This window comes from Pseudomonas sp. NBRC 111138 (assembly GCF_001320835.1).
Classification (GTDB): Bacteria; Pseudomonadota; Gammaproteobacteria; order Pseudomonadales; family Pseudomonadaceae; genus Aquipseudomonas; species Aquipseudomonas paracarnis.
Map to the genome: position 1 here is coordinate 1 of NZ_BCBO01000014.1, position 57671 is coordinate 57671.

Sequence of the window (57671 nt, forward strand, 5' to 3'; positions counted from 1 at the left end):
GCGCAGCGGCCCCAAGATCCTGGGAGCGCTTCGCACTCCAGCGGGAGCAAGCTCCCTCGCCACAAGATTACCGGTTACTTGCATTGGGGCAATCAATGCCAGCTCCAACATTCAGCGCCGTGCCAGCCTGGCGGCCAGTGCCTTGGCCTGCAGCGCCACATCGGTCACCGCCGTACTCTCCCACCACATGCCCCGCAACGGCGGCCCCATGGCGAACAGTCGCTGGCTGACCTCGCCGCGAGCATCCAGCACCGCCCCCGTTGAATCCGCCGCAATCCCCAGCGCCAGCGGCCCAGGTTGGATCAACCCGCGCTTGAGCAGTTGCTGCGGTAAAGGACGGGCCACCCGGCGCCAGTCGTATTCGATGCCGCTGGAATTGATCAGCGCAGCGCCCAACATCTTGGTGATCACATCCTCGCCACGGTAGCGCACCGCAATGGCAACCCCCTTCTGCGACGGCACCAAGCCCTTGAACGACGCCGCCTGAATCCGCAACCGCCCTTGCCCCTGCAACCGCGCTACCAACTGCGCACTCAAGGGCGGCGAACGGTGGTGATGGCTTTCCCACCAAGGCCGTACATGCCGAACGAACTGGCGCTTCTGGGCCTCACTGGCCTGGCTCCACAGCCGCGCGATATGCCCGCGCACCGTGTCCAGCGGCGCCTGCCAGTCTGTGCCTTGCCCCAACGCGAGCTGGCATTGGCGTCGCACCTCACGCAGCAATTGTCGGGGGCTGCTCAGGCTGTGGTCAGCGGCGAGGAAGTCGTCCCAGCTCGGCGGTTGCCGACGTACATGGGGCAACAAGCCGTGGCGCGAAAAAACCTCGATAGGCCCGCGATGGCCGGCCTGCTCCAGGGAGACCACGGCATCGACCATGGTCAGGCCCGAGCCGATGATCAGCACGGTCGATTGTGGGTCGAGCCGGGTCATCGCGGGTACATCCCAAGGGTCCAACGCGGCGGCATTCAATCCTGTGGACTCGGTCTGCGGAGTGCGCGCAGCAGGGAACATGCCGGTGGCCAATACCGCACAGGCGCCGCGCAGTTGCTCGCCAGTATCGAGGGTCAACAACACCGAGGTGGCATCGACTTGCAGGTCTACCCCTTCGGCGCGGATGTGCTCGACGCTCGATGTAGAAAGCGCCTTGGCTTGTGCCAGACGCTGCTGCGCGTACAAGCCGAAAAGCCCCCGTGGCGGGAACAGTTCGCTGATAGGCACATGCTGTTGGTTCGACTCGGGCCATCCGCCGGCGCTGATGTAGTCGGTGAGCCATTGGGTCAGGTCGTCGGCATTGTCCGGGTCAACGCTCATACGCGCCGCATTGCCGTTCAGCGTATGGCCCAGTTCGACCGCGCTGTAGGCTTCGCCGCGCCCCAACTCAGCACGGGGTTCGACTATCAGGATACGCCGCGTGCCCGGCAGGCGAAGCAGTTGCACGGCCAGCATCGTGCCGCTCAGGCCACCACCGATGATCAGTACATCTGCAACGCGGGTGGATTCACTCATGCCAGTTCGCCCTTATTGTTGCTCAAATCACCACATTTCGAACAAACCGTACCGCCGCATTTCCATCATTGCGATAAGCATGGGGCTGGTGGCTGGCGAACATAAAGAACTCTCCAGCCTTGATGACAGTTTCCTGATCACCTATCACCAGCGTCAGGCTGCCCTCGAACACAAACAGTTGTTCGCTCCACCCTTCCAAGTCAGGGTCCGGGCAATAACGGTCACCGGGCTCAAGCCGCCACTCCCATAGTTCGACCTCACGCCGTGCCGTAGCCTTGGCCAGCAACACCGCCTTACTGCCGACAATCTCGCCCGCCCAGGCCAGCTCATTGATACGGCTGTGGTCGCGCACATCCGGCGCCTGGATCAGATCACTGAACGCCACGTCCAACGCTTCGGCGACACGGTCCAGGGTCGACAGGCTGACGTTCTTCTCTCCCGCTTCTATCGCCACCAGCATGCGCCGGCTGACACCGGATTTTTCCGAGAGCGCGGTCTGGCTCAAGTCGGCGGCATGGCGCAGGCGACGAACGTTCTGGCTGACGTGCTGCAGGACCGAAGCCCGTTGCGGATTTTCTTTGTGCACTATATTGCTCAATAGGTGGGTGTGCGCAGTATACTGCCCAGCGTGCGGCGCATTGTGCGGTCCGTGCTTTCCCCTTGCAAGACCGAGCCGCCATGACCGCCCCGAACTCCCCTTCGCGTTTCAACCGTTTCAGTAAAGCCGAATGCATCCTGGTGGTGATCACCATGATCTGGGGCGGCACCTTTTTGCTGGTGCAGCACGCCATGGCGGTCAGCGGGCCGATGTTTTTTGTGGGGCTGCGCTTCGCGGCAGCGACGATTGTGGTGGGGTTCTTTTCCTTGCGCACCCTGCGCGACCTGACCCTGTTCGAATTGAAGGCCGGGGTGTTTATCGGGGTGGCGATCATGTTCGGCTACGGTTTGCAGACCATTGGCCTGCAAACCATCTTGAGCAGCCAATCGGCGTTTATCACCGCCTTGTATGTGCCGTTCGTACCGCTGTTGCAGTGGCTGGTGCTTGGCCGTCGCCCCGGCTTGATGCCCAGCATCGGCATCATGTTGGCGTTTGCGGGGTTGATGCTGTTGACCGGCCCGGCGGGGGCCTCGCTGAATTTCAGCGCGGGTGAAATCGCCACCTTGATCGGTGCAGTGGCCATAGCGGCCGAGATCATCTTGATCAGCGCATTTGCCGGCCAGGTGGATATTCGTCGGGTGACCGTGGTGCAACTGGCCACCGCTTCGGTGCTGTCCTTCATGATGGTGGTGCCCATGGGCGAGGCGTTGCCGGGCTTTTCTTGGCTGTTGCTGTTCAGTGCCGTGGGCCTGGGCTTGACCAGTGCGGTGATCCAAGTGGCGATGAACTGGGCACAGCAGAGTGTCTCGCCAACGCGGGCGACGTTGATTTATGCCGGTGAGCCGGTGTGGGCAGGCGTTGTGGGGCGAATCGCCGGGGAGCGGTTCCCACCGATCGCGATGCTGGGCGCGGTGCTGATTGTGGTGGCGGTGATTGTGAGTGAATTGAAGACGAAGGGGCAGAAGGCCGTTGAGTTGGCAGAGGCGTTGGAGGAGGAGCGGCAGGGGTAGTTTGCGATCAACGGTAACCACGATGCGAAGCGAGCCGCTCTTGATCTTGCTCTTGATCTGCTTGTGATCTTGATCTCAGGCGCTCCGTTAAACCACGCTGGCCGAGCGCAGGCTTGAATCCGTGGGTAACCCGCCAGGACGCCGGGTTAGCCGCCCCGCGCCATGGATGGCGCGTGGCGGCGGCCCACGGATTCAAGACTGTGTTCGGGCACACCGAGCCTAAGCGAGGTGCCGAGTGGTGGGGCAAGAGCCCTTTGGTTACTTTGGGCTGGGCCGGCATTCCGGCTCTTTTCCAAAGTGACCCGCCGTCAGGCGGAACCCTAAGTAGCCGTTACCGCAGCAATGGATATGTACACAATCCAACCTTCTAGACTGCCAGACCGCCTTCACGAGCAAGCCCTCTCCCACAGTTTGATCGCGGGGTGTCAGGGAGATAGGTGTCGGCTGTCAGGCCGTCTTCGCAGGCAAGCCAGCTCCCACAATTGGATCGTGGGGTGTCAGGGAGATAAGCGTCGACTGTCAGCCCGTCACGGGAGCAAGCTCCCTCGCCACAGGTACGGCGTCGCTGCAGATAACGGCTCCCACAGAGGTCTGCATTTTAATTCAAGGGCAGGTTGAAACAGTGCCAAATGGGAGGTTTCAGCCTACCTTGTAGGATCCTGCCACATCTTGCCGTTTGGTGATCGTGAAAGCGGCACGTATGATGCATCCCAAACTCCCGCAGATTAGAAGCCTATGTCCCTGATAGTTCTACTGCTTCTGCCTTTTATCGGCAGCTGTCTGGCGGCCTTGCTGCCGCATAACGCACGTAACACCGAATCGCTGTTGGCCGGCCTTGTGGCACTGGTCGGTACTATTCAAGTCGCCCTGCTCTACCCTCAGATCGCCCACGGTGGCGTGATCCGCGAAGAATTCATGTGGTTGCCCAGCCTGGGGCTCAACTTCGTGTTGCGCATGGATGGGTTTGCCTGGCTGTTCTCGATGCTGGTGCTGGGCATCGGCACGCTGGTGTCGCTGTATGCGCGCTACTACATGTCGCCGGACGACCCGGTGCCGCGTTTCTTTGCGTTTTTCCTGGCGTTCATGGGCGCCATGCTGGGTTTGGTGATCTCCGGCAACCTGATCCAGATCGTATTCTTCTGGGAACTGACCAGCCTGTTCTCGTTCCTGCTGATCGGCTATTGGCACCACCGTGCCGATGCGCGACGCGGGGCGTATATGGCGCTGATGGTCACCGGCGCCGGCGGGCTGTGCCTGTTGGCGGGGGTGATGCTGCTGGGGCATATCGTCGGCAGCTATGACCTGGACCAGGTGCTGGCGGCGGGCGATCAGATTCGCGCGCATTCGCTGTACCCGGTCATGCTCGCCCTGGTGCTGATCGGCGCCTTGAGCAAAAGCGCGCAGTTCCCCTTCCATTTCTGGCTGCCCCATGCCATGGCGGCGCCCACCCCGGTTTCGGCTTACCTACACTCGGCGACGATGGTGAAGGCCGGCGTGTTCCTGCTGGCCCGCCTGTGGCCGTCGCTGTCCGGCAGCGAAGAATGGTTCTGGATCGTCGGCGGTGCCGGCGCCCTCACTCTCCTCCTCGGCGCTTACTGCGCCATGTTTCAAAACGATCTCAAGGGCCTGCTGGCCTATTCCACCATCAGCCACCTCGGGCTGATCACCCTGCTGCTGGGCCTCAACAGCCCACTGGCCGCAGTTGCCGCGGTATTCCACATTCTCAACCACGCCACCTTCAAGGCTTCGCTGTTCATGGCGGCGGGCATCATCGACCACGAAAGCGGCACGCGGGATATCCGCAAGCTCAGTGGGCTGGTGCGCCTGATCCCGTTTACCGCGACCCTGGCGATGGTCGCCAGCGCGTCCATGGCCGGGGTGCCGTTGCTCAATGGCTTCCTGTCCAAAGAGATGTTCTTTGCCGAAACCGTGTTTATCTCGTCGACCCAATGGGTGGAAATCGCCCTGCCGGTGATCGCGACCATTGCCGGTACATTCAGCGTGGCCTATGCCCTGCGTTTTACCGTGGACGTGTTCTTCGGCCCGCCCGCCACCGACTTGCCGCACACGCCCCACGAGCCGCCGCGCTGGATGCGCGCACCCGTCGAGCTGTTGGTGTTCACCTGTCTGCTGGTGGGGATTTTCCCGGCCCAGGTGGTCGGCTCGATCCTCGCCGCTGCCGCCCTGCCGGTGGTGGGCGGTACGCTACCGGAATATAGCCTGGCGATCTGGCACGGCTGGAACGCGCCGATGATCATGAGCCTGGTGGCAATGACCGGCGGCGTGGTGCTGTACCTGATGCTGCGCAAGCAACTCAAGCGTGGCCGCTTCGAATACCCACCGCTGATCGGCTACTTCAACGGCAAGCGCGGTTTCGAGCGCTGCCTGGTGGTGATGATGCGCGGCGTGCGCCGCATCGAGAAACGCATCAGCACCAAGCGCCTGCAAACCCAGTTGTTCCTGTTGGTGCTGCTGGCAGTGATCGGCGCGATGATCCCGATGATCAACAGTGGCCTCAGCTGGGGCGACCGCCCGAAAATCCCGGGTTCCATCGTCTTCGTCACCCTGTGGTTGCTGGCGATTGCCTGCGCCCTCGGCGCCGCCTGGCAAGCCAAGTACCACCGGCTGGCGGCCCTGACCATGGTCAGCGTGTGCGGCCTGATGACCTGCGTCACCTTCGTGTGGTTCTCGGCGCCGGACCTGGCCCTCACCCAATTGGTGGTGGAAGTGGTCACCACCGTGCTGATCCTGCTCGGCCTGCGCTGGCTGCCAAGGCGGATCGAAGAGGTCTCACCCCTGCCCAGCTCGCTGCGCAAGGCGCGTATCCGCCGCCTGCGTGACTTGCTGCTCTCCACTGTGGTGGGCGGCGGCATGGCGCTGTTGTCCTACGCGATGCTGACCCGCCAGACGCCCAACGATATCTCCTCGTTCTACTTAAGCCGTGCCTTGCCCGAAGGCGGCGGCAGCAATGTGGTGAACGTGATGCTGGTGGACTTCCGTGGCTTCGACACCCTGGGCGAAATCACCGTACTCGGCGCCGTGGCCTTGACCGTGTACGCCTTACTGCGCCGCTTCCGCCCGTCCAAGGAAAGCATGGAGTTGCCACCCCAACAGCGCCAACTGGCACCGGACGTGGCCACCGACCTGGTCAACCCGCGCCAGGCCAGCGACACCGCCCTGGGCTTTATGATGGTGCCGGCGGTGCTGGTGCGCCTGCTGCTGCCGATTGCGCTGGTGGTGTCGTTTTATCTGTTCATGCGTGGCCACAACCAACCTGGGGGTGGTTTCGTCGCCGGGCTGGTGATGTCGGTGGCGTTTATCCTGCAATACATGGTCGCCGGCACCCAGTGGGTCGAGGCGCAGATGAGCCTGCGGCCGATGCGCTGGATGGGCTTCGGCCTGCTGTCGGCCACCTTGACCGGGCTGGGCGCGCTGTTCGCCGGGTACCCGTTCCTCACTACGCATACCTGGCATTTCAGCCTGCCGTTACTGGGCGATATTCATATCGCCAGTGCGCTGTTCTTTGACGTCGGCGTGTACGCCATGGTCGTGGGCTCGACCCTGTTGATGCTCACCGCCCTCGGCCACCAGTCGGTGCGCGCGCATAAACCGAGCAACCAGCCCAAAGTGGTTGCTGCAACCGAAGGAGCCGCCTGATGGAAGAAGTCATCGCAATAGCCATTGGGGTCCTGGCGGCCTCCGGCGTCTGGTTGATCCTGCGGCCACGGACGTTCCAGGTGGTCATGGGTTTGTGCCTGCTGTCCTACGGGGTCAACCTGTTCATCTTCAGCATGGGCAGCCTGTTTATCGGCAAGGAGCCGATCATCAAGGACGGCGTGCCCCAAGACCTGCTCAACTACACCGATCCACTGCCTCAGGCCCTGGTGCTCACGGCCATCGTGATCAGCTTCACCATGACCGCGTTGTTCCTGGTGGTGCTGCTGGCATCCCGGGGCCTCACCGGCACTGACCATGTAGACGGCCGGGAGCCCAAGGAATGACGTGGATGAATCAACTGATCGTCGCGCCGATCCTGCTGCCGCTGCTCACCGCCGGGCTGATGCTGATGCTGGGCGAGAAACGCCGCCCACTCAAAGCCCAGATCAATCTGTGCTCCAGCATCGCCGGACTGGGCGTTGCCGTGCTGCTGTTGTACTGGACGCAACAAGGCGGCCCCGGCTCGATTGGTGTGTATCTGCCGGGCAACTGGCAGGTGCCGTTCGGCATCGTCCTGGTGGTGGACCAACTGTCGGCGATGATGCTGGTGCTGACCGGGGTTATCGGCGTCAGCGCGCTGCTGTTCGCCATGGCCCGCTGGGACCGTGCGGGCACCAGCTTCCATGCCCTGTTCCAGATCCAACTGATGGGGCTGTATGGCGCCTTCCTCACCGCCGACCTGTTCAACCTGTTCGTGTTCTTCGAAGTGCTGCTGGCCGCCTCCTACGGCCTGATGCTGCACGGTTCCGGCCGTGCGCGGGTGTCGTCGGGGCTGCATTACATTGCGATCAACCTGCTGGCGTCGTCGCTGTTCCTGATTGGCGCGGCGATGATCTACGGCGTCACCGGCACGCTGAACTTTGCCGACCTGGCGTTGAAGATCCCGCTGGTGCCGGAGGCTGATCGCGGCCTGTTGCATGCTGGTGCAGCGATCCTGGCTACGGCGTTCCTGGCCAAGGCCGGCATGTGGCCGCTGAACTTCTGGCTGGCACCCGCCTATTCCTCCGCCAGCGCGCCGGTGGCGGCAATGTTCGCGATCATGACCAAGGTCGGCGTGTACACCGTGCTGCGCCTGTGGACCCTGCTGTTCTCCGGCCAGGCCGGGGCTTCGGCACTGTTTGGCGGCGATTGGCTGGTGTATGGCGGCATGGCGACCATCATTTGCGCGGCACTGGCGATGGTGGCGGCGCAGCGCCTGGAGCGCATGGCCAGTCTGAGTATCCTGGTGTCGGCGGGTATCCTGCTGTCAGCGGTAGGGTTTGCCCAGCCGAGCCTGACCGCGGGGGCGCTGTTCTATCTGGTCAGTTCTACCCTGGCACTGAGTGCGCTGTTTTTGCTGGCGGAGTTGATCGAGCGTTCGCGTTCGGCCAACGACCTGCCGCTGGATGAAGAAATTGATGCGCTGCCCAAAGCCATGGAATCGCTGCATCCGCGCCCGGGTGTGAACCTGGACGATGAGCAAAAAGCGGTGATCGGCCAGGTCATCCCTTGGACCATGGCCTTCCTGGGCCTGAGCTTTATCGCCTGCGCGCTGCTGATTATCGGCATGCCGCCGCTGTCCGGGTTTATCGGCAAGCTCAGCCTGTTGAGCGCGCTGATCAACCCACTGGGCTTGGGCAACGCCGTGGACGAGTCCATCCGCCCGGCGGCCTGGGGCCTGGTGGCGCTGCTGATTCTCTCTGGCCTGGCCTCGCTCATCGCTTTCGCCCGCCTCGGCATCCAGCGCTTCTGGACCCCGGAAGAACGCCCATCACCGCTGCTGCGCCGCTACGAGTGTGTGCCGATCTTCCTGCTGCTGGGGTTGAGCATCGCGCTGACCTTCAAGGCCGAGGCGCTGATGCGCTACACCCAGGCCACTGCCGAAAGCCTGAACAACCCGGAACACTACGTGATGGCAGTGCTCGCGACCCGGCCAGTGCCGAGCCCTGAAGCCAAGGCCGCCGCCCTGGAGGTGCAGCCATGAAGCGTCTGTTCCCGGCTCCCTGGCTGTCGTTGGCGTTGTGGGTATTGTGGCTGGTGCTGAACTTGTCGATCAGCCCCGGCAACCTGCTGCTGGGCGCACTGTTGGGCTTTCTTGCGCCGCTGATGATGGCGCCGCTGCGCCCGCTGCCGATCCGCATCCGCCGCCCTGGGGTGATCATCCGCCTGTTTTTCCGGGTCGGCCTCGATGTGATCATCTCCAACCTGCACGTGGCATGGGGCGTACTCACCTGCGGCTCCCGCCCACCGCGCTCGCGCTTTATCAAGATCCCCCTGGACCTGCGCGACGCCAACGGCCTGGCTGTGCTGGCGATGATCACCAGCGTGACCCCCGGCACCGTCTGGTCGGAGCTGGCCCTGGACCGCAGCATCCTGCTGCTGCACGTTTTCGACCTGGATGACGAAGCCTCGTTTATCCAGCAATTCAAGCAAGCCTACGAACGGCCCCTGATGGAGATCTTCGAATGAGCGCCCTGCTCGCCAATGCGATCCTGTTCAGCCTGTTCCTGTTCTCCCTGGCCATGGTGCTGACCCTGGTGCGCCTGTTCAAAGGCCCCTCGGCCCAGGACCGGGTACTGGCGCTGGACTACCTGTACATCCTGGCGATGCTGATGATGCTGACCCTGGGTATTCGCTATGCCAGCGACACTTACTTTGAAGCGGCGCTATTGATCGCGCTGTTCGGCTTCGTCGGCTCGTTCGCCCTGGCCAAATTCCTGCTGCGTGGCGAGGTGATTGAATGATGCCGTTATGGGTTGAAATTATCGTGGCGGCGTTGCTGTTGCTCAGCGGCCTGTTTGCCTTGATTGGCGCGATTGGCTTGCTGCGAATGAAAGAATTTTTCCAACGCATGCACCCGCCAGCACTAGCCTCGACGTTGGGGGCGTGGAGCGTGGCGTTGGCGTCAATCATCTACTTTTCGGTGCTCAAGTCCGGGCCGGTATTGCATGGCTGGTTGATTCCGATTTTGCTCGCGATCACCGTGCCGGTCACCACACTGCTGCTGGCGCGAACCGCGCTGTTCCGCAAACGCATGGCCGGTGATGACGTCCCCGCCGAAGTCAGCAGCCGCCGCTGATGTTTTTGTAGGAGCGCAGATCGTTCCCACGCTCTGCGTGGTAACGCCGCCCAGGACGCTCCGCGTCCGCCCCACTCGGGCGAGCGGGCGAGGCGGAGCGTCTCGGTATGCATTCCCACGCAGAGCGTGGGAACGAGAGTGCAAAAAAATGCCCCGAACCAGTCGGGGCGTTTTTTTATTCAGCGTGCAGCTATCAACGGTCAGTCAGCCAACCGCCACGTCGTCCCACCCTTGCCGTCTTCCAACACCACACCCATCGCGGTCAGTTGGTCGCGGATACGGTCGGATTCCGCCCAGTCTTTATTGGTGCGAGCCGCCAGACGCGCCTGGATCAGTGCATCTACCTCAGCGGCATCCACACGCCCTTCAGCGCCGGCTTGCAGGAAGTCATCGGCCTCCATTTGCAACACGCCCAGCACGCTGGCCAGTTCTTTCAGACGCGCCGCCAGGCCCGCCGCTGCGTCGATATCGGTCTCGCGCAAGCGGTTGATCTCGCGCACCATCTCGAACAGCACGGCGCAGGCTTCCGGGGTACCGAAGTCGTCGTTCATCACTTCGGTGAAGCGTGCCACGAAGGCTTCGCCGCCTGCCGGCGCCACCGCAGGCAAACCTTTCAACGCGTGGTAGAAACGCTCCAGGGCGCCCTTGGCGTCCTTGAGGTTGTCTTCCGAGTAGTTGATGGCGCTGCGGTAGTGGCTGGACACCAGCAGGTAGCGCACCACTTCCGGGTGGTACTTTTCCAGCACGTCGCGGATGGTGAAGAAGTTGTTCAAGGACTTGGACATCTTCTCGCCATTGATGCGGATCATGCCGCAGTGCATCCAGGCGTTGGCGTAAGTCTTGCCGGTGGCGGCTTCGCTCTGGGCGATTTCGTTTTCGTGGTGCGGGAACTCAAGGTCGCTGCCGCCGCCATGAATGTCGAAGGTCTCGCCCAGGCAGCAGGTGGACATCACCGAGCATTCGATGTGCCAGCCCGGACGCCCGGCGCCCCACGGCGACTCCCAGCTCGGCTCGCCCGGCTTGGTGGCTTTCCACAGTACGAAGTCGAGCGGGTCCTGCTTGGCTTCGTCGACTTCGATACGCGCGCCGATGCGCAGGTCTTCGATCTTTTTACGCGACAGCTTGCCGTAGCCCATGAACTTGGCGACGCGGTAGTACACGTCGCCGTTGCCTGGGGCGTAGGCGTAGCCCTTGTCGATCAAGGTCTGGATCATCGCGTGCATGCCCGGGATGTGGTCCGTGGCACGCGGCTCCATGTCCGGCTTGAGAATGTTGAGGCGTGCCTCGTCCTCGTGCATGGCGGCGATCATGCGCTCGGTCAGCGCGTCGAACGACTCGCCGTTTTCGTTGGCACGGTTGATGATCTTGTCGTCGATGTCGGTGATGTTGCGCACGTACGTCAAGTCATAGCCGCTGAAACGCAACCAGCGGGTCACCAGGTCGAAGGCAACCATGCTGCGGCCGTGGCCGATGTGGCAGTAGTCGTACACGGTCATGCCGCACACGTACATGCGCACCTTGTTGCCGTCCAGCGGCTTGAAGACTTCTTTGGTCTTGCTGAGCGTGTTGTAGATCGTTAGCACGATGTTTCCCTTAAATCACTGGCCCCACGAATCTCGCAAGGTCACGGTACGGTTGAATACCGGAGCACCAGGTTTCGAGTCCTTGATATCCGCGCAGAAGTAGCCTTCGCGCTCGAACTGGAAACGGTCTTCCGGCTGTGCGTCGCCAAGCGATGGCTCGGCACGACAACCAGTGAGTACTTGCAGGGAATCAGGGTTGATGTTGTCGAGGAAACTCGCGCTGTCTTCAGCCTTCTCAGGGTTTGGCGAGCGGAACAGACGATCGTACAGGCGCACTTCGCATTCGATGCTGGCAGCGGCCGGCACCCAGTGGACCACACCCTTGACCTTGCGGCCTTCAGGGTTCTTGCCCAGGGTGTCCGGATCGTACGAGCAACGCAGTTCGACGATGTTGCCGTCGGCGTCCTTGATCGCTTCGTCCGCACGGATCACGTAACTGCCGCGCAGGCGCACTTCGCCGTTCGGCTCCAGGCGCTTGTAGCCTTTTGGCGGCTCTTCCATGAAGTCGTCACGGTCGATGTAGATCTCGCGGGCGAACGGCAATTTGCGCACGCCCAGCTCTTCTTTCTGCGGGTGACGCGGCAGTTCGAGGTTCTCGACCTGGCCTTCCGGGTAGTTGGTGATCACGACTTTCAACGGGCGCAGCACGCACATGGCGCGCGGTGCATTGGCATCCAGGTCCTGACGGATGCTGAATTCCAGCATACCGAAATCGACCACGCCGTCGGAACGGTTGGTGCCGACCATGTCGCAGAAGTTGCGGATCGACGCCGGGGTGTAGCCACGGCGACGGAAGCCCGACAGAGTCGACATGCGCGGGTCATCCCAGCCATGCACGTGCTTTTCATCGACCAGTTGCTTGAGCTTGCGCTTGCTGGTGATGGTGTAGTTCAGGTTCAGGCGGCTGAACTCGTACTGACGTGGGTGCGCCGGGACCGGCAGGCTGTCCAGGAACCATTCATACAGTGGGCGATGGCTTTCGAACTCCAGGGTGCAGATGGAGTGGGTGATGCCTTCGATGGCGTCCGACTGACCGTGGGTGAAGTCGTAGTTGGGGTAGATGCACCACTTGTCACCGGTCTGGTGGTGATGGGCGTGGCGGATGCGGTACATGATCGGGTCGCGCAGGTTCATGTTCGGCGAGGCCATGTCGATCTTGGCGCGCAGCACGCGGGCGCCGTCCGGGAACTCGCCGGCGCGCATACGGTTGAACCAGTCCAGGTTCTCTTCCACCGAACGGTCGCGGAACGGGCTGTTCTTGCCCGGCTCGGTCAGCGTGCCACGGTACTCCTTGGCCTGCTCCGGGGTCAGGTCGTCCACATAAGCCTTGCCGGCCTTGATCAACTCGACGGCCCAGTCGAACAACTGGTCGAAATACTTGGAGGCATAGCGCACTTCACCGGACCATTCGAAGCCCAGCCACTTGATGTCGCTTTCGATGGCGTCGATGTATTCCTGGTCTTCCTTGGCCGGGTTGGTGTCGTCGAAACGCAGGTGCGTGACGCCACCGAACTCCTGGGCCAGGCCGAAGTTCACACAGATCGACTTGGCGTGGCCGATGTGCAGGTAGCCGTTGGGCTCAGGTGGGAAACGGGTGACGATCTGCGTGTGCTTGCCCGAATCCAGGTCCGCCTGGATGATCGGGCGCAGGAAATTGACCGGGACGGCAGGTCCGGCCTTGGTATTCGAGGTAGGGTCGACAGTGGGCTTGCTCATAGGATCCTTGAACAGACAGGTGCGTGGCCAGGTGGGGCCAGATAAAACAAAGGGCTCATAATAGCCGAAGCAGTCAAGACACATACAGAGCGCGGCCAATTAATTGCCCGGGCGGTAAAAAACCACCTCGAAATTCCCGCAGGGCACGCTAAACTGCGCGCCTTGGCCGTCGTTTAGCCAGACAGGTAAGGTGCCCAGGCGCCCACACCCACGAATTCCCTGAAAAGAGTAGCGAACATGACTCAAGTCAAACTGACCACCAACCACGGTGACATCGTTATCGAGCTGAACGCCGAGAAAGCGCCGATCACCGTCGCCAACTTCATCGAATACGTCAAAGCCGGCCACTACGAAAACACTGTTTTCCACCGTGTCATCGGTAACTTCATGATCCAGGGCGGCGGTTTCGAGCCGGGCATGAAAGAGAAGAAAGACAAGCGTCCAAGCATCCAGAACGAAGCGGACAACGGCCTTTCCAACGACAAGTACACCGTCGCCATGGCCCGTACCATGGAGCCGCATTCGGCCTCCGCGCAGTTCTTCATCAACGTCGCCGACAACGCCTTCCTGAACCACAGCGGCAAGAACGTGCAGGGTTGGGGCTACGCGGTGTTCGGTAAAGTCACCGAAGGCACTGACGTTGTCGACAAGATCAAAGGCGTATCGACCACCTCCAAGGCCGGTCACCAGGACGTTCCAGCCGAAGACGTGATCGTCGAGAAAGCCGAGATCGTTGGGTGATATTGCTGATTTCAGATTTGCATCTGGAAGAGGAGCGCCCGGACATCACCCGGGCGTTTCTGGATCTGCTCCACGGCCGCGCCCGTGGCGCCCAGGCGTTGTACATTCTGGGGGACTTCTTCGAAGCCTGGATTGGCGACGATGGCATGACCCCCTTCCAGCGTTCCATCTGCGCGGCTCTGCGTGAGCTGAGCGACAGCGGCACCCCGATTTTCATCATGCACGGCAACCGTGACTTCCTGATCGGTAAGGCGTTCTGCAAAGCGGCAGGCGCTACCTTGCTCAAGGACCCGACGGTCGTGCAGTTGTATGGCGAGCCAGTGCTGTTGATGCACGGCGACAGCCTCTGCACCCGCGACCTCGGCTATATGAAGCTGCGGCGCATCCTGCGTAACCCGGTTGTACTGTTTATCCTGCGCCACCTGCCCTTGGGCACCCGCCACAAACTGGCGCGCAAGTTGCGCAGTGAGAGCAGCGCTCAAGTGCGCATGAAGGCCAACGACATTGTCGATGTCACCCCTGAAGAAGTGCCACGGGTGATGCAGCAGTTCGGCGTGCGCACCCTGGTCCACGGCCATACCCACCGCCCCGCCATCCATAAGTTGCAGATCGGCGACCAGGCGGCCAAGCGCATTGTGCTGGGGGACTGGGACAAGCAAGGGTGGGCGCTGCAGGTGGATGAGCAAGGATTTCAGCTGGCGGCGTTTGACTTCGTCAACCCGCAGTTAGCGTTGCCTGGCGCCTGAACCTCTGACACAACACCGTTCAACCTGTGGGAGCTGGCTTGCCTGCGATGCAGACACCTCGGTGTATCAGATGCACCGAGGTGATGCTATCGCAGGCAAGCCAGCTCCCACACAAGCCAGCTCCCACAGGGACCGCGCTGACCTTACAATCAGTGCCCCGAAGCCGCAGGCCCGGCCTTCGCCGTGAACGGTGGCTTGGCCAGCCACACCAGCAACATCAAGCCCATGAACATCCACCCCAGCAACGTGAAGTAATCCACGGTGGACATCATGTACGCCTGGCTGGTGAGAATCTGGTCCAGTTGGGTATAGGCCTTCTGCCCTGCCCCACCCAGCGCCTGCAACGCATCGCGGGTGGTCGAGTCGTAGACGGTCATGTTCTCGCTCATGTAGGCATGGTGCTGGTCGGCCCGGCGAATCCAGATCCAGGTTGTCAGCGAGGCCGCGAAGCTGCCGCCCAAGGTGCGCAGGAAGGTCGCAAGCCCCGCGCCGTCGGCAATCTGGTGCGGCGGCAGGTCGGACATGAGGATGCTCAAGGTAGGCATGAAGAACAGCGCCACGCCGATGCCCATGAACAGCTGCACCATGGCGATGTGGGTGAAGTCCACTTCGTTGGTGAAACCGGCGCGCATGAAGCAGCTCAAGCCAATCGCCAGGAACGCCAGGCCCGCCAGCAGGCGCAGGTCGAACTTGTGCGCGTACTTGCCCACGAACGGCGACATCAGCACCGGCAAAATGCCGATCGGCGCCACCGCCAGCCCGGCCCAGGTGGCGGTGTAGCCCATCTGGGTTTGCAGCCACTGCGGCAGGATCAGGTTGATGCCGAAAAAGCCCGCATAACCCAGGATCAACACGATGGTGCCGATCCGGAAGTTACGGTGCGCGAACAGTCGCAGGTTGACCACCGGGTGCTTGTCGGTCATCTCCCAGATCACGAACACCGCCAGGGCAATCACCGAAATGGCCGCACCAATGATGATGAAGTTGGACTCGAACCAGTCCAGGTCATTGCCCTTGTCGAGGATGATCTGCAAGGCGCCCACACCGACGATCAGGCTCAGCAGCCCAACGTAATCCATCGGCTGATAACTGGTGACCACCGGACGCTTCTTCAACTGCGAACGCACCACCATCACCGCAAAGACACCGATGGGCACGTTGATGAAAAAGATCCACGGCCAACTGTAGCTATCGGTGATCCAGCCGCCGAGGATGGGCCCGGCAATCGGCGCGACCACCGTGACCATCGCCAATAACGCCAGGGCCATGCCGCGCTTGGCCGGCGGGTAGACTGCAATCAACAAGGTCTGGGTCATCGGATATAACGGCCCGGCGACCAAGCCTTGCAGCACCCGAAAGCCGATCAGCTCAGGCATCGAGGTAGAGATACCGCACAGGAACGACGCCAGCACGAACAGCAGGGTCGCCCACAAGAACAGCTTCACCTCGCCAAAGCGCCGGCTCAACCAACCGGTGAGCGGCAAGGCGATGGCGTTGCTCACCGCAAACGAAGTGATCACCCAGGTGCCCTGCTCCGAACTCACCCCCAGGTTGCCGGAGATAGTCGGCAACGCCACGTTGGCGATGGTGGTGTCGAGCACCTGCATGAAGGTCGCCAGCGACAGGCCAATAGTGGCCATCAACAGGCTGGGTGGCGTGAACGAGGCGTTATTGCTCATCAGCGTTGCGCAGCCTTGGGAGCGGCGACGCTGTTGTCATGGATCAACTGGTTGATCATGGCATCGGCCTCGGCCAATTGGCGGTCATACACGTTGGTGGTGAACGAGGCTTTTTGCGGCGCCTGTTGCGCCAGCACCGGGCCGCTCTGGTCGTGCAGGTCTACGTTGACCACGGTGCTCAAGCCCACTCGCAGCGGGTGTTTGGCCAGCTCTTCGGCGTTGATATGGATGCGCACCGGTACCCGCTGCACGATCTTGATCCAGTTGCCGGTGGCGTTCTGCGCGGGCAGCAAGGCGAACGCGCTGCCCGTGCCGGCGCCAAGGCTGTCGACGGTGCCGCTGTACTTGACGTCGCTGCCGTAGATGTCCGACTCGATATCCACCGGCTGGCCGATGCGCATATCCCGCAGTTGGGTTTCCTTGAAATTGGCGTCGATCCACAGCTGGTCCAGCGGGATCACCGCCATCAGCGCGGTGCCCGGTTGGACGCGCTGGCCCAGTTGCACGGTGCGCTTGGCCACATAGCCGGTGACCGGCGCGATCAAGGTGCTGCGCGCATTGGTCAGGTACGCCTGGCGCAGTTGCGCGGCGGCCGCTTGCACATCGGGGTGGGACGAAATCACAGTGTCATCCACCAGGGCATTGGTGGTTTTCAGTTGTTGCTCAAGGTTGGTCAAGGCGTTCTTGGCGGCAGTCAGGCTGTCGCGAGCGTGAGACAGTTCTTCCTGGGAAATCGCGCCGCCCTGGGCCAGGGTCTTGCGGCGGTTGTAGTTGTCCTGGGCCGTCTGTACATCGGCCTTCTGCGCATTGACCTGGGCTTTCATGCCATCGACGTTGCTGTACAGGCCGCGTACTTGGCGCACGGTGCGGGCCAGGTTGGCCTGGGCACTCTGCAGGCCGACGGCGGCGTCGTTGGGGTCGAAGTTGATCAGCACCTGGCCTTCATGGACCAGGTCACCATCGTCGGCGCCAATGCTGACCACGGTGCCGGTGACCAGCGGGGTGATTTCCACCACGTTGCCGTTCACATAGGCGTCGTCGGTGCTTTCATTGAAGCGCCCGTAGAACTCATACCAGGCCCACACGCCCACCACACTCAGGATGACGATGAGCGCCAGGCCGATCAGCATCACTTTGCGTTTGCGGGGGTTGGTGTCTTTGGGTTGTTCGGTTGCGTTGTTGCTGTCGGCAGTGGCCATGACAAATACCTCAAATTATTCCGTGCGTGTAGCTGGGGTGGTCGCGGCCACGCTGTTGGCGTGGTACCCGCCACCCAGGGCCTGCATCAATTGAATCGACAGGTCGATCTGCGCCGCATTCAGGGTGGCCAGCTGACGCTGGGCCTGCAGCAATTGCTGCTCGATGCTGAGCACATCCAGGTAGTTACCGATGCCTGAGCTGTAGCGTTGCACCCCGGTGTCGTAGGACTGCTGCGCGATGTCGGCGGCATGTTGCTGGGCCTGGATCTGCCGCCCGGTGTCGCGCAGTTGGGACAGGCTGTTGCCGATATCGCCCAAGGCTTGCACCAGGGTTTTGTTGTACTGGGCCACGGCCAGGTCGTAGTCGGCGTCGCGGGCATCGAGATCAGCACGCAGACGGCCGCCGTCAAAGATCGGCAGCGAAATCGTCGGCGCAATGTTGAAGAAGCGGCTGGCCGAACCGAACATCGCATCGCCCAGCAACGACTCGGCACCGGCGCTCGCGCTCAGGTTGAGGTTGGGGTAGAAGCGGGTCTTGCTGGCATCGATGTTCTTGCTCGCGGCCTCTACGCGCCAACGTGCGGCGACCAGGTCCGGGCGACGGCCAAGCAACTCGGCAGGCAACACCGCCGGCACGGCCACGGCGCTGGGTTTGAGCACCGCTGGGCGCGCCAACTCGTCACCGCGTTCCGGGCCTTTGCCGAGCAACACAGCCAACGCGATCTTGGCGCTTTGTAGTTGTTTTTCCGCGTCAATCAGTTGCGACTGAGAACTGGCTTCCAGGCTCTCGGTCTGCTGGAACTGGTACTCGCTGTCGATACCGGAACTCAGGCGGCGCTTGCTCAGGTCGAGCATCTGGCGGGTACGCTTGAGGTCATCCACGGCCAGGTCACGCACGATATGGGCCTGGCCCAGGTCGCTGTAGGCCTTGGCCACGTTCGCGGCCAGTGTCAGGCGCGCGGCCTGCTGGTCGACTTCGGCAGCACGGGCCTCGCCCAACGCCGCTTCCCAGGCGGCGCGCTGGCCGCCCCACAGGTCGAAGTTGTAATTGAAGCTGGCGCCGATGTTGCGCACCGTCGAATAGGCATCGCCCTGCCCGCGTGGGTCCTGGTCCTTGGCCAGGCGTGAACGGCTCACGCCGGCGCTGGCATCCAGGGTCGGCATACGGGCGGCGTTGGCGGCATAGGCCGCCGCTTCGGCCTGGTGGGCGCGGGCGTCGGCGACTTGCATGTCGGGGCTGTTCTGCAGGGCTTCCTGGATCAGGCCGTCAAGCTGTGGGTCGCCCAGGCTTTTCCACCAGTCGGCGGCCGGCCAGGCGGCGCTCGACAGCGTCACGCCGCTGAGGGATTTACCGGTGTGCAAGGTATTGGCGTCGAGGCGCTGGCCCTGGGTGTCGAGGCCGCTGTAATTGGCGCAACCGGCCAACGTCATCGCCGCCAGCACCAGGCTGAATGCGCGTGTGTTCATGATCTACCTACCCGCTGGATCGTGATGGGGTCACCCGCAGCGATCAGCATTTTCTTCAGGATCCGCTCCAGGGTTTCCAGCTCGCCCGGCTCAAGCACGCCGGCCAACTGGTTAAGGGCCTTGGCGCCAATGTGCGGCAGCATGTCCGCCAGGCGCTGGCCCTCGGCGGTCAGCACCAACTGCACCTGGCGGCGATCCAGCTCGGAGCGCTTGCGGCTGAGCAAGTCTTTTTGCTCCAGACGGTCGAGCATGCGCGTCATAGAACCGCTATCCAGCGATAGGTTGCGGCACAGTTCCGCCGGGGTATCGACGCCGAACTGGGCCATGATGATCAACACCTTGAACTGCGCGGCGGTGATGCCGTGGGGTTCCATATGGGTGTCGATGATACGGTCCTTGAGGATCGCGGCGCGGCCCAGCAACAGCCCGAGGTGGCAGTTGTGGAAGTTGTCAGGGGTGAAGTGAGGCATCGAAAGTCACCTTATTACTGCCTAGGCAGTGAATGTGTGACGAGATGTTACTGCTTAGGCAGCGAATGTCAAATGGAATAATTAGGTTGCTTGGTAGTTGAGTAACTTAGAGCCTTGGACAGCAATCAAATCAGCGAGAGTCCAGTTAAGGCTTTTTGTAGGAGCGAGCTTGCTCGCGAAAAAACTCACGGGCACCGCGTGCATTCAGGATGCACGCGTTATCGTTGACGTTTTTCGCGAGCAAGCTCGCTCCTACATTTTTTGATCGGGCAAGGTTTAGAAATCGCGCTTGTAGAAGATATCCAGGGAACTCGCTACGCCCGTGGCCACTTCCAAGTACACCTTCTTGCTCAGCAGGTAGCGCAAGGCAATGGTGTTAGCCGGTTCGAACACCCCTACCCCATAACGCAAGCTGAGCTTCTCGTTGATCTTGCCGCTGGCCACCACGGCGGTGCTGTTACCCGTACCCTGGGTGTCCAGATCAAAATCCTGAATCCCCAGCTTATTGGCAATATCCGAAGTCACGCCAGCGCTGCCCATCAAGCCCAGGCCCAGGGCGGCTTCGGCGAGCATGTTGTTGTCTTCGCCAGTGTTGGTGCGCGAACGGCCCAGCACCAGGTATGACAACGCATCTTCCTGGGCCATGGCCGGCTCGGAAAAGATCTGCGTGGTGGGTTGTTCGGCGCTGCCGCTCAGGCGGATACCCGCGGTGACCGTGCGGCTGGATTCGGTAACGATGCGCACCGCTTCGATATCCAGGAACGGCTGGTCCAAGGGCCCCGCGAACAACAGGCGTGCGCGGCGCACATTGAGGCGCTGGCCGTAGGCACGGTAGCGGCCGTCGTTGAGCCACAGCTCACCACGGGTGTCCATGTTGTCGCCGATGTGCACGTGGCCCTGGACCTTGGCGGTGAGGCCGAAGCCGGCGAAGTTGAGCTGGTCCTCACCCACTTCCACGTCGATATCCATGGCCATGGCCATCGGCGCTTTGCCCTCTTCGGTCTGGCTGCCGATGATCACCGTGTCGTCGGAAACCTTAACGGTCGACGGCGGCAACTCGCGCACGGTGATGTCGCCACGGGGGATATGGACCTTGCCGGCGATCGCCAGCTTGTCGTCCTTGAGGCTGATTTTCAGGTCGGGCGCCACTTCCAGCTTGGCGTAGGGCTCCACGGTGACCGGCAGTTGCGAGCCTTTGAGGCTGAGGTCGACCACCAGGGCGCGGCCCCAGTCGATCTGGCCCGTAAGGCTACCCTGGCCGGCCTTGCCGCTGCGCCAGCCGCCGTTGAGCTGCACGCTTTCGCCGGCGATTTGCGCCTGCAAGTTCAGGCCTTCAAGGCTGATGGGCAGTTCCGGCCCGGAGACTTCGCCGTCCACCAGGTTCAGGTTGCCGTTGACCAAGGGCGCGAGCAAACCGCCGGAGATGCGGCCATTGCCGTTGAGTTTGCCGCTGAGTTTTTCCACCATGGGTACAAAGGGCCGCGCTACGGCGAGGTCCAGACCCGTAAGGCTGAAATTGCCGGTGATCGGCTTGTTGCTCGGCAGCGGATTGATCTGCGCCTGCAACAACAATTGGCCAAGCTTGCCGCCACGGAAATTCAGCTGGGTGTCGATGCGCTTGGGATTGAGGGTGGTTTCCAGCTTCAGGGTGTCGTAGGGGAAATCCAGCCACTGGCCCTTGTCGCGCACGCGCAAGGTGCCGCCACTGGCGTCCACCGCGACCACACCTTTTGGGCCGCTCTGGGGCAAGTCGAGTTGCACATCGGCGTTGAGCCTGCCCTGCCAGGCGAAGTCTTTGGGCAAGAACCCCGCGAGGCTGTCGAGAGGGAATTGCTTGAGGTGGTAACGCAACTTCGGCTCGGGCATCAGGCGCTGGTCTTCACCACACAGGCTGGCGCCGCCGGAGACCCAGCAGTGCGCGCCAAAGGTCAGCTTGCCATCGGCCAGGCGTTCGATCTTCGCCGGGGCTTGCAGCCGCCAGTCCTGGCCACCGGCTTGCACGTCGCCACTGGCCAGGCGCCCGCGCCAGTTGTCTTTGTCGAGGTTGCCGTCCAGGGCCAGGGCCAGTTTGACCAGCGGGCCAGTCAGCGCCAGCTGGACTTTCTGGTTCTTGATATCGCCCTGGGCGCTGGCGGTGAGGTTGCCGACTTGCGTCTCGCCGCTTTGAATGCCGTTGGCCTTGAGGTCCAGCTTGGCGCGCTGGGCACTATCGAGGTTGGCGTCCAAGTTGAGGCTTTGCAGACGATTGTCGGCAAAGGCCAGTTGCTGCCCCTTGAGGTCGAGTTTCCCTTGCGGGGCTTTCAAGGTGCCGGCCACTTCGACACGCCCGTTGACTTGCCCACGCAGTTGCGGCCAGAGCTGGGCCAGGCGCGCCAGCTTGATGTCGATCTGCCCGGCCAGACGCTGTTGCAGGCTGCCGCTGCCGTTGATGCGGTTGTCGCCCAGGCGGATGTCCAGGTTGGCGAGGGTCCATTGTTCGCCGGCGCCTTCGGCCTTGGCCGCCAGCACAGCGGTTTGCCCGCGCAGGCGGCCCTTGAGGTCGAGGTCAGCGTTGAACTTGAGTTGTTCGTTCTTGAACTCACCTTTGCTGCGCAGCGGCCCGGCCAGGGTGCCGGGCAACTCTGCGACCCAGTAGGCAGGGTTCAGCGCCGACAGATCCAGCGCAGTGTCCCAGGCAATGCCGTCGGCAAATTGCAGGTTCAGGTGGCCTTCGGCCTTGCCCTGGCCGGCACTCAGTTTCAGCTCAGGCAGGAAGACCTGCTTGAGGTCGCCACTGAAGGGGGTGACCACATTGAACTTGCCCGCCGGGCCGTCGAGGTCGGCCTTGAGATTGCCCAGGTAGTTGCCGTCTTTATAGGAGATTTCACCGTTGAAGGTGCGCAAGGCCACTTGCGGTTCGTCAATGACCGGATAGAGGCGATGCCAGGGGAAGTCCAGCCAGTCGATCTTGGCGTCCGCGCTGAAGCCTTGTTGCCAGTCCAGGTTGGCACTGAGCTTGAGGCTTTGCTTGTCGCCGGCCGTCAGGTCCAGGCCAGCAATCTGTGCGCCCTTGGCGTCAACCTTGCCCTTGAGCAGTAAATCCACCGGGCCGTTTTCGGCCGGTAGCACGGCCTTGCCCAGCAACTGGTAGCCATTGCTCAGGTCGCCTTTAGCGTTCAAGTCCAGTTGATTGAGTTGCAGGGTATCGGGCAGGTCTGCGCTGGGTTTGAACGACTCGGAGGTGATGTGCACCTGCGCCGGCAGGTTTTCCACCAGGGGTTGCAGCTCGCCAGTGAGCTTGGCCGGCAGATAGCCGCTGCTGTCGGCGTCGAGCTTGAGGGTCTTGAGCAAGTCGCCGTCGAGCTTGAGAGCAACGCTCCAGGGCGCGCCGCCCGGCGCATAGGGCAAGCTCAGGTTACCGGTGGCATTCAACGGCCAATCGCCGCTGGGTTGCAGCAGACCGGCGAGGTCCAGTACCAGATCGTCGCGCTGCAGATGCACCGAGTCGATCTGCAGGCCGGCGGTAGTCCAGTGCGCCACCAGTTGCAGGCCCTTGAGTTCTTCATTGCCGTTGAACAGCAGGCTGCCAATGCGAACATCGCCCAACTGGAGCGAAACCGGCAGCTTCAGGTCGGGCAGTTGAATCGGCCCGCTGTCGCTCTCTTCGGCACTGGGGGCGAATTCCAGGCTGACCTGTTCCACATCCAGTCGGTTGATGCACAGGGTCATGCGCAGCAGGCAGCCGGGCGTCCAGTCAAACGTCGGTGCATTCAGCTCGACGCGGCTGCCATCCTGCTGCCACAGCAAATGATCGGCACTCCACTGCCCGCCCAGGCGCCCCTGGAAATTTTCCACGCTCAAACCTGGCACCTGGGCCAAGGCCCAACGACTGCCCGCCTGGGTGCCAAGCACTGACCACAGCGCCAACAACAGCAAGACGAGGATGGCAACCAACGCCAGCCCCGCTATTTTCAAACCACGCATCACAGCTCAGGCCCCATGGAAAAGTGCAAGCGAACGCCGCCCGGATCTTCGAGGGCATGGGCCAGGTCGAGGCGAATCGGCCCCACCGGCGACACCCAGCGCACGCCGACGCCCACGCCGGTTTTCAGGCTGGGCAAGTCCAGGTTGTTGAACGAGTTACCCTGGTCGACAAAGGTCGCGATACGCCATTTATCGGTGATGGAATATTGATACTCAGCGCTCAAGGCCACCATGTAGCGGCCACCGATGCGGTCGCCGCGATCGTTCTCGGGCGATAGCGTCTGGTACTCGTAGCCGCGCACGCTCTGGTCGCCACCGGCAAAGAAGCGCAAGGAAGGAGGCACGGATTTGTAGCCATTGGTGGCACTGCCGCCAAATTGCGCACGGCCTAGGAAGCGGTGGTTGTCCCACAAGGTGGTCAGGCCCTTGACCGTCGCTGTGCCGTAAAGCAGGTTGGTGTCGGACCCCAGGCCCTCTTTGGCGACCTTGGTGTCGAACATCAGGCGGTAGCCATGGTGCGGGTCGATGCGGTTGTCACTGCGCAGGTAGGAATAGCTCACGCCAGGCATCAGCAGGTTACTCAGGCCCGAGTCATTGCCCAGGCGATATTCTTCGCGCTGGTACTTGAGGGAGATCACCCGCGTCCAGCCACTGGGCAACTTGCTGTGCCATTCGGGGCCGATGGTGAGCAGCTTGCTCAGGGTGTCAGTGTTAGCGATCTCTTCATTCTGGTAGCCGCCAGCAAAGCGCAATTTGTCAGTGAGCGGCGGGTCGAGCGGGATGTCGTACCACAACCCGACGTTCTGCCGTGGCGCCGACAGTTCAGCTTCCCAGCCATAACTGTGGCCCTGTGGGTTGACCCAATGGCGCGTCCAGTTGGCTTTGCCCCGTGGGCCGACGTCAGTGGAATAACCCAGGCCCAGGCCCATGGTGCGCGGCTTGCGGGTGTCCAGTTGCACCGCCACCGGGATCACATCATCGGTGGCGGCGGTGGGGCTGGCGTCGACGCGCACGCCTTCGAAGAAGCCACTGGCTTGCAGGTTCTGGTTGAGTTCGGCGACCAGTTCGGAATCATAGGGTGTGCCGGGCTTGAACGGCACCATGCGCTGCAACAGCTCTTCATCAAAGGGCGTGTCGCCGGTGAAGCTGACCTTGCCCATGCTGTAGCGTGGGCCGCTGTCGTAAATGAGTTCGATGTCGGCCACGCCCGCTTGAGGGTCTACGGCAAGTTTCTGGCTGGTGAAGCGCCCGCTGAAAAACCCGTAGCGCGAGGCCTGGTTCTGGATCAGGCGCTTGGCGTCTTCGTAATGGCCGTGATTGAGCACGGCGCCGGGCTTGAGGTCGTCGCTGGCGGGCACGCGAAACGCCTTGAGGCTCGCAGCCTGGCCATCGACCCTTATGGTGACGTCGCGCAAGTGCACCGGTTCGCCAGGGTCGATGGTGAGGGTCAGGCGCGGGTTCTTGCCGCCCTTCACCTCGCTGTTGATCTGTGGCTGATAGTAGCCCAGGGCCTGCGCGGCTTTGCGCGCCTGCTCCTCGGCGCCACGGCTGAACCGCAGCAAGGCTTCTTCATCACGATCGCCCACACCGCCGATATAGCCTTCGATGTTGGCTTTCAGCGCGTCGTTCGAGGGTTTGATCCGCACGTCCAGTTCGCTTTGCGCCAATGCGCCGCAGCTCGTGAACAGCAGAATCAAGCCGCTGGTAAATCTTCCTGGAAACTTCATAGGCGCGGATGCTACACGAGCGAGAGAGGAACTATGAACCCGGATTCTTCTGAATAATTCTGTCTCAAGCCGTTGCAGGATGTAACGCCTGGGGATTGGGATGGAAAAACACATGCTCGCGCACCGGCCCTACGGCGACTTCGCCGATTTCCTCATAGCCCTGGCGCTTGTAGAAATCCAGGTAGCGGGAGTTACCGGTGTCGAGCACTACGCCGGATGAATGCGGGTCGTCGGCACACCAATTGTGTACCGCTTCCAGCAACTGCTCACCATGATGCTTGCCATGGAACTGCGGGTGAATGCCCAGCAGCGGCAGCACATGCACAGACGTGTTGGGCAGGCACGCCATGACGGCATGATGGTATTCCAGGTAACGCCGCGTACCGCGCACGCCGGTGCTCAGCCACATGCGGATTTGCCAGGCCCAGCTTTCGGTGATGCCCAGGCGCCGCTGGGGCGGTGCAATCAGGGCAATGCCGATCAGCCGGTCGTTGACGAACAGGCCGATGGCCGGGAGTTTCTGGAAAAAATGCTGCTTGACCAGTTCGCGCACAGTGGCACGTACTCGCTGCTCATAGCCCGCCCGCTCGGCTTCGAAGATATAGGCAAAGGTCGGCTCATGGCGATACGCCTGGTACAGCAGGGATCGCGCTTCACGGGAGTAGCCGCTATTGAGCAGGCGGATTTCGGCAGTGGCCGTCGAAGTGTCTGGCATAACAGTCAATCTCCCTGGGCGCCACTCAAACATGGCGTTCTTATGGGTACGAACCTGCACAGCTCCAGTCGTTCCCAGACATTAGCAGCGCATTCATCCTGCCGCCACGCTGGCCCCCATCCGACTTGTCGGCTAGCATCGCCCTTTTGCCAGACTGGACTGCCGACCATGAAAATCGTCTCCTTCAATATCAACGGGCTGCGTGCTCGCCCTCATCAGTTGGCGGCGCTGATTGAAAAGCATCAACCGGACGTGATCGGTTTGCAGGAAACCAAGGTCCACGATGATCAGTTCCCGTTGGCCGAAGTGCAGGCCCTGGGTTATCACGTGTACTACCACGGGCAGAAAGGCCACTACGGCGTGGCCCTGCTCTCGCGCAAAGAAGCGTTGAGCGTGCACAAAGGCTTTGCCAGCGATGAAGAAGACGCCCAGCGCCGGTTTATCTGGGGCACCTTCGCCGACGAAAACGGCCACCCAGTGACCATCATGAACGGCTACTTCCCCCAAGGCGAAAGCCGCGACCACCCAACCAAGTTCCCGGCCAAGCAGCGCTTCTATGAAGACTTGCAGCAATTGCTGGAAAGCCAGTTCAGCAATGACCAGGCGCTGGTGGTGATGGGCGACGTGAACATTTCCCCAGAGGACTGCGACATCGGCATCGGCGCCGACAACGCCAAGCGCTGGCTGAAAACCGGCAAGTGCAGCTTCCTGCCGGAAGAACGCGAGTGGATGGCACGCTTGAAGAACTGGGGCCTGGTGGACAGCTTCCGCCACCTCAACCCGGATGTGACCGACCGCTTCAGCTGGTTCGATTACCGCAGCCGTGGCTTTGAGGACGAGCCCAAGCGCGGGCTGCGCATCGACGTGATCTTGGCGTCCACCGGGTTGGTGCCTCGGGTCAAGGACGCGGGGGTGGACTATGATTTGCGTGGGCTGGAGAAACCGTCGGACCATGCGCCGATCTGGTTGGAACTGAGCTGACAGTTGGCTTGGTGAAGATCTGAATGTGGGAGCGGGCTTGCCCGCGAAGGCGGTGTGTCAGTCACCGCACCTGCTGCTGCACTAACGCTTTCGCAGGCAAGCCAGCTCCCACAGTTGATTTGTATTGTGTCGGTCATATGACTGCAATCCGACTGACTTAATCTTCCGGCACTCCCTTTGGCCTAAGAAGGTGCCGGCATGATGCTGCGCGTTCTGTTCCTGTGTTTTGCAATCGCATTCCCCGCCGTGGCGGCCCCTCTGTCCATTCCCGACCAAGGCCCGGCCCTGCGCATCCAGGGCTCCAACACCATCGGCGCGGCACTCGGCCCGGCGCTGGTCAAAGGCTTGATGGAGTATCAGGGCTTGCAGGATGTGCGTGCTGAACCGGGTGCCGGGGGGAATGAGCAGCGCGTGGTCGGCAAGACACGCCAAGGCCAGACGGTCACCATCGAGGTGGCGGCCCACGGTTCCAGCACCGGCTTTGCGGCGCTGAAAAACAATCGCGCCGACCTCGCCGCCGCGTCCCGCCCGATCAAAGACAGCGAGCTGGTGGACCTCGACCCCCTGGGGGACTTGAAAACCCCAGGCGCCGAGCATGTGATCGCCATTGATGGCCTGGCAATCATCGTCAACCCGCGCAACCCGCTCAATAGCCTCAACACCGAGCAATTGGCGCAAATCTTCAACGGCGAGGTCAGCACCTGGGAGGCACTGGGAGGTACAGGCGGGACCATTCATTTATATGCCCGGGATGATCAATCCGGCACCTTCGACACCTTCCGGGAACTGGTGCTGAGCCGCCGCGGCCAACCGCTCGCGCCGTTGGCCAAGCGCTTTGAATCCAGCGAACAGCTTTCCGATGCGGTGAGCCAGGACCCCCAGGGCATCGGTTTTATCGGCCTGCCCTCTGTGCGCCAGGCCAAGGCGGTGGCGATTGTCGACGGCGACTCGCAACCGATGTTGCCGCTGACCAGCCTGATCGCCACCGAGGATTACCCGCTGTCACGTCGGCTGTTCTTCTACTTGCCGCCCTCTTCCCGCAACCCATGGGCCAAGGCGTTGGTGGAGTTTTCCCAAGGCAGCAAGGGCCAGGCGATTGTGGCTGCCAATGGCTTCATCGCCCAGCAGGTGCAAGCGATCGGTGTGGCGCCGCGCCCGCCGATGCCCGACGATTACCAGGCCATCGCCCGAGACGCTCAGCGCCTGACGGTGAATTTTCGCTTCGACGAGGGCAGCGCCAGCCTCGACAATAAGGCGCGCCAGGATGTGCAGCGGGTGGTCGCCTATATCAGAAGCCACGGCAAGCTGAATAAACAGGTGACGCTGGTGGGGTTTGGCGACACCAAGAATGATCCGCAACGTGCGGCGCTGCTATCGAAGTTGCGGGCGATGGCAGTGCGCCGAGAGCTGGTCAAGAGCGGCGTGGTGCTCAAGGATATTCGCGGGTTTGGCGCGCAGATGCCGGTGGCGGCCAATACTGCGGATGAAGGCCGGATCAAGAATCGGCGAGTGGAGGTTTGGGTGTACTGAAGATCATTGAAGATCGTTCCCACGCTCCGCGTGGGAATGCCGCTCTGGACGCTCCGCGTCCGCTCTTGAGAGGGTGACGCAGAGCGTCACGGGAGGCGCTCCCACGCAGAGCGTGGGAACGATCGCAGAGTGTGGGAACGATCATCAGTGTTACTGCCCGCCGCGCATCAATTCCCGAGGCACATATTTGCCAATCTCGAACTTGCCAATCGCCGCACGGTGCACTTCGTCCGGGCCGTCTGCCAGGCGCAGGGTGCGTTGCATGGCGTACATATAGGCCAGCGGGAAGTCGTTGGACACCCCGGCACCGCCGTGCATCTGGATCGCGCGGTCGATGACTTTCAAGGCCACATTCGGTGCCACCACCTTGATCTGGGCGATTTCGCTTTTCGCCACTTTATTACCCACGGTGTCCATCATGTACGCCGCTTTCAAGGTCAGCAGGCGGGCCATGTCAATTTCCATGCGTGAGTCGGCGATCTTGTCGATATTGCCGCCCAACCGCGCCAAAGGCTTGCCAAAGGCAGTGCGGCTGACCGAGCGTTTGCACATCAACTCCAATGCGCGTTCGGCCATGCCGACCGAACGCATGCAGTGGTGGATACGGCCAGGGCCAAGGCGCCCCTGGGCGATCTCGAAGCCACGGCCTTCGCCCAGCAACACGTTTTCATAAGGCACACGCACATTGTCGAACAGCACTTCGGCATGGCCGTGGGGCGCATCGTCGTAGCCGAATACCGGCAGCGGCCGCAGGATTTTCACGCCTGGGGTGTCGACCGGCACCAGGATCATCGAGTGCTGCTGGTGACGCGGCGCATCGGGGTTGCTCAGGCCCATGAAGATCAGGATCTTGCAGCGCGGGTCGCAGGCGCCGGAGGTCCACCACTTCTTGCCGTTGATCACCCACTCGTCGCCCTGGCGTTCGGCGCGGGCGGCCATGTTGGTGGCGTCCGAGGACGCCACATCCGGTTCGGTCATGGCAAAGGCGGAACGAATCTCGCCGCGCAGCAAGGGTTCGAGCCAGCGCTGTTTCTGTTCTTCGTTGGCGTAGCGCACCAGCACTTCCATATTGCCGGTGTCGGGAGCGGAGCAGTTGAATGGCTCCGGGCCCAGCAACGAGCGGCCCATGATTTCCGCCAAGGGTGCGTATTCAAGGTTGGTCAGGCCAGCGCCCAGTTCGGATTCCGGCAGGAACAGGTTCCACAAGCCCTCGGCCTTCGCCTTGGCCTTGAGTTCTTCCATGATCGCCGTGGGCTGCCAGCGATCACCTTCGCTGACTTGGCGTTCGAACACCGGTTCGGCCGGGTAGACATAAGCGTCCATGAACGCAGTGACGCGTTCACGCAGTTCCTGAACCTTGGGCGAATAGGCGAAATCCATGAGCAGCTCCCTTCTCTGAGAGGTTGTTTAGGTCATGCATTCGATGCTAGAACAGCGCTGATAATTTACCTAGCCTATTCTCGCCGTGTATTAACATTCATCACCGATATATGATCGGCGTATGAGCACCTCACAATAAGAGCGCAACGAAATGAATCTGAGCAAGGTCGACCTCAACCTCTTTATTGTCTTCGACGCGATTTACACCGAAGCCAACCTGACCCGCGCCGGCCAGATCGTGGGTATCACCCAGCCGGCGGTGTCCAACGCCCTGGCGCGGTTGCGCGAGACCTTCAACGACCCGCTGTTCGTGCGTACCGCCCAAGGCATGGTGCCCACGCCCATGGCGCAAAACATCATCGGCCCGGTGCGCAATGCGTTGTCGTTGCTGCGCGTGTCCGTGCAGGAAAGCCGCATCTTCAACCCGCAGCAGGCGGCCAAGACCTACCGTATCAGCATGACCGACCTGACCGAGGCCGTGATCCTGCCGCTGCTGTTCCAGCGCCTGCGTCGCCTGGCGCCTACCGTGATGATCGAGAGTTTCCTGTCCAAACGTCGCGAAACCACCAAGGAACTGGCCGCCGGGCGCCTGGATTTTGCCGTGGATGCGCCGCTCAATACCGACCCGCAGGTGCGTCACGTCAAGCTGATGGAAGACCGCTACGTGTGCGCCATGCGCAAGGGCCACCCGATGGCGGGCAAGGATAAATTCACCCTGGATGATTACCTGTCGCTGACCCATATCCATATCTCCAGCCGCCGCAACGGTTTGGGCTATGTGGACCTGGCCTTGGGCAAGATGGGCATTCAACGCAAGATCGCCCTGCGTTCCCAGCACTACCTGATGGCCTATCAGGTGTTGCAACAGACCGACATGGTGATGACCGTGCCCGAGCGTTTCGCCCGTCGTCATGAACTGCACTGGTTCCAACTGCCAGTCAACAGCGTGCCGCCGCTGGAAACCCATTTGTACTGGCACGAAAGCACCGATCAGGACCCGGCGAACCGCTGGATGCGTGAACAGATGATCGAGTTGTGCCAGCAGGTGACGGCCCAGGAAAAGAAAGCCCAGCAGCCTTGACGTTTACGTCAACCTGCAATTAGCTTAGCGCCAAGACTTCCTTGAGCACCGCCATGAGCACCACCTACAGCATCTCCGACCTCGCCCGCGAGCTCGACATCACCACCCGCGCCATTCGTTTCTATGAAGAACAAGGCCTGCTGGCCCCCGAACGTCGGGGCCAGGAGCGCATTTACTCGGCGCGGGACAAGGTCAGCCTCAAGCTGATCCTGCGTGGCAAGCGCATCGGCTTCTCCCTGGCCGAATGCCGCGAACTGATCGAACTCTACGACCCCACCGGCGGCAACCAGATCCAACTCAACAGCATGCTGGCCAAGATCGCCGAACGCCGTGAACAGTTGGAGCAGCAACTGCTGGATATCGAACAGATGAAGCTGGAACTGGACACCGCTGAAGAGCGTTGCACCCAGGCCCTGGCGCAGACCATCAGCCAAGCCGGCCATTGACCAGAAGGTAACTGCCATGTCCCTCCCTTCCCACGTACGCCTGGTTGAAGTCGGCCCGCGCGACGGTTTGCAGAACGAAGCCCAGCCCATCAGCGTGGCGGATAAAGTCCGATTGGTAGACGCCTTGAGCGCCGCTGGCTTGAGCTATATCGAAGTCGGTAGTTTTGTCTCGCCCAAATGGGTGCCGCAAATGGCAGGTTCAGCCGAGGTATTTGCGCAGATCCAGCGCAAGCCCGGCGTGACCTATGGCGCACTGGCACCGAACCTGCGTGGGTTCGAGGATGCGCTGGCGGCCGGGGTCAAGGAAGTCGCGGTGTTTGCGGCGGCGTCCGAGGCGTTCTCCCAGCGCAATATCAATTGTTCCATCAGCGAAAGCCTGGAGCGCTTCGCACCGATCATGGCCGCCGCCAAGCAGCACGGCGTCAGCGTGCGCGGTTATGTGTCCTGTGTGCTGGGTTGCCCCTATGAAGGCGAGATCGCCCCGGAGCAAGTGGCGGCCGTCGCCCGCGAGCTGTATGCCATGGGCTGCTATGAAGTGTCCCTGGGCGACACCATCGGTACCGGCACGGCGGGCGCTACCCGGCGCCTGTTCGAAGTGGTCGGCGCCCAAGTGCCACGGGACAAGCTGGCCGGGCACTTCCACGACACCTACGGGCAGGCCATCGCCAACATCTATGCCAGCCTGCTGGAGGGCATCACGGTGTTCGACAGCTCTATCGCAGGCCTGGGCGGCTGCCCCTACGCCAAGGGCGCCAGCGGTAACGTCGCCACCGAGGATGTGCTGTACCTGCTCAACGGCCTGGGTATCGACACGGGTATCGACCTGGAACGCTTGATTGGCGCCGGCCAGCAGATCAGCCAGGTGCTGGGACGGCCTACGGGTTCCCGCGTGGCGAAGGTGCGTAACGCAGGTGAGTAGCACAGCTGTGACAATGTGTTACCGCACACCGGCATAACGGGTAACGCGGGAACAAAATCCGCCGCACCGACTGAAAGAAAATATTGACCAAAAATACAACTCATTGATTTTAAAGACTTTTAAAAAGTTGGCACGCCTTCTGCTATCTCTATGGCATAACAAGAATAAAAAGCGCCAAACCTAATAAAAATAAGACGAAACGACTCTGACATAACAAAAACAACACGGCAGAGACGCAGCTAACAGATTTTTTTGGAGAAGATGTGCTTCCCAGGGTACGGCATGCCGCAACCCGCAACCGGATAGAGAAAAATAAAACTACCTCAGGTAGCTACCCACTGGTTGGATCGTTTACGAAGAAGCAGGTCAGCGTTCAAAAAAATACGTTTGCTCTTGACCCCGGATGGGGGTCGCCAAAAAAGCGGTACGGGCCACGGCTACCAAAAACAACAACAGGCCGCCCCTCAATAATAAGAAAAGAGCACGCAACGACAAATTAAAGGGGACCTTCGGGTCCCCTTTGTGCTTTCTGGGTTTAACTATTTTGGTGGCGCAGCAGGTTCGCGGGGTATCAGGTAGATGTGGGCCGGCAGTCAGGCCGCCATCGCAGGCAAGCCAGCTCCCACAGGGGGTTGACGTTGTCAGCGCGCTTGCAGCTCCTGGATGGAAATCTCGCGCATGCGAAACTTCTGGATCTTGCCCGTGACTGTCATCGGAAACTCATCCACGAACTTGAAATGCCTGGGCGTCTTGAAATGGGCGATGCGGTCCTTGCACCAGCTCAACAACTCCAGCTCGTTGGCCACTTGACCGGGATGAAACTTGATCCAGGCAACAATCTCTTCGCCATAACGTTCATCCGGGATGCCAACGATCTGCACGTCCGCCACGGCCGGATGAGTAAAGAAAAACTCTTCCAGCTCCCGCGGGTAAACGTTCTCGCCACCGCGAATGATCATGTCCTTGTTACGCCCGGCGATGCACACGTAACCCTGCTCATCCATGGTCGCCAGGTCGCCGGTGTGCATCCAGCCGGCCTCATCGATGGACTCGCGAGTGCCGTCGGGGTTGTTCCAGTAACCGAGCATCACGCTGTAGCCGCGTGTACACAGTTCACCGATCACGCCCCGGTCCACGGTGTTACCGGCCTCGTCGACAATCTTGGTTTCCAGTTGCGGTTGGGTGCGGCCCACCGTGGTAACACGCCGCTCGATATCGTCATCCGCGCCGGTCTGCAGCGACACCGGGCTGGTTTCAGTCATGCCATAGGCAATCTGCACCTCTCCCATGTGCAGCTCATGGATGACCCGACGCATCACCTCGATCGGGCATGTCGCCCCGGCCATGATCCCGGTGCGCAGGCTGGACAAGTCGAACTCGGCTCGGCGTGGGTGATCGAGCAGCGCGATAAACATGGTCGGCACGCCATATAAGCCGGTGGCTTGTTCTTCGGCGACGGCGTTCAGCGTCAGCAACGGGTCGAAGCCGTCATTGGGGTAGATCATGGTGGTGCCGTGGGTGATACAACCGAGGTTCCCCATGACCATGCCGAAGCAGTGATACAGCGGCACCGGGATCACCAGGCGGTCCCCTGCCGTCAGGCCCAGGCTTTCACCGACCATGTAACCGTTATTGAGGATGTTGTGGTGACTGAGGGTGGCGCCCTTGGGGAAGCCGGTGGTGCCGGAGGTGTACTGGATATTCACGGGTTGATCGAAATGCAGGCTGGCCTGGCGGCTGTGCAGGTGCTCGGGCGGCACGCCTGCGCCAAGCGCCGCCAACTGCGACCAGGGCATGAATTCCGGCGGCGGGCTGGGGTCTAGGCTGATGAGGCCGCGCAGCTCGGGTTTCAACGCCTGGAGCATGGCGTGATAATTGGAGCTTTTGAACGAACCGGCGCATACCAGCCATTGGCAGCCGGATTGTTTGAGCACGTAGTCCAATTCACTGCTGCGATAGGCCGGGTTGATATTGACCAGGATCACCCCGAGCTTGGCACTCGCCACCTGGCAGATCAGCCACTCGGCACAGTTAGGCGCCCAGATCCCCAGGCGGTCGCCGGTTTGCATGCCTAGGGCGATGAATGCGCGGGCGTGCAGCTCAACTGTCTCGGCCAGCTGCCGCCAGGTGTAGCGCTGCTGCTGGTGACGCACCACCAAGGCTTCGCCATCTGGATGCTGAGCGACGGTGCGATCGAATGCCTGGCCAATGGTCATGGCCAGCAAGGCCTTGTCCTGGGAGCCACGGCTGTAACTCTGGTTCGGTTGATCCATAACGACCCCTGTTATCTTTTTTGTAGGTTGACGTATACGTAAACTACGATTGACAGCGCCGCAACGCAAGCTTACGTTAACGTAAAGGTGAGCGCCCTCCTCCCGCGCCCTGCCCACACAACAACAAAGCTCACATTAAGGTGCCTGTCCATGAGTTACCCGTCCCTGAACTTCGCCCTCGGCGAGACCATCGACATGCTGCGCGACCAGGTGCAGTCCTTCGTGGCCAAGGAGATCGCACCGCGCGCGGCCCAGATCGACATAGATAACCTGTTCCCCGCCGACCTGTGGCGCAAGTTCGGCGACATGGGCCTGCTGGGCATCACCGTGCCCGAGGAATACGGCGGTGCTGGCCTGGGTTACCTGGCCCATGTGGTGAGCATGGAAGAAATCAGCCGTGGCTCGGCCTCGGTGGCGTTGTCCTACGGGGCGCACTCCAACCTATGCGTCAACCAGATCAACCGCAACGGCAACCACGCACAAAAACTCAAGTACCTGCCCAAGCTGATCAGCGGCGAGCACATCGGCGCCCTGGCCATGAGCGAGCCGAATGCCGGTTCCGACGTGGTGTCGATGAAACTGCGCGCCGACAAGCGCGGCGACCATTACGTACTCAATGGCAGCAAGACCTGGATCACCAACGGCCCGGACGCCCATACCTATGTGATCTACGCCAAGACCGACCTGGAAAAAGGCCCCCACGGCATCACCGCCTTCATCGTCGAGCGCGACTGGAAAGGCTTCAGCCGCAGCAATAAATTCGACAAGCTGGGCATGCGCGGCTCCAACACCTGCGAGCTGTTTTTCGACGACGTCGAGGTACCCGAAGAAAACATCCTCGGCGTGCTCAATGGCGGCGTGAAAGTGTTGATGAGCGGCCTGGACTACGAGCGCGTGGTGCTCTCCGGTGGCCCTACCGGGATCATGCAGGCATGCATGGACTTGATCGTGCCCTACATCCACGACCGCAAGCAGTTCGGCCAGAGCATCGGCGAATTCCAATTGATCCAAGGCAAGGTTGCCGATATGTACACCCAGCTCAACGCCAGCCGCGCCTACCTCTACGCGGTGGCCCAGGCGTGTGAACGCGGCGAGACCACGCGCAAGGACGCTGCGGGCGTGATCCTCTACAGCGCCGAGCGCGCCACGCAAATGGCCCTGGATGCGATCCAGATTCTGGGCGGCAATGGCTATATCAACGAATTCCCCGCCGGGCGCCTGTTGCGTGACGCCAAGCTCTACGAAATTGGTGCGGGCACCAGTGAGATTCGGCGGATGTTGATCGGTCGCGAACTGTTCAACGAAACCCGCTGAAGGAGCACGCCCATGGCCACCCTGCACACCCAGCTCAACCCGCGCTCGGCGGAATTTTCCGCCAACCGCGCGGCGATGCTTGAACAGGTCGACGCCCTGCACAGCCTGCTAGCCCACGTCCATCAAGGTGGCGGCGCCAAGGCCCAGGAACGCCACACGTCACGCGGCAAGCTGTTGCCCCGCGAGCGTATCAACCGTCTGCTCGATCCGGGTTCGCCGTTTCTCGAGCTGAGCCAACTGGCCGCCCACCAGGTGTATGGCGAAGACGTCCCGGCTGCCGGGGTGATTGCCGGCATCGGCCGGGTGGAAGGCGTCGAATGCATGATTGTGGCCAACGATGCCACGGTCAAAGGCGGCTCCTATTACCCGCTGACCGTTAAAAAACACCTGCGCGCCCAGACCATCGCCGAGCAAAACCGCCTGCCGTGTATCTACCTGGTGGACTCCGGCGGCGCCAACCTGCCGCGCCAGGACGAGGTGTTCCCCGACCGTGAGCATTTCGGGCGGATCTTCTTCAACCAGGCCAATATGAGCGCCCAGGGCATTCCTCAGATTGCCGTGGTGATGGGCTCGTGCACCGCCGGCGGCGCCTACGTGCCGGCCATGGCCGACGAAGCGATCATGGTGCGCCAGCAAGCCACCATTTTCCTTGCCGGCCCGCCGCTGGTGAAGGCCGCCACCGGTGAAGTGGTGAGCGCCGAAGACCTGGGCGGTGCCGATGTGCACTGCAAGGTCTCCGGCGTGGCCGACCACTATGCCGACAGCGATGAGCACGCCCTGGCGCTGGCGCGGCGCAGCGTGGCCAACCTCAATTGGCGCAAGCAAGGTGAGCTGCTGCAACGCTCGCCGGTGGCGCCGCTGTACAGCAGCGAAGAGTTGTACGGCGTGATCCCGGCGGATGCCAAGCAACCCTTTGATGTGCGCGAAGTCATCGCACGGCTGGTGGACGGCTCGGTGTTCGATGAGTTCAAGGCCCTGTTCGGCACGACCCTGGTGTGCGGCTTTGCGCACTTGCATGGCTACCCGATAGCGATCCTGGCCAACAACGGCATCCTCTTCGCCGAAGCCGCGCAAAAAGGCGCGCATTTTATCGAACTGGCCTGCCAGCGCGGGATTCCGCTGCTGTTCCTGCAAAACATCACCGGCTTCATGGTCGGCCAGAAGTACGAAGCCGGCGGCATTGCCAAGCACGGCGCCAAGCTGGTCACCGCCGTGGCGTGCGCCAAGGTGCCGAAATTCACCGTGATCATCGGTGGCAGCTTTGGTGCGGGGAACTATGGGATGTGTGGCCGCGCCTACGACCCGCGCTTTTTGTGGATGTGGCCCAACGCACGCATCGGCGTGATGGGGGCCGAACAGGCCGCCGGGGTGTTGGTGCAGGTCAAGCGCGAACAGGCTGAGCGCGCTGGCAACGGTTTCAGTGCCGAGGAGGAGGCCGCGATCAAGCAGCCGATCCTCGACCAGTATGAAACCCAGGGCCATCCCTACTACTCCAGCGCGCGCTTGTGGGATGACGGCGTGATCGACCCGCTGCAGACCCGTGACGTGCTGGCCCTGGCCTTGTCCGCCGCACTGAACGCCCCCATCGAGCCGAGCCGCTTCGGCGTGTTCCGCATGTAACCTGTAGGAGCGCGCCTGTTGTGGCGAGGGAGCTTGCTCCCGCTGACTGCGCAGCAGTCCCGGCTTTTTTGGGGGCGCTGCGCACCCCAGCGCAAGCAAACTTGCTCGCCACAACAAGCTCGCTCCTACAGGAGGCCTCTCATTATCATGGAGCTCCTTGCATGAGCGACTTCAACACCCTCGAACTGATCACCGACCGCCGTGGCTTTGCCACGCTGTGGCTCAGCCGCGAAGCCAAGAACAACGCGTTCAACGCCGAGATGATCCGCGAGCTGATCCTGGCCCTTGACCGCGTACAAGGCGACCCGTCCCTGCGCTTCCTGGTACTGCGCGGGCGTGGCAAGCACTTCAGCGCCGGTGCCGACCTGGCCTGGATGCAGCAATCGGCCGAGCTGGACTACCACACCAACCTGGACGACGCCCGGGAACTGGCAGAGCTGATGTACAACCTGTCCAAACTGAAAATCCCCACGCTGGCGGTGGTGCAAGGTGCGGCCTACGGGGGCGCGCTGGGCCTGATCAGTTGCTGTGACATGGCCATCGGTGCCGACGACGCGCAGTTCTGCCTGTCGGAAGTGCGTATCGGCCTGGCGCCGGCGGTGATCAGCCCGTTCGTGGTGCAGGCCATCGGCGAACGCGCTGCCCGTCGTTATGCACTCACAGCCGAGCGGTTCGGCGGCCAACGCGCACGGGAGATCGGCTTGCTGGCGGAAAGTTATCCTGCCGAGAGCCTGGATCAACAGGTGGACCAGTGGGTCACCAACCTGCTGCAAAACAGCCCGGCGGCCATGCGTGCCAGTAAGGATTTGCTGCGCGAAGTGGGCAACGGTGCCCTCACCCCCGCGCTGCGCCGCTATTGCGAAAACGCCATTGCGCGCATCCGGGTGAGCGCCGAGGGCCAGGAAGGTTTGCGTGCATTTCTGCAAAAACGTGCGCCAAGTTGGCAAACCCAGGAGCCGCGTTCATGAGCACACTCAACACCGTTCTGGTGGCCAACCGTGGCGAAATCGCCTGCCGGGTCATGCGTACCGCCAAGGCCATGGGGTTGACCACCGTGGCTGTGCACAGCGCCATCGACCGCGATGCCCGCCATAGCCGTGAAGCCGATATCCGCGTCGACCTGGGCGGCAGCAAGGCCACCGATAGTTACCTGCAAATCGACAAGCTGATTGCCGCCGCCCACGCCAGCGGCGCCCAGGCGATTCACCCCGGCTACGGCTTCCTCTCGGAAAACGCCGGCTTCGCCCGGGCCATCGAGGCGGCAGGCTTGATCTTCCTCGGCCCGCCCGCCTCGGCAATCGACGCCATGGGCAGCAAATCCGCGGCCAAGGCCTTGATGGAAACGGCTGGCGTACCCCTTGTGCCGGGTTATCACGGCGAGGCCCAGGACCTGGAGACCTTCCGCGCCGCCTGTGAGCGTATCGGCTACCCGGTGCTGCTCAAGGCCACGGCGGGTGGCGGTGGCAAGGGCATGAAAGTGGTCGAGGACGTCAGCCAACTGGCCGAAGCCCTGGCTTCCGCCCAGCGTGAGGCGCTGTCGTCGTTCGGCAACGGGCAGATGCTGGTGGAGAAATACCTGCTCAAGCCGCGGCATGTCGAGATCCAAGTGTTTGCCGACCAGCAGGGTCATTGCTTGTACCTCAATGAACGCGACTGCTCGATCCAGCGTCGTCATCAAAAGGTCGTGGAAGAAGCCCCGGCACCCGGCTTGAGTGTCGAGCAGCGCCGGGCCATGGGCGAAGCGGCCGTGCGCGCTGCCCAGGCCATCGGGTATGTCGGCGCAGGTACGGTGGAGTTTTTGCTGGATGCCCGTGGCGAGTTTTTCTTCATGGAGATGAACACGCGGCTGCAGGTGGAGCATCCGGTGACCGAAGCGATTACCGGCCTCGACCTGGTGGCCTGGCAGATCCGGGTTGCCCAGGGCGAGGCGCTGCCGATCACGCAAGAGCAGGTCGCGTTGAACGGTCATGCAATTGAAGTGCGGCTGTATGCCGAAGACCCGGCCAATGACTTTCTGCCGGCCACCGGGCACCTGGCGCTGTACCGCGAGTCCAGCCCGGGCCCTGGACGCCGGGTGGATAGCGGCGTCGAGCAAGGCGACAGCGTGTCGCCCTTCTACGACCCGATGCTCGGCAAGTTGATTGCCTGGGGTGAAGACCGCGAACAGGCGCGCCTGCGCTTATTAAGCATGCTGGATGAGTTTGCGGTCGGCGGGCTCAAGACCAACCTGGGCTTTTTGCGGCGCATCATCGGGCACCCTGCGTTTGCCGCGGCCGAGTTGGATACCGGGTTTATCCCGCGCTATCAGGGTGAGCTGTTGCCGACGCCAGGAGCCTTGAGCGATGAGTTCTGGCAAGCGGCGGGCTCGGCGTTTATGCAGAGCTTGCCGGTGGGTGACGGGCCTTGGGCAAGTCACCAGGGCTTTCGCGTGGGCCTGCCTGCCGAAGTGTCGCTGCACCTGAGCTGCAATGGGCAAGATCGGTTGGTGATACTGACCGGGCAACCGTCTCAGTTATGCGGCGAACAGTTGCTGACTGAACATCAGGGCGTGCGCCGTGCTCATCTGGCGGTGCGCAGTGAAGGCCGCCTGTACCTGCGTTGGGACGGCGAGATGCATGCCGTCAGCCTGTTCGACCCGATTGCGGCGGTCGAGGCCAATCAATCCCATCAGGGCGGCCTCACCGCCCCCATGAACGGCAGCATCGTGCGGGTGCTCGTGGAGGTGGGCCAAACCGTTGAGGCTGGTACTCAACTGGTGGTGCTCGAAGCCATGAAGATGGAGCACAGCATCCGTGCGCCCCACGCCGGGGTGGTCAAGGCGCTGTTCTGCCAGGAAGGTGAAATGGTAGCCGAAGGCAGCGCGCTGGTGGAGCTTGAAACGGCCGACTAGAACTTCGCCGTGGCTTGCACCACCACACCCAGGAGGCGGCAGCCGTCGCTGAGCAGCACCTTGGGGTAAGTGGGGTTGAGCGGCACCAGGTAGTGCTGGCCGCTTTCTTCCTGCAATTGGCGAAAGGTGGCCTGGGGGTTACCGGCCCATTGGGCCACCACCAGCCTGCCGGGCTCGGGTGCGATGGCCGGGTCAACCAGGATCATCATGCCAGCCGCAATACTCATACCCGTGGGGGCGGTCATGGCGTCTCCCGTCACCGGCAACCAGAATGCCTCGCCTCGGGCGTGGTAATCGGTCAATTCGTAGCGCTCGGTTCTATAAGGCGCACGCTCCTCACGCAGCTCGCAGGCCTGCTTCCAGTCGCTGACCGGGTAGCGGAAATACGGATTGTAGTGGGGGCCCAGTTCCGGCACTTGCGCGGCCCGTTCACGAATCTCCAGCGCCACCTCCAAATACCCCAACCCCAGTTCGGCGAGCACACGGTTCATGTCCGCCAGGCTCGGCACACGGCGTTTATTGAGCCAATGGCCGACGCCGCCCTGGGACATGCCCAGGCGCCGCGCCAGTTCATCCTGCGTGACCTTGCGGTCTTTCATGTTGGCCTTGACCAACGCTATCCAGTTATCCATGGTGCATCACAATACGGCGCCCGTTTTTGCGGGCAATAAACAGTTTGTAGTAATCCATAAAACGACAGGAATACGATACGTACTATGATCAAGCCCAAGGATTTCGACACCCACCGGAGTATTGCCGCTTATGACGACCCGCACGCACCCAACGCCCGAACTGACTGAAGTAAACGACATGTGCAACAGTGGCGCGGCCCAGCGCGCACTGGACTACTACTTGAAAGAAAATCGGTCGACGCCGGATTCGGACGGGGCCATGTTCGCGATCAAACCCGAAGTCAGCCAGGAGGAGGCCCTGATACACGCCTCGGACCTGTTGCGCAGTGCAGCGGCAACCGCCTACGAGTCGGCGTGCAGCCATCAGGGCAACCAGCGCGACCTGGCGTTTTCGGTGGTGTATTTGATCGATATGGCGAAGGCGATGGTGGAGCGGTCGTTGCAAGCACCAGGAGCGGCGGCAAACGCTTAGCAGGTATGAAAGAAAAATATTTCTATCCCACGGATAAAAACATTTGACTTGCAAATGATAATGATTATTATTGGGCTCAGCTGATCGCGAGATCAGTCGATAGACCAAGAGACCTTAGGTCGGACTCTTGGAATATCTCCTCATCAGGCTAATCACGGTTTTTGACCCGGCTCTTTGGCCGGGTCTTTTTTTTGCCAGTTTTCCTGGCATGGCTTCAGGCTAATGAAGACTGTGTGTTGCTTGATGGCGCGCATGGTAGCAAAAGACTATCGCCCAAAGAAAGTCGTCCGAGTGCTCTAGCGCGTATCTCTGCGAATTAGCGCTTGAGAATCAATCTCATAGACTCTAAGCTGCGGCGGCGTCACGGATGACGCCCCCTCCCCTGCAACAATTTTTGCATCCAGGTTTTACCGAACGCCTGTGTAAGATAGCCGCCACATCACTCATATTCAGGCAACCAGACTATGACCGTGGCCTTGACCTCCATCAAGATCAGCACCGACTTCGACAGCGGCAACATTCAGGTCCTGGATGCCAGCGACGCTTATCAGTTGTTGCTGGCAATCAAACCCGACACCCGCAGCGATCACTACCAATGGTTCCACTTCAAGGCCGAAGGCATGCACGTGGGGCACACCCATACCTTTCGCTTGAGCAACGCAGGGCGCTCGTCCTACAAGCATGCCTGGAGCGGCTACAACGCCGTGGCGTCCTACGACCATATCAACTGGTTCCGGGTACCGACGCGCTTTGATGGCGAGATCCTGCACATCAACCTCCAGACCCGGGAAAAGCACGCCTGGTTTGCCTACTTCGAGCCCTATAGCCGTGAGCGCCATGACTGGCTGATCGAGCAAGCCCTGAAGTACGCCGGGGTCACCCTGCTGGCCACCGGCAAGAGCGCTGAAGGCCGCGATATTCAACTGCTGCGCCGAGGCAAAGGAATCGAGGGCCGGCGCAAGGTGTGGATCATCGCCCAGCAGCACCCCGGTGAGCACATGGCCGAATGGTTTATGGAGGGCGTGATTGAGCGCCTGCAAAAGGACGGCGACGACGAACTGAAAAAACTGCTGGCCGTCGCCGATCTGTACCTGGTACCGAACATGAACCCGGATGGCGCCTTCCACGGCCACCTGCGCACCAACGCCATGGGCCAGGACCTGAACCGCGCCTGGCAGAGCGCCAGCCAGGAACTCAGCCCCGAGGTCCTGTTCGTCCAGCAACAGATGGAAAAGTACGGCGTGGATATGTTACTCGACATCCACGGCGATGAAGAAATCCCCTACGTGTTCACCGCAGGCTGCGAAGGCAACCCTGGCTACACCCCGCGTATCGAAGCCCTGGAAAAACACTTCCGCAGCCATTTGAGCCACCTGACACGAGACTTCCAGACCACCCACGGCTACACCCGCGACCTGCCCGGCCAAGCCAACATGACCCTGGCCTGCAACGCGGTAGGAGAAAAATACGACTGCCTGTCCCTGACCCTGGAAATGCCCTTCAAGGACAACGACGACGCGCCCAACCTGCGAACTGGCTGGTCAGGCGATCGTTCAAAACAGTTGGGCAAGGACGTGTTGAGCAGCGTCGCTGATATCGTCGGGCGTTTGCGCTAACCCCCGAGGCGAGCTCTTTGTGGCGAGCGAGCTTGCTCGCGCTGGGCCGCATAGCGGCCCCATGAAAATCACTGCCGGATCACCTGACACACCGAGCAGGCTGTTTTGGGGCTGCTTCGCAGCCCAGCGCGAGCAAGCTCGCTCGCCACAAGAGCGGTCAATCCTTGCTGCCGGTCATGCTTTGCAAGACACCGTCGCGGCGGATCAAACCGTGGAACAACGCGGCCGCCAGATGCACCAGCACGGTGAGAAACAGCAGATAGGCCAGGTAGCCGTGAGCCTTGCGCAACAGCGCGAACAACGGCGCATTCGCCCCCACCAGCGCGGGCAGTTGCAGGTTACTGCTGAGCATCACCGGGTCGCCAGCCGCTGAAATCATCGCCCAACCCAGCAGCGGCAACACCAGCATCAAGGCGTACAACAGCACATGGGAGGCCTTGGCTGCGAGCCTTTGCCACACCGGTAAATCCGCTGGCAACGGCGGTTGGCGCGTCGAGAAACGCACCGCCAGGCGCACGATCACCAGCGCCAGAATCGCAATGCCCAGCGGCTTGTGCAGGTGGATCAGCCACTCATGGCGCTCCGACACCGACGCCGCCAGACCCGCGCCGATAAACAGCATGGCGATGATCATCAACGCCATCAGCCAGTGCAACACGCGCGCCAAGGGCGCAAAGAACCGTGGTTGAGCATTCATGGCTTCGACTCCTGAGGGGCGCTGTGCAACGGGCTGACTTCACCGGCGCGGCGCAGGTACGAACTGGCATACGCGGCCGAACGGGCGGCCAGCAAGGGGTCGTTGGAGGCTTGGATACCACTGGGCAGAATCAGCGGGTCAAAGTTGATATCGCGGCAATCACCATCTGCCTGGGGCTGGCTGCTTTGCAGCACCAACGTGCCGGCGTTGAGGACCTTGTGCGCGCCGGTCCAGGTCTTGCTTGCGTCGTCCAGCGGGTCGCCGGGGTTGGCCAGGGTCATGTTCAACTGCCAACGCAATGGCCCGGCGGCCAGGCGTCGCACCAAGTCCTGCTCGAGGAAGTCACTGCCAGCAGGTGCGGTATCACCCGCCGCGTCCTGGCTCTGGGGCACCACCTCCCAACGCACGGCCTGGCGCGTACCATCGGCAGCCACCAGGTAAAACGCGTTGATGCCGTTATAGGTTTCAGTCGCATAACTGGCCGATGGCTTGGCGGTCTTGACCCAGGCCAGGAATGGCGCTGTCTCGGGGTGTGCGGCAAAAAACGCCGGCATGCTTGACGGGTTCGGCTTGCCGGTGGCCGGATCTGGCGCGCCGGCCTTGAGCAACTGGTAAAACGCCTCGGGCGTGCCCACTGGGAACACCGGCATGCTGTTCATCCCCGTCCGCCATTGCTGGCCGTTGGCCTGGCTGAACTGCACGGCGAAACTGCGAATCGGCACACTGCTGTCCGGTGCGTAGGGGTTGCCGCTGGGCAAGGCAAAGCGGCCGATGATCGGAGTCTTGGCCTCGCTGAACACCTGGGCGTTGGAATAGGCACGGGCCTCGGTACTGCTCTCGAAATAACCCGCCACGCATACGCCCTTGGCATGGTTACGGCGAAAGCCCGGATGCACGCCGTTATTGGTTTCCAGGGCATTGACCAAGGTTTTTGGCCGCAGGCGTTGTGGGTCGAGCGTGCCATTGACGTAGGCAAATGCCCCGGCAACAACCGCAACCACGGCACCGATGCCGGCAAGTCGTGCGATCAGGCTCGCAGTGCTCAATGGAGGACGGGGGGGTGATGAGTGATCTACCATGCAGGAACTCCAGGGCCAGAGGCCTCAGGCTGAAACATAAGGTCGGAGCATTAAGACGAACGCCGATTGGCTCTATTCCCAGGCCCTGGATTTATTTTGCGGGACGGGGAATAACCTTCAACGCCAAACGTCTCTCTAGTCCCAGCGTAGTGACCAGCCAGACGCCCATGCATGAACTCGACGAACAGTTACGTGAACTCATTCCCAGGTTGCGGCGTTTTGCCGTGTCCCTGACGCGCAACAGCAGCAGCGCCGATGACCTGGTGCAATCGACCCTGGAGCGCGCCATCGTCGCCTGGGCCGATAAACGTATCGAGGGCGATCTGCGCGCCTGGCTGTTTTCGATCCTCTACCGCCAGTTCCTCGACGCCCACCGCCGCAACCGCCGCTATGCGCGCATGCTCGAATTCTTCACCGGCCGCGATGACGTGCAACCTTCGGTGGAACGCACGGTGCTGGCCCAATCCACCTTGCAAGCCTTCGACCAACTGAACACCGAACAGCGCGCCCTGTTGCTGTGGGTGTCCGTCGAGGGCTTGAGCTACAAGGAAGTGGCCGAGATCCTCAAGGTGCCCATCGGCACAGTGATGTCACGCCTGTCCCGCGCACGCCAAGCGCTGCGTCAACTCAGCGATGGCGAAATGACCGGCCCTGCCCTGCGGAGACTCAAATGATCAGCCTGCCCCCCAGCGAACGCGATTTACATGCCTACGTCGATCACCAATTGCCGGACACTGATCGCCGTGTGCTTGAAACCTGGCTGGCCAGCCACCCCGAAGTGGCGGCCCAGGTACAGGCCTGGCAACAGGATGCGCAGTTGCTGCGTGCGTCGTTGAGCGGCGCCCTGCAACAGCCGCACAACCCGGCATTGGACCCGGCGCTGATTCGCCAGCGCATCAAGAAACAGTCCCGTCGGCACTTGGCCACGGCGGCGTTGTTGCTGATCGCCGTGAGCCTCGGCGGGGTTGGCGGTTGGCACGCCCGTGAAGCCACCCAGCCGCCACTGTTGCCGATGACCGACGCCATGCAGGCTTACCGCCTGTTTGCCCAGGACGGCATCATGCCCGCCGACTACAACGCCCAGGACCGCGGCACTATGCAGGCCTGGCTCGACCGTTACTTCAACCAGGCCCATCGCCTGCCCGACCTGAGCCAAGCCGGTTTCAAACCGGTCAGCGGGCGCCTGCTCACCACCGACCAAGGCGCGGCAGCCATGGTGCTGTACCAGGATGCGCAAGGCCGGCGCATAAGCTTCTATATCCGCCCGCCGGGCCCGAACAACGGTTTCCTGCCTCGCGGCAGCCGCAGTGCCGATGGCTTGCAGGCCGACTACTGGTCGGGCGGCGGCTACAACTACGCGATGGTCAGCCCGGTGGATCAGGCCGTCGCGTTGCAGACGCCATTCTAGAAACCGACGTCCAGCACCACGTTATCCAGATAGGTGCCAGCCGGTGGCGTGGGCTGGTCGGTGTAGACCTTGGCATTGTAGTTGTACACCTGGCTGCCATTACCCAAGCCGTTGCCGGGATTGACCTCGGCCGTGGAGCTGGCCCGCCGCGCCGCGCCGACACTGCCCCAACGCGTGGTGCCGGCGCTTTTGAAAATGTCATAGGCCAGGTAATTGCCGCCGGAAACCATACGCCGCCGGCCGCCGACACTCACCGGGTTCTGGCCATCGCTCAAGCCCACGGTATAGGCGCTGCCCTTGGTGCAGGCGATGTTGATGGTCTGCCCGCTCACCGCAGTAAACCCGCTGACCACCGGCGCGCTGCCGAAGCTGATATTCGGGGCAGTGATCTGGCAGTCGTTGGTCACGGTCATGCTGACGGTCAGGGACGCCGTGCCACTGCCGGTGTCACGTCCCAGGCAAATGCCGCCAAGGCCGATCCCCGAGCAATAATTCCACACCCAGGCGATGCTCAGTGTCTCGGTGTACACCCCGGCGGCGACGTTGCTGCCGGTGATGCTGCTCAGGTACAGCGGTACGGTTTTCGCGCCGGGCCCTGCGATCAGGCCAATGCTCTGGGCGATGCCGCCAGCGCCGCCGAAATCGAATTGGCTGCCACGGGTGATGGGATAGCTGGTGCTGTTGTTGCCATAAATCGTATAGCTGATCACATCACCGGTCGGCCCGACCATACCGGTCTGGGGCGAGGTGATCGTGGCGTAAAAGTGATCGGTAGACACCAGCAGCGATATCAGCGCCGAGGTGCAACTCAACCCTGAGTTGGCCGTAGAGCTGGTTTGCGCGGCGGTGCGCACCGTCATCGAACTGATCGAACCAAAACTGGCTGGCACGGTGGACACCACCGAACACGCCGCCATCGCCTGTCCGCAAAACAACAAACCTACGCCATATAACCCTACGCAGCCCCTCACCTGAACACTCCCTGTTCGATCCCTCATTGGCACACTAATGGCCCGATCAAGGGCACGTCCTGTTGCTGCTCATCAATATCAAATGTCGCCTGGCAGGTGCGGCCCTCACCGAGGGTGACCTGCAAGGTGTTGTGCGCGCTGAGGTTTTCCAGATACACCAGGCCATCCCAGCCGACCACTGCTTGGGTGTTGCTTTGCTCGTGCACTACCAGGCTGCCCAGCGGCAACTCCTGATGCTGGCGGTCCACCAGAGTGATGCTTGCAGCGAGCACCCGGCGCAGGGGGAATTCCAGCAGGTAACCGCTGCCACGGCGTACCGATACGCGCTGCTCAACATTGGGGCTTTGCACATTCGCCGGCAGGTTCAAGGGGTCGATCTCGTATTTGCCGCGGTAATAGGCACTGCTCCACGGCACCAGCAAATGGCCGTTGCGGTCGGTCTGGCCCACCAGTTGGTTTTCGTAGCGCACCGGAATCCCGGCAAAGCCTTGGGTGCTCACTACCACAAAGGCGTCATTGATGCGGTTGGCGGCAAAGGTTTCGCCGCCCATCCACACCAGCGAGCCGCTGGCATCGGCCCAGCGCGTCATGGCCTCACTGCTGCCGTACACGCCGGCCTGCAACTGCACCGACTGCAAGCGCCAGGTCAGGTCGGCCTGTCGATAGCTGGGGGCATCGCCCTGGGCATAGCCGAGGTTATAGCCCACCCCGCCTTCGCTGGGCACCGCGCGGCTGTAGTTGATGCGCTGGCGACTGGCGCCATCCTTGCTGCGCTCGGTGCTCAAGGCCAGGCTGCCGTTGAGGTCGAACGGGATGACCAGTTGCGCCTGCATGGCCCAGTTACTGTCACCGATTTCGCGGTTGGCTGACAGATAAAAGCTGGTGTTGCGCCACAACGGTTTGCTCCAACTCAGGTTGAGCAGGCGCGTGCGCGAGTCGTCCGCCGCCTGCACGTCGAAATAGCCCAGGCCCAGGCTGCCGAAACGTTGAAGGTTGAGGCTCAAGGTCACCTGCTCGCTGCGCTTGCTGAGGCTGGCGTATGGGGTATCGACCAGAGTCAGGTCGGCGTAGTCGTCGCGACGTTCCACCCGTTGGTACATAAAGCTGTAGCGCGTGCTGTTGTACTGGTAACCGAGGCTCAGTTGCTGGCCCGTGCGGCTGTCGAACTGGCTCTGGCTGAGGGCGGTATTGAGCACGCCGAAGTTGCCCAGGCGCAGGTTGCCACCGAGCCCGCCGAGGGTCAGGTCGCTGGAGGCTTCAGCGTGGCTCTCCAGAGTCAGGTTATCGGAATAGCCATAGCGGAACGTGCCACTGGCCACGCCCGGTCCGTAGCCGAAGTCCCGTAGGGTGTAGTCACGGCGCAAAGTACCGGCGGCCAGCGAAAAGTCCGTCAAGCCTTGTTGCAGCAAAGTGCTGGTGACGTAGAACGGTACCGTGGTCGACACTTGGCGGCCCAGGGCATCGGTGGTGACCACCACGGCCTCGCCGGCACCGTTGATGAATGGGATGTTGGTCAGGGTGTAGGGGCCGGGTTGCAGTCGCGCGCTGTCGGATTTGTAGCCGTTGATAAACAGGTCCACCGACGAGGGCACCGCCGCCTCACCGGCAAACTGCGGCAAGGGGTACGTGACCAGGTCGGGGCGCACGGCAAAATCCCGGGACAGTTGCACCCCGCCCAGGCGCACCGAGCTACTCCAGGGCAGCGCGCCACTGATCACGTCGCCGGCCTCGTAGGTCAGCAGGCGCTCATCGTCGGAAAAACGCCAGGTGGTGTCGTAACGTCGGTAACCATTGTCGAGGGTGCCGCTGCTGATTCCATCGGACAGGGTCTGGCGCAGTTGCCCGGTGTTGGACAAGGTGCCCCAGGTGTCGAACAGCCGTACTTCGTTCCAGGCCGCGAGGTAACTGCCGCCATCGTCGGTGTCATTGAAATACACGTCATAGTTGAGCAAGGCGCCGAAGCTGCTCATGGCCTGGGTACGCGGATAGGTATTGCGGTTGCCGATGAACTGTTCCTGCAGCCAGGAGGGCGGCACATCCAGCAGCAGGCGCTGGCCGTTGCTGTCGTAGTCGCTGTGCAGGCCCGGCACTTGTTCTAGGGCCACACTGCCGACGGGCTCACCGGGCAGTTTCATGCCCACTTCCTGCAACGCGCTGGCCGGCACAAACAGCTGGCCGGCGCGTTGCTCGACCGCGATGACGCGGCCGGTGTCCATCTGGTTGACCACCAGTTCCAGAAACAGCTGTGCATCGGCAACTGCCTCCATGCTGCCGGGCGGCGGCGGCAGGTCGCCCGCCATCGCTGCGCCCCACAGCCCGCTTGCCACTGCCACCGACGGCCATAAAACCCGAGCCCAACCACGACTCACCATGGCGTTGTGTCCTTCAATGGACATCTCCATCCTGTTAAAACCCGGGCGTGTGCCCGTTGCGCTACATAACGGTTATCGCTTGGGCGCCAGGCTCTCCAGTTGCGGCGCGCCGTTGACCCGGACCTGCAACGGCTGGTCGGCCGACACGGCATCCGGCACCGGCCAGCGCATGCTCGCGCCCGGCAGCACATAGCCGAGCAAGCCGTCCACCAACGGCCGGGTCTGTCCGCCCTGTTTGAATGACGCATCGGTAAGCCGCGCATGCACGGCGCCCTGGTTGCGCACCTCGATGTAGTTGCGCCCTGCCACGTTGACCTTTTGCCAGCTCAACTGCGGCTTGCCCGCGCCCTTGGGGTCACGTTGGCGGGTGGCGTCGTCCTTGCTCCACAGGCCAGCGCCGTAGGCAAACAATGGCACCGAATAGCGCATCTGAAAGCGAATCGCCGCTGCCGTGTTCTTGCCCTCCGGCGGTGCTGGCACCTGCAGCGCCGAGGGGATTTCGTCAATGATGATGCGATAGGCCAACTCCTGCCCCGGCGGTACCTCCCGGGTGCGGGTCAGGCGCACCAGTTGCTTCTGGCCCGGCTCAATCTTGGCCACCGGCGGGCTGCCGATCACATCGCGCTGGTTCTGGTACTGCTCGTCGAAACCGTTCTGGCTCCAGGCAAACACGCGGATCTGCAGGTTGGCGGTCTCGGTGCCACGGTTCTCCAGCCACAGCGCGCTGGCCTGTTGGTCAGCCTCCAGCACCGGGTCGATGGGCCAGATCAGCACCGAACTGGCCGCCTGTACAAACCCCGCCGAGCACAACGCCCCCAAGGCGAAACCCGCGGTCCATAACCGTCGCAAAGCACAACCCATGACACCCCTCCTTAAACCGTTAGCCCTACCACGTCAGCTGCACCTGCAGCGTGTCGCTGTACGTCCCCCCAGGCTGATTGCCCGGTAAAACCACCCGCCCGTAAATCGGCAGGCTGATGTTGCTCGCATCGCTGTAGGTCACGCTGACGCTCTGGTTGATGCCCAGGTTCTGGCTGAACGCCGCATCGCGAAACAATTGGTAAGCCACCCGCGCGCTGCCACTGTTGAGCTGCAAATTGCGTCCGGTGCTGCTGTACAGGCCGCCATCCACGCTCATGCTCAGGGCCACGCCCGGCGTGCATTGCAGGGTTACCCCGCCAGTGAGAGCCGCTGTGACCGTGCTGGTGGCCAGGGCCGAATAGCTGCCGTAGGCCAAGGTGCCGTAGTTGGCGCCGCCGCCCACAATCAGACAGCCCGGCGTGATGGTCGCACTCACCTGGAAGCTCTGGTTGACCACCGCCGACAACGGCAACGGTATCGCCAGGCCGATGGCGAGCAACACCCTGGGCCACATCGTTAGAACGTCAGTTCCACGGCCACGGTGTCGGTGTAGGTGCCCGCCGGCAGGCCCGCTTTGCCCACCGCCCGGCCGTAAAGGTTGACGGTCTGCGCCACGCCGGTACTGGTGGCGAGTGTCACCACGCCGTCAATCGCCAATAACGCTGAACGCCCGCTGTCAGTGTAGAAATCGTAAGGCACGAAGTTACCCACGCCATCGGCCAGCGCACGAGTACCACCGGGGGAAGCACCATCGTGGGCGCCGGCACGCACCTTGATCGTTGGCGCGGTGCCAGCCGAACACAGGATCGACAACGCGCCGCCGGTACCGGTGCCGCCGAGCAACTGGGCGTCGGCATTGGTAAACAGGCTGTTGGTGGTACCGAAGTTCAAGCTACCGAAATTCAGCCCGGTGGCCGCCCCGGAGCCGTTGACCTGGCAACTGGCGATCAAGGTCAGGCTGGAACTGATCTGCCCGGTCACCGTGGTCGCCGCGTTCAGGCTGGACGCCAGCCCCAGGCCCAGGGCGCAGAGGCCGATTCGCGATACAAGTACATGCATGATATCCATCCTCATGGTTTACCAATCCAGAGTCACCGTCAGGGTGTCTGTGTAGATGCCGGCCGGTAGGGCCCTGGTATTCGCCACCACGGAACCGAATACCGGGATCGGTACCTGGGTGCCCTGGGTCACGACGAAATTGCGTTGCTGGCCGATCCTGTAGGCACTGCGCCCCTGAGCATCAGCCGACAGTCGATAAGGAATGGTCTGGCGGCCATTGCTCAGGCGCCGCGTGGTGCCGTCGCCATTAGCGCCGCCGTCGATGGTCACCGTGAAACTGCTGACCACCGAGGGGTTGCAGGACACCGACAGCGGCGCCTTGTCAGCATCGGAAATCGACGCGCCCAGCGTGTTGCTCCAGGTCGGCCCCTGGCTGCCGAAATCCATTAGCGCCGTGCCGCCCTCAGGCGTGACCGGCGCGGTTTCCACGTCTTTGCTCACTTCGCAACTGGCGGTGATCACCAAACGCGCGTGGACCTGGCCGTTGACCACCGCCGCCTGCGCGTCATCCGCCAGCAACAGCAGGCCACCCAGGGCCGTCACAGCCAGGTAGCGGCTTACCATGTGACCGTGACCTTGAGCAGGTCGGAATAACGGCCGACAGCGGGAATGCCTTTGAGCGGTTCGATGCGGCCATACAGCGGCAGGTCGACAGAGCCGGTGTCCGGCACGCGGCCGCTGATCGGCACGTCCACCGGCAAGGGGATCAGCCGCGCGGCGTCGGCATAGATTCGATAGGGGATGGGCCGACTGGAGGGCGCCGGATTGGCGAGATAACGCACTTCGCCGACGCCGCCATGCAGGCCGCCGTCAACGCGCATTTGGTAAGGCGTGTCGGGGTTACATTCCAGGCGCGGCTGGCGCTGGCTGATCAGGGCCGCACTCAGCGGGCCGGCCGGGTCATCCAGACGCGGGCCGCTGCCGAAATCCAATACGCCAAGTTGCTCGATGCCCGCACTGCGGGTGGTGCCCACCAACTGGCAACCCCGCTGCACGTCGATGCGCACCTGCACCTGGAGTTGCGCAGCAAACACCGTGTTGCAGAGCATCGTGCCCATGACAGCCAATACCGCCGGTCCCTTCACAGCCCCAATTCCTTATACAGGGGTGACAACTGTGTATGAGGTTAGCCAGTTAACACGAAAGTGCCAGTTTGCAAGGCTTGGGGCCCTTCACTATTGGTCAAATGGCATCGGGCGTCCTACAGTGAGCGACCACCGTAATACAGAGTGTTTATTCTTGGCCGTGCTTGCCCTGCTCCAGCGCCTGCTGGGTAAAAAAACCGACGCCTCGGACGCCTCGCCTATCCCGGCGTATTTTCAAAAAAAGGCCGAACAACAGGGCTATACCCTCAGTGACGGGCAAATCCGGGCGATTACCGCCCTGAATCGCGAGGCACAACACCTGCTCAACGGCCAGGCCACGCGCAGCCTGTACCTGCATGGCCCGGTGGGGCGTGGCAAAAGCTGGCTGCTGGATGGATTTTTCCAGGCACTGCCCATCGCCGAGAAGCAACGTGTGCATTTCCACACTTTCTTCGCCCGGCTGCACCAAGGCATGTTCCTGCACCGCGGACATGATGATGCTCTGGGCGCCACTCTGGACGAGCTGCTGACCGGCTGCCGAGTGCTGTGTTTCGACGAATTCCATGTGCACGATATCGGCGATGCGATGCTCATCAGCCGCCTGTTCAAGGCCCTGTTCCAGCGCGGCGTGCTGGTGCTGGTGACCTCCAACTACCCACCCGAAGGATTGCTGCCCAACCCGCTGTACCACGAGCGTTTCAAGCCGGTGATCGAGCTGATCGCCGCGCGCATGGAGGTGCTGGAAGTCAGTGCGCCTCAGGACTTTCGCAGCCTGGCCCAGGCCCACGCGCAACAACGCTTCACGGGCGGCCAGTACGTCTGGCCAGGTACGGCTGGCCAGCGTGAAAGCCTGGGCCTGCCTGCCAAAGATTGCCCGGCGCAACCCCTGAAGGTCGGCACTCGGCAGTTACAGTGCCGAGGCCATCAGGCACGAACCATTGCATTTACCTTCAACGACCTGTGCGAACAGCTCACGGCGGTCATGGATTACCTGTTGTTGTGCCAGAACTTCGACCACTGGATCATCGACGGCCTGCCGCATCTGGCCGAATGCCCCATCGCCGTGCAACAGCGCTTTATCAACCTGGTAGACGTGCTCTACGACCAGGACAAGCAACTGACACTTATCGGTCACCAGCCCCTGGATAAATGCCTGGAAGGCCAGGCCATCGACCTCGCCCGCACCGCCAGCCGCCTGCGCCAATTGCACACGCGCTGCCCGCAACCCGCGCCCGAGCCGCTATCATGAGCGCCTTTTACGCCTCCTTCCGAGCACTGCGCCCTGCATGAATACCCTCGCCCAACTCAAGGCTGGCCAATTGGCTGGCGTTACGCGCCTGGACCTGGCCTGCGGGCTGACCGAGTTCCCCCGGGAAATCTTCGAACTGGCCGACTCGCTGGAAATCCTCAACCTCACCGGCAACGCCCTGAGCAGCCTGCCCGACGACCTGCACCGCCTGACGAACCTGCGTGTGCTGTTCTGTTCGGACAACGCCTTTACCGAACTGCCGCAATGCCTGGGCCAGTGCGCCAAGCTGAGCATGATCGGCTTCAAGGCCAACCAGATCAGCCAGGTAGCCGCTGCCGCCCTGCCGCCACAGTTGCGCTGGCTAATCCTCACCAACAACTGCATCAGCCAATTGCCCGATGAACTGGGCGAACGCCCCTTGCTGCAAAAGCTGATGCTGGCCGGTAACCAGTTGACCGACCTGCCGCCAAGCCTGGCCCAGTGCCAAAACCTGGAGTTGATCCGCATCGCCTCCAACCGCCTCACCCACCTGCCGCAGTGGCTGCTGACCCTGCCGAGCCTGACCTGGCTGGCCTATGCCGGCAATCCGGTGGAAATGGCCGTGCAGGTAAGCGCTGACGAGGCGACGCCGAACATCGCCTGGCAGGAACTGGAAATGGGCGACGTCCTGGGCGAAGGCGCTTCGGGGATTATTCGCAAGGCGCTGTGGAAACCCCATGCGTTGCCAGTCGCGGTCAAGCTGTACAAGGGCACCATCACCAGCGACGGTTCACCGCTGCATGAAATGCAAGCCTGCATCGCTGCCGGGCTGCATCCCAACCTGATCAAGGTTGAAGGACGCGTCATCGGCCACCCCGACAACCAGGCCGCGCTGGTGATGGAGCTGATCGACCCGAGTTACCGCAACCTCGCAGCCCTGCCGAGCCTGGCGTCGTGCACGCGGGATGTCTACGAACCCACCATCCGTTTCAGCCTGGACGTGGCACTGCGCATGGCGCGGGGCGTTGCTTCGGTGGCGGCGCACCTGCATCGGCACGGCATTACCCATGGTGACCTGTATGGTCACAATATTTTGTGGAACGCAGCAGGTGATTGCTTGCTCGGAGACTTTGGCGCGGCGTCATTCCATGCCACGGCGAACACCCTGGAAACCCGTGCGCTGCAGCGTATTGAAGTGCGGGCGTTCGGGGTGCTGCTGGGGGAGTTGTTGGAGCGGGTTGAGGCACAAGCCATTGACAAGATGCTGTGCGAACTGTGCGAGCGTTGCTGTCAGCCGGATGTACTGGCCCGACCAGGCTTTGAGGAAATCGAGGCCCTGCTGGAATCTCTGCAGCACCCCTGAACTAATGTGGGAGCGGGCTTGCTCGCGAATGCGGTGGAACAGCCAATACATCTGTTGACTGTCACACAGCATTCGCGAGCAAGCCCGCTCCCACATAGTTACCCGCGTGTACTCAGATAGAAATCAGCCCGCCAGGCCGACAAACATATCCTGCACATCATCATGGTTGTCCAGGCCTTCCAGGAACGCCTCGACTTCAGCCATCTGCTCATCGGTCAAACCGCTGACCGGGTTCTTGGAGATATAGCCCAGCTTGGCCGACAGCACGGTAAAACCCTGCTCCGGCAAGGCTTTCTGCACGGCATCCAGGTCGGTGGTTTCGGTAATGAACAAGGTGGCGCCTTCTTCACCCTCTTCAAAGTCCTGGGCACCGGCTTCGATGGCGGCCATTTCTGGATCGGCGTCTGGCGTGTCCGGTGATGCTTCGATCAGGCCCACATGGTTGAAATCCCAGGCCACCGAACCGGAAGCGCCCAGTTGGCCCTTGCGGAAGGCCACGCGGATTTCCGCCACGGTGCGGTTGATGTTGTCGGTCACGCACTCGACGATCAAAGGCACCTGGTGCGGCGCGAAACCTTCGTAGGTCACGCGGTGGTATTGCACGGTCTCACCGAGCAGACCGGCGCCCTTTTTGATCGCGCGGTCCAGGGTTTCCTTGGGCATCGAGGCTTTTTTGGCCTGTTCCACCACCAGGCGCAGGTGCGCGTTGGTCGCGGTATCGGCGCCGTTGCGGGCGGCGATGGTGATTTCTTTCACCAGCTTGCCGAAAATCTTGCCCTTGGCATTGGCTGCCGCTTCTTTATGTTTGACTTTCCACTGTGCGCCCATGACTCACTCTCTTATTTCCATCGCGCCGAAACGTCTACTGGCCGGCGCTTTGGGGGCAGAGTTTATAGCGCGAGAACGCTTCGTTCCACCAAAAAACCGGCCAGGGTACTCAGGTGCGCAAGGGTTTGATCACCGCATTGCGGTCCGGCACAAAATCCCCGGCCTGGGCCAGTACGGCGGGCCTGGCATTCCAGTAGGGCATCAGCACCAGCGACGAAAACAGTGCCGCACCGGCAAACACAATAAATACCGTAACGGTATCGAAATAGCCTGGCAGCAAACCACCCAGGATCGCTCCCACCGAACCGCAGCCGTTGACAAAGCCCGCAGCGGTAGCGCCGGCCTTGGCGGTGCCGAAGTCGATGGCCGCCGTGCTGCTGATCATCGAGTCCGGCCCATACAGCGTCAGCCCCATGACAAACAGCAACGTCATCACCAGCACCACACTGCCGGTGTGCAGCGCGCCCATAAACAACGCCAGGGCAACCGTCAGCGCCAACAGGCTGAGCACGCAGGCGGGCATGCGCCGAGCACCGAACAGCTTGTCGGAGGCCAGGCCGATCAACACCGGCCCCAATAAACCGGCCAGCTCAAACGCGGTGGGCACGATGGCGGCACCGACCTTGCCCACCGACGGCATCTGCTCGTAGACGATCACCGGCCCCCACAACAGAATCGCGTAGCGCGCCGGCTTGAGCAGGAAGTAAGCCAGCCCCAGGGTCAACACCGTACGGTTGCGCAGGATCGCGCGCAGGGGCTCGAGTACGCTCACGCGCTGTTCGGCGGCCAACTGCTCGGCGCTCAGCACCGGCTCGGGCTCGACTGCCGGCAAGCCCACATCCTGCGGGGTATTGCGCTGGAACATAAAGAAGAGCACGGCCACCACCGCGACCACTGCGGCGCTGGAAATAAACGCCGCATGCCAGCTGCCGATCAGCGTATAAGCCCACCAACCGGCAAACGGTGACGCGACCAACCCGCCAAATGCATAACACGAACTCCACAGCCCCAGCACCCGCCCCCGCTGCTGGGCCGGGAAGAAACTACCGAGGTTCTTGCACAACCCCGACCAGCCAGTGGACTGGGCCAAGCCCTGTACCAACATGCAGGTGACAAAAATCGGCAAGGTGGCAAAGGTGCCCATCACCAGCGCCGCGCCTGCGGAAATCAACAAGCCACCGAGCACCACTACCCGTGGCCCGAAGCGGTCTGCAAGCATGCCCCAGGTGAACTGGCCCACCGCATACGCTGCGAGATAGAGGCCATCCAGGTTAGCCATCGTCATTTTGTCGAGGGGGAAACTCGGGTCGTCGCCAATCCCCAGCTTTGCCACCGAAAAGGCTTTGCGGGTGAAATAGAACGCGGCGTACGCCAGCCAGGTAATGGCGAAAATCTGCACGCGCCAACGCTTGATACTACCCATAGGGATATTCATGGTGGTTCTGACCTCAGGTGTGAGTGTGCCGGCAGAATCGAAAGAAAACGCCTGTTGTTCTTATGGTTGAGCACTGCAATGCCGGGCCTTGGATAGCGCGGTATTGGTCAGATGGGTGCGATGTGCCTGCGCCCATGGCCGCCGTGGTTGTAGGACTCAACCTACGGCGACTGAGGTGCATCAAAACAATGGCTGACTCATAGGTAAAATCGATTTATCGTATTTCAAATATAAGC

The 57671-nt window shown here is 61.9% G+C and carries 49 protein-coding genes; 24 read left to right on the top strand and 25 right to left on the bottom strand.

The annotated features are described in order from the left end of the window. Window positions 1-111 precede the first annotated feature (111 nt). Both APH41_RS02830 and APH41_RS02835 read right to left on the bottom strand, forming a co-directional pair. Window positions 112-1506: an FAD/NAD(P)-binding protein gene (locus APH41_RS02830; protein WP_054917316.1), complete on the bottom strand. Its 1395-nt coding sequence runs from the start codon at window positions 1504-1506 to the stop codon at window positions 112-114. 22 nt (window positions 1507-1528) lie between these two features. Beyond that, window positions 1529-2092, bottom strand: a complete 564-nt coding sequence (locus tag APH41_RS02835) for a helix-turn-helix domain-containing protein (RefSeq protein ID WP_054917317.1) — start codon at window positions 2090-2092, stop codon at window positions 1529-1531. Window positions 2093-2184: 92 nt separating this feature from the next. Here APH41_RS02835 and APH41_RS02840 point away from each other — a divergent pair, with 92 nt between their 5' ends. From APH41_RS02840 to APH41_RS02870, 7 genes are all read left to right on the top strand, one after another. Further along, entirely contained in the window at window positions 2185-3114 is a 930-nt protein-coding gene (locus APH41_RS02840) for a DMT family transporter (RefSeq protein ID WP_054897286.1), read from the top strand. Between the two features lie 735 nt (window positions 3115-3849). After that, entirely contained in the window at window positions 3850-6771 is a 2922-nt protein-coding gene (locus APH41_RS02845; protein ID WP_014718932.1) for a monovalent cation/H+ antiporter subunit A, read from the top strand. Beyond that, complete coding sequence (locus tag APH41_RS02850) at window positions 6771-7115, top strand: Na+/H+ antiporter subunit C (protein WP_054917318.1); 345 nt, start codon at window positions 6771-6773, stop codon at window positions 7113-7115. The genes APH41_RS02845 and APH41_RS02850 overlap by 1 nt, the downstream gene beginning before the upstream one ends. Next, window positions 7112-8794 (top strand): monovalent cation/H+ antiporter subunit D, encoded by a 1683-nt coding sequence (locus APH41_RS02855; protein WP_034127904.1) that lies wholly within the window; start codon window positions 7112-7114, stop codon window positions 8792-8794. The genes APH41_RS02850 and APH41_RS02855 overlap by 4 nt, the downstream gene beginning before the upstream one ends. Beyond that, window positions 8791-9279 (top strand): Na+/H+ antiporter subunit E, encoded by a 489-nt coding sequence (locus APH41_RS02860; RefSeq protein WP_054897285.1) that lies wholly within the window; start codon window positions 8791-8793, stop codon window positions 9277-9279. The genes APH41_RS02855 and APH41_RS02860 overlap by 4 nt, the downstream gene beginning before the upstream one ends. Next, entirely contained in the window at window positions 9276-9554 is a 279-nt protein-coding gene (locus APH41_RS02865) for a K+/H+ antiporter subunit F (RefSeq protein ID WP_003192168.1), read from the top strand. Before APH41_RS02860 ends, APH41_RS02865 begins: the two co-directional genes overlap by 4 nt. Next, a complete protein-coding gene (locus APH41_RS02870; protein WP_034127905.1) occupies window positions 9551-9889 on the top strand; it encodes a Na+/H+ antiporter subunit G in 339 nt (112 codons plus the stop codon). The genes APH41_RS02865 and APH41_RS02870 overlap by 4 nt, the downstream gene beginning before the upstream one ends. Before the next feature lie 200 nt (window positions 9890-10089). Here APH41_RS02870 and cysS read toward each other — a convergent pair whose 3' ends face one another. After that, window positions 10090-11472 (bottom strand): cysteine--tRNA ligase, encoded by a 1383-nt coding sequence (gene cysS, locus APH41_RS02875; RefSeq protein ID WP_034127906.1) that lies wholly within the window; start codon window positions 11470-11472, stop codon window positions 10090-10092. A 15-nt stretch (window positions 11473-11487) separates the two neighbouring features. After that, the gene (locus tag APH41_RS02880) at window positions 11488-13188 is read right to left on the bottom strand and encodes a glutamine--tRNA ligase/YqeY domain fusion protein (RefSeq protein WP_003192174.1); all 1701 of its coding nucleotides are present in this window, start codon (window positions 13186-13188) and stop codon (window positions 11488-11490) included. A gap of 237 nt (window positions 13189-13425) precedes the next feature. On the opposite strand from APH41_RS02880, the gene APH41_RS02885 reads away from it, so the two are divergent. Both APH41_RS02885 and lpxH read left to right on the top strand, forming a co-directional pair. Then, window positions 13426-13929, top strand: a complete 504-nt coding sequence (locus tag APH41_RS02885) for a peptidylprolyl isomerase (RefSeq protein WP_003174772.1) — start codon at window positions 13426-13428, stop codon at window positions 13927-13929. After that, window positions 13926-14675 (top strand): UDP-2,3-diacylglucosamine diphosphatase, encoded by a 750-nt coding sequence (gene lpxH / locus APH41_RS02890; protein WP_014718941.1) that lies wholly within the window; start codon window positions 13926-13928, stop codon window positions 14673-14675. The genes APH41_RS02885 and lpxH overlap by 4 nt, the downstream gene beginning before the upstream one ends. 149 nt (window positions 14676-14824) lie before the next feature. Here lpxH and APH41_RS02895 read toward each other — a convergent pair whose 3' ends face one another. The 7 genes from APH41_RS02895 to APH41_RS02925 form a co-directional block, all read right to left on the bottom strand. After that, window positions 14825-16354 (bottom strand): DHA2 family efflux MFS transporter permease subunit, encoded by a 1530-nt coding sequence (locus APH41_RS02895; RefSeq protein WP_054917320.1) that lies wholly within the window; start codon window positions 16352-16354, stop codon window positions 14825-14827. Next, entirely contained in the window at window positions 16354-17553 is a 1200-nt protein-coding gene (locus APH41_RS02900; RefSeq protein WP_034127907.1) for an efflux RND transporter periplasmic adaptor subunit, read from the bottom strand. The genes APH41_RS02895 and APH41_RS02900 overlap by 1 nt, the downstream gene beginning before the upstream one ends. 15 nt (window positions 17554-17568) lie before the next feature. Next, on the bottom strand, window positions 17569-19020 hold the full coding sequence (locus APH41_RS02905; RefSeq protein ID WP_054917321.1) for an efflux transporter outer membrane subunit: 1452 nt from the start codon (window positions 19018-19020) through the stop codon (window positions 17569-17571). Continuing rightward, window positions 19017-19490, bottom strand: a complete 474-nt coding sequence (locus tag APH41_RS02910; RefSeq protein ID WP_014718945.1) for a MarR family winged helix-turn-helix transcriptional regulator — start codon at window positions 19488-19490, stop codon at window positions 19017-19019. The genes APH41_RS02905 and APH41_RS02910 overlap by 4 nt, the downstream gene beginning before the upstream one ends. 276 nt (window positions 19491-19766) lie before the next feature. Continuing rightward, window positions 19767-23453: a translocation/assembly module TamB domain-containing protein gene (locus APH41_RS02915; protein WP_082430410.1), complete on the bottom strand. Its 3687-nt coding sequence runs from the start codon at window positions 23451-23453 to the stop codon at window positions 19767-19769. Then, window positions 23453-25180 (bottom strand): autotransporter assembly complex family protein, encoded by a 1728-nt coding sequence (locus tag APH41_RS02920; protein WP_054917324.1) that lies wholly within the window; start codon window positions 25178-25180, stop codon window positions 23453-23455. Before APH41_RS02920 ends, APH41_RS02915 begins: the two co-directional genes overlap by 1 nt. Window positions 25181-25244: 64 nt before the next feature. Next, window positions 25245-25895: an N-acetyltransferase gene (locus APH41_RS02925; RefSeq protein WP_054917325.1), complete on the bottom strand. Its 651-nt coding sequence runs from the start codon at window positions 25893-25895 to the stop codon at window positions 25245-25247. Between the two features lie 168 nt (window positions 25896-26063). On the opposite strand from APH41_RS02925, the gene xthA reads away from it, so the two are divergent. Both xthA and APH41_RS02935 read left to right on the top strand, forming a co-directional pair. After that, window positions 26064-26876 (top strand): exodeoxyribonuclease III, encoded by an 813-nt coding sequence (gene xthA / locus APH41_RS02930; RefSeq protein ID WP_034127912.1) that lies wholly within the window; start codon window positions 26064-26066, stop codon window positions 26874-26876. A 198-nt stretch (window positions 26877-27074) separates the two neighbouring features. Beyond that, window positions 27075-28406: a substrate-binding domain-containing protein gene (locus APH41_RS02935; protein ID WP_054917327.1), complete on the top strand. Its 1332-nt coding sequence runs from the start codon at window positions 27075-27077 to the stop codon at window positions 28404-28406. A 150-nt stretch (window positions 28407-28556) separates the two neighbouring features. Here the strand turns inward: APH41_RS02935 and APH41_RS02940 are convergent, their stop codons facing one another. Further along, window positions 28557-29786: an acyl-CoA dehydrogenase gene (locus APH41_RS02940; protein ID WP_034127914.1), complete on the bottom strand. Its 1230-nt coding sequence runs from the start codon at window positions 29784-29786 to the stop codon at window positions 28557-28559. Between the two features lie 151 nt (window positions 29787-29937). Here APH41_RS02940 and APH41_RS02945 point away from each other — a divergent pair, with 151 nt between their 5' ends. Genes APH41_RS02945 through APH41_RS02955 form a run of 3 tightly spaced genes read left to right on the top strand, consistent with a single transcriptional unit; the run spans window position 29938 to window position 32232 of the window. Continuing rightward, window positions 29938-30867 carry a LysR family transcriptional regulator gene (locus APH41_RS02945; protein WP_034127915.1) on the top strand — a complete coding sequence of 310 codons (930 nt, stop codon included), beginning with the start codon at window positions 29938-29940 and terminating at the stop codon, window positions 30865-30867. 53 nt (window positions 30868-30920) lie between these two features. Continuing rightward, entirely contained in the window at window positions 30921-31313 is a 393-nt protein-coding gene (locus APH41_RS02950; protein WP_003192195.1) for a MerR family DNA-binding transcriptional regulator, read from the top strand. 16 nt (window positions 31314-31329) lie between these two features. Beyond that, window positions 31330-32232 carry a hydroxymethylglutaryl-CoA lyase gene (locus tag APH41_RS02955; protein WP_014718953.1) on the top strand — a complete coding sequence of 301 codons (903 nt, stop codon included), beginning with the start codon at window positions 31330-31332 and terminating at the stop codon, window positions 32230-32232. 641 nt (window positions 32233-32873) lie between these two features. On the opposite strand, the gene APH41_RS02960 is transcribed toward APH41_RS02955, so the two are convergent. Further along, window positions 32874-34505, bottom strand: a complete 1632-nt coding sequence (locus APH41_RS02960) for an AMP-binding protein (RefSeq protein WP_054917328.1) — start codon at window positions 34503-34505, stop codon at window positions 32874-32876. Between the two features lie 150 nt (window positions 34506-34655). On the opposite strand from APH41_RS02960, the gene APH41_RS02965 reads away from it, so the two are divergent. The 4 genes from APH41_RS02965 (at window position 34656) to APH41_RS02980 (ending at window position 40329) form a co-directional block, all read left to right on the top strand. After that, the gene (locus APH41_RS02965; RefSeq protein ID WP_019819448.1) at window positions 34656-35819 is read left to right on the top strand and encodes an isovaleryl-CoA dehydrogenase; all 1164 of its coding nucleotides are present in this window, start codon (window positions 34656-34658) and stop codon (window positions 35817-35819) included. A 12-nt stretch (window positions 35820-35831) separates the two neighbouring features. Then, window positions 35832-37439, top strand: a complete 1608-nt coding sequence (locus tag APH41_RS02970; RefSeq protein ID WP_054917329.1) for a carboxyl transferase domain-containing protein — start codon at window positions 35832-35834, stop codon at window positions 37437-37439. Between the two features lie 161 nt (window positions 37440-37600). Next, window positions 37601-38407 carry a gamma-carboxygeranoyl-CoA hydratase gene (locus APH41_RS02975; protein WP_034127920.1) on the top strand — a complete coding sequence of 269 codons (807 nt, stop codon included), beginning with the start codon at window positions 37601-37603 and terminating at the stop codon, window positions 38405-38407. Beyond that, the gene (locus APH41_RS02980) at window positions 38404-40329 is read left to right on the top strand and encodes an acetyl/propionyl/methylcrotonyl-CoA carboxylase subunit alpha (protein ID WP_054917331.1); all 1926 of its coding nucleotides are present in this window, start codon (window positions 38404-38406) and stop codon (window positions 40327-40329) included. The genes APH41_RS02975 and APH41_RS02980 overlap by 4 nt, the downstream gene beginning before the upstream one ends. Here the strand turns inward: APH41_RS02980 and APH41_RS02985 are convergent. Next, entirely contained in the window at window positions 40326-40961 is a 636-nt protein-coding gene (locus APH41_RS02985) for a LexA family transcriptional regulator (protein ID WP_054917332.1), read from the bottom strand. The two genes, APH41_RS02980 and APH41_RS02985, sit on opposite strands and share 4 nt — an antisense overlap. Before the next feature lie 178 nt (window positions 40962-41139). On the opposite strand from APH41_RS02985, the gene APH41_RS02990 reads away from it, so the two are divergent. After that, on the top strand, window positions 41140-41433 hold the full coding sequence (locus APH41_RS02990) for a DUF6124 family protein (RefSeq protein WP_054917372.1): 294 nt from the start codon (window positions 41140-41142) through the stop codon (window positions 41431-41433). Window positions 41434-41897: 464 nt separating this feature from the next. Then, complete coding sequence (locus APH41_RS02995; protein ID WP_054917333.1) at window positions 41898-43049, top strand: M14-type cytosolic carboxypeptidase; 1152 nt, start codon at window positions 41898-41900, stop codon at window positions 43047-43049. A gap of 157 nt (window positions 43050-43206) precedes the next feature. Here the strand turns inward: APH41_RS02995 and APH41_RS03000 are convergent, their stop codons facing one another. Both APH41_RS03000 and APH41_RS03005 read right to left on the bottom strand, forming a co-directional pair. Beyond that, window positions 43207-43746, bottom strand: coding sequence for a cytochrome b (locus APH41_RS03000; protein WP_032896571.1), 540 nt, complete (start codon window positions 43744-43746; stop codon window positions 43207-43209). Then, entirely contained in the window at window positions 43743-44825 is a 1083-nt protein-coding gene (locus tag APH41_RS03005) for a catalase family peroxidase (protein WP_054917334.1), read from the bottom strand. Before APH41_RS03005 ends, APH41_RS03000 begins: the two co-directional genes overlap by 4 nt. A 167-nt stretch (window positions 44826-44992) precedes the next feature. On the opposite strand from APH41_RS03005, the gene APH41_RS03010 reads away from it, so the two are divergent. Together APH41_RS03010 and APH41_RS03015 are read left to right on the top strand one after the other, a co-directional pair. After that, a complete protein-coding gene (locus APH41_RS03010; RefSeq protein WP_034127925.1) occupies window positions 44993-45499 on the top strand; it encodes a sigma-70 family RNA polymerase sigma factor in 507 nt (168 codons plus the stop codon). Further along, a complete protein-coding gene (locus APH41_RS03015; RefSeq protein WP_054917336.1) occupies window positions 45496-46233 on the top strand; it encodes an anti-sigma factor in 738 nt (245 codons plus the stop codon). Before APH41_RS03010 ends, APH41_RS03015 begins: the two co-directional genes overlap by 4 nt. Here APH41_RS03015 and APH41_RS03020 read toward each other — a convergent pair. The 7 genes from APH41_RS03020 to APH41_RS03050 all read right to left on the bottom strand — a co-directional run bounded on the left by APH41_RS03020 (window position 46230) and on the right by APH41_RS03050 (window position 52545). Next, the gene (locus APH41_RS03020; protein ID WP_177333544.1) at window positions 46230-47231 is read right to left on the bottom strand and encodes a spore coat U domain-containing protein; all 1002 of its coding nucleotides are present in this window, start codon (window positions 47229-47231) and stop codon (window positions 46230-46232) included. The genes APH41_RS03015 and APH41_RS03020 overlap by 4 nt on opposite strands. Further along, window positions 47228-49576, bottom strand: a complete 2349-nt coding sequence (locus APH41_RS03025; RefSeq protein WP_054917373.1) for a fimbria/pilus outer membrane usher protein — start codon at window positions 49574-49576, stop codon at window positions 47228-47230. Before APH41_RS03025 ends, APH41_RS03020 begins: the two co-directional genes overlap by 4 nt. Window positions 49577-49648: 72 nt before the next feature. Beyond that, complete coding sequence (locus APH41_RS03030; RefSeq protein WP_014718967.1) at window positions 49649-50437, bottom strand: molecular chaperone; 789 nt, start codon at window positions 50435-50437, stop codon at window positions 49649-49651. Between the two features lie 25 nt (window positions 50438-50462). Continuing rightward, the gene (locus APH41_RS03035) at window positions 50463-50951 is read right to left on the bottom strand and encodes a spore coat U domain-containing protein (protein WP_034127929.1); all 489 of its coding nucleotides are present in this window, start codon (window positions 50949-50951) and stop codon (window positions 50463-50465) included. A gap of 2 nt (window positions 50952-50953) precedes the next feature. Next, window positions 50954-51496, bottom strand: coding sequence for a spore coat protein U domain-containing protein (locus tag APH41_RS03040; RefSeq protein WP_003192220.1), 543 nt, complete (start codon window positions 51494-51496; stop codon window positions 50954-50956). Window positions 51497-51514: 18 nt separating this feature from the next. After that, on the bottom strand, window positions 51515-52060 hold the full coding sequence (locus APH41_RS03045; protein WP_054917341.1) for a spore coat protein U domain-containing protein: 546 nt from the start codon (window positions 52058-52060) through the stop codon (window positions 51515-51517). Next, the gene (locus APH41_RS03050) at window positions 52054-52545 is read right to left on the bottom strand and encodes a spore coat U domain-containing protein (RefSeq protein WP_156359020.1); all 492 of its coding nucleotides are present in this window, start codon (window positions 52543-52545) and stop codon (window positions 52054-52056) included. Before APH41_RS03050 ends, APH41_RS03045 begins: the two co-directional genes overlap by 7 nt. A 190-nt stretch (window positions 52546-52735) precedes the next feature. Between APH41_RS03050 and zapE the strand changes: the two genes are divergently transcribed. Together zapE and APH41_RS03060 are read left to right on the top strand one after the other, a co-directional pair. Then, window positions 52736-53830, top strand: a complete 1095-nt coding sequence (gene zapE, locus APH41_RS03055) for a cell division protein ZapE (RefSeq protein ID WP_054917349.1) — start codon at window positions 52736-52738, stop codon at window positions 53828-53830. Window positions 53831-53867: 37 nt separating this feature from the next. Then, window positions 53868-55172, top strand: a complete 1305-nt coding sequence (locus APH41_RS03060; protein WP_054917351.1) for a protein kinase — start codon at window positions 53868-53870, stop codon at window positions 55170-55172. 123 nt (window positions 55173-55295) lie between these two features. On the opposite strand, the gene APH41_RS03065 is transcribed toward APH41_RS03060, so the two are convergent. Both APH41_RS03065 and APH41_RS03070 read right to left on the bottom strand, forming a co-directional pair. Beyond that, window positions 55296-56000 carry a YebC/PmpR family DNA-binding transcriptional regulator gene (locus APH41_RS03065; protein WP_003192227.1) on the bottom strand — a complete coding sequence of 235 codons (705 nt, stop codon included), beginning with the start codon at window positions 55998-56000 and terminating at the stop codon, window positions 55296-55298. Window positions 56001-56109: 109 nt separating this feature from the next. After that, window positions 56110-57435, bottom strand: coding sequence for an MFS transporter (locus tag APH41_RS03070; protein WP_054897266.1), 1326 nt, complete (start codon window positions 57433-57435; stop codon window positions 56110-56112). Between the last annotated feature and the right edge of the window lie 236 nt (window positions 57436-57671).

Bases quoted from the DNA above. Each gene is read 5' to 3' on its own strand.
- APH41_RS02830 (WP_054917316.1), bottom strand. From the start codon at position 1,506: ATGAGTGAATCCACCCGCGTTGCAGATGTACTGATCATCGGTGGTGGC.
- APH41_RS02840 (WP_054897286.1), top strand. From the start codon at position 2,185: ATGACCGCCCCGAACTCCCCTTCGCGTTTCAACCGTTTCAGTAAAGCC.
- APH41_RS02845 (WP_014718932.1), top strand. From the start codon at position 3,850: ATGTCCCTGATAGTTCTACTGCTTCTGCCTTTTATCGGCAGCTGTCTG.
- APH41_RS02850 (WP_054917318.1), top strand. From the start codon at position 6,771: ATGGAAGAAGTCATCGCAATAGCCATTGGGGTCCTGGCGGCCTCCGGC.
- APH41_RS02855 (WP_034127904.1), top strand. From the start codon at position 7,112: ATGACGTGGATGAATCAACTGATCGTCGCGCCGATCCTGCTGCCGCTG.
- APH41_RS02860 (WP_054897285.1), top strand. From the start codon at position 8,791: ATGAAGCGTCTGTTCCCGGCTCCCTGGCTGTCGTTGGCGTTGTGGGTA.
- APH41_RS02865 (WP_003192168.1), top strand. From the start codon at position 9,276: ATGAGCGCCCTGCTCGCCAATGCGATCCTGTTCAGCCTGTTCCTGTTC.
- APH41_RS02870 (WP_034127905.1), top strand. From the start codon at position 9,551: ATGATGCCGTTATGGGTTGAAATTATCGTGGCGGCGTTGCTGTTGCTC.
- APH41_RS02880 (WP_003192174.1), bottom strand. From the start codon at position 13,188: ATGAGCAAGCCCACTGTCGACCCTACCTCGAATACCAAGGCCGGACCT.
- APH41_RS02885 (WP_003174772.1), top strand. From the start codon at position 13,426: ATGACTCAAGTCAAACTGACCACCAACCACGGTGACATCGTTATCGAG.
- APH41_RS02895 (WP_054917320.1), bottom strand. From the start codon at position 16,354: ATGAGCAATAACGCCTCGTTCACGCCACCCAGCCTGTTGATGGCCACT.
- APH41_RS02900 (WP_034127907.1), bottom strand. From the start codon at position 17,553: ATGGCCACTGCCGACAGCAACAACGCAACCGAACAACCCAAAGACACC.
- APH41_RS02905 (WP_054917321.1), bottom strand. From the start codon at position 19,020: ATGAACACACGCGCATTCAGCCTGGTGCTGGCGGCGATGACGTTGGCC.
- APH41_RS02910 (WP_014718945.1), bottom strand. From the start codon at position 19,490: ATGCCTCACTTCACCCCTGACAACTTCCACAACTGCCACCTCGGGCTG.
- APH41_RS02915 (WP_082430410.1), bottom strand. From the start codon at position 23,453: ATGCGTGGTTTGAAAATAGCGGGGCTGGCGTTGGTTGCCATCCTCGTC.
- APH41_RS02920 (WP_054917324.1), bottom strand. From the start codon at position 25,180: ATGAAGTTTCCAGGAAGATTTACCAGCGGCTTGATTCTGCTGTTCACG.
- APH41_RS02925 (WP_054917325.1), bottom strand. From the start codon at position 25,895: ATGCCAGACACTTCGACGGCCACTGCCGAAATCCGCCTGCTCAATAGC.
- xthA (WP_034127912.1), top strand. From the start codon at position 26,064: ATGAAAATCGTCTCCTTCAATATCAACGGGCTGCGTGCTCGCCCTCAT.
- APH41_RS02935 (WP_054917327.1), top strand. From the start codon at position 27,075: ATGATGCTGCGCGTTCTGTTCCTGTGTTTTGCAATCGCATTCCCCGCC.
- APH41_RS02940 (WP_034127914.1), bottom strand. From the start codon at position 29,786: ATGGATTTCGCCTATTCGCCCAAGGTTCAGGAACTGCGTGAACGCGTC.
- APH41_RS02945 (WP_034127915.1), top strand. From the start codon at position 29,938: ATGAATCTGAGCAAGGTCGACCTCAACCTCTTTATTGTCTTCGACGCG.
- APH41_RS02950 (WP_003192195.1), top strand. From the start codon at position 30,921: ATGAGCACCACCTACAGCATCTCCGACCTCGCCCGCGAGCTCGACATC.
- APH41_RS02955 (WP_014718953.1), top strand. From the start codon at position 31,330: ATGTCCCTCCCTTCCCACGTACGCCTGGTTGAAGTCGGCCCGCGCGAC.
- APH41_RS02960 (WP_054917328.1), bottom strand. From the start codon at position 34,505: ATGGATCAACCGAACCAGAGTTACAGCCGTGGCTCCCAGGACAAGGCC.
- APH41_RS02965 (WP_019819448.1), top strand. From the start codon at position 34,656: ATGAGTTACCCGTCCCTGAACTTCGCCCTCGGCGAGACCATCGACATG.
- APH41_RS02970 (WP_054917329.1), top strand. From the start codon at position 35,832: ATGGCCACCCTGCACACCCAGCTCAACCCGCGCTCGGCGGAATTTTCC.
- APH41_RS02975 (WP_034127920.1), top strand. From the start codon at position 37,601: ATGAGCGACTTCAACACCCTCGAACTGATCACCGACCGCCGTGGCTTT.
- APH41_RS02980 (WP_054917331.1), top strand. From the start codon at position 38,404: ATGAGCACACTCAACACCGTTCTGGTGGCCAACCGTGGCGAAATCGCC.
- APH41_RS02985 (WP_054917332.1), bottom strand. From the start codon at position 40,961: ATGGATAACTGGATAGCGTTGGTCAAGGCCAACATGAAAGACCGCAAG.
- APH41_RS02990 (WP_054917372.1), top strand. From the start codon at position 41,140: ATGTGCAACAGTGGCGCGGCCCAGCGCGCACTGGACTACTACTTGAAA.
- APH41_RS02995 (WP_054917333.1), top strand. From the start codon at position 41,898: ATGACCGTGGCCTTGACCTCCATCAAGATCAGCACCGACTTCGACAGC.
- APH41_RS03000 (WP_032896571.1), bottom strand. From the start codon at position 43,746: ATGAATGCTCAACCACGGTTCTTTGCGCCCTTGGCGCGCGTGTTGCAC.
- APH41_RS03005 (WP_054917334.1), bottom strand. From the start codon at position 44,825: ATGGTAGATCACTCATCACCCCCCCGTCCTCCATTGAGCACTGCGAGC.
- APH41_RS03010 (WP_034127925.1), top strand. From the start codon at position 44,993: ATGCATGAACTCGACGAACAGTTACGTGAACTCATTCCCAGGTTGCGG.
- APH41_RS03015 (WP_054917336.1), top strand. From the start codon at position 45,496: ATGATCAGCCTGCCCCCCAGCGAACGCGATTTACATGCCTACGTCGAT.
- APH41_RS03020 (WP_177333544.1), bottom strand. From the start codon at position 47,231: ATGAGGGATCGAACAGGGAGTGTTCAGGTGAGGGGCTGCGTAGGGTTA.
- APH41_RS03025 (WP_054917373.1), bottom strand. From the start codon at position 49,576: ATGGTGAGTCGTGGTTGGGCTCGGGTTTTATGGCCGTCGGTGGCAGTG.
- APH41_RS03030 (WP_014718967.1), bottom strand. From the start codon at position 50,437: ATGGGTTGTGCTTTGCGACGGTTATGGACCGCGGGTTTCGCCTTGGGG.
- APH41_RS03035 (WP_034127929.1), bottom strand. From the start codon at position 50,951: ATGTGGCCCAGGGTGTTGCTCGCCATCGGCCTGGCGATACCGTTGCCG.
- APH41_RS03040 (WP_003192220.1), bottom strand. From the start codon at position 51,496: ATGCATGTACTTGTATCGCGAATCGGCCTCTGCGCCCTGGGCCTGGGG.
- APH41_RS03045 (WP_054917341.1), bottom strand. From the start codon at position 52,060: ATGGTAAGCCGCTACCTGGCTGTGACGGCCCTGGGTGGCCTGCTGTTG.
- APH41_RS03050 (WP_156359020.1), bottom strand. From the start codon at position 52,545: ATGCTCTGCAACACGGTGTTTGCTGCGCAACTCCAGGTGCAGGTGCGC.
- APH41_RS03060 (WP_054917351.1), top strand. From the start codon at position 53,868: ATGAATACCCTCGCCCAACTCAAGGCTGGCCAATTGGCTGGCGTTACG.
- APH41_RS03065 (WP_003192227.1), bottom strand. From the start codon at position 56,000: ATGGGCGCACAGTGGAAAGTCAAACATAAAGAAGCGGCAGCCAATGCC.
- APH41_RS03070 (WP_054897266.1), bottom strand. From the start codon at position 57,435: ATGAATATCCCTATGGGTAGTATCAAGCGTTGGCGCGTGCAGATTTTC.